64 protein-coding genes (1 of these 64 only partly in view) are annotated in these 57,671 nt (G+C 31.2%); 45 read left to right on the top strand and 19 right to left on the bottom strand.

Going from position 1 to position 57,671, the window contains the following annotated elements; translation table 11 throughout:
* A protein-coding gene (locus IEW75_RS07170; RefSeq protein ID WP_134248785.1) for a rhomboid family intramembrane serine protease crosses the window boundary here: on the top strand, positions 1–337 show its 3' portion. 329 nt of this gene lie to the left of the window's left edge; the window shows 337 of its 666 coding nt (coding positions 330–666); its start codon lies off the left edge, out of view; its stop codon occupies positions 335–337.
* A gap of 160 nt (positions 338–497) precedes the next feature.
* Here the strand turns inward: IEW75_RS07170 and rlmB are convergent, their stop codons facing one another.
* The 9 genes from rlmB to IEW75_RS07125 form a co-directional block, all read right to left on the bottom strand.
* Positions 498–1,241 (bottom strand): 23S rRNA (guanosine(2251)-2'-O)-methyltransferase RlmB, encoded by a 744-nt coding sequence (rlmB, locus tag IEW75_RS07165; RefSeq protein WP_134248786.1) that lies wholly within the window; start codon positions 1,239–1,241, stop codon positions 498–500.
* A gap of 111 nt (positions 1,242–1,352) precedes the next feature.
* Entirely contained in the window at positions 1,353–2,837 is a 1,485-nt protein-coding gene (locus tag IEW75_RS07160; RefSeq protein WP_134248787.1) for a RagB/SusD family nutrient uptake outer membrane protein, read from the bottom strand.
* A 12-nt stretch (positions 2,838–2,849) separates the two neighbouring features.
* Positions 2,850–6,068 carry a SusC/RagA family TonB-linked outer membrane protein gene (locus IEW75_RS07155; RefSeq protein ID WP_134248788.1) on the bottom strand — a complete coding sequence of 1,073 codons (3,219 nt, stop codon included), beginning with the start codon at positions 6,066–6,068 and terminating at the stop codon, positions 2,850–2,852.
* A 238-nt stretch (positions 6,069–6,306) separates the two neighbouring features.
* A complete protein-coding gene (locus IEW75_RS07150; protein ID WP_134248789.1) occupies positions 6,307–6,984 on the bottom strand; it encodes an MORN repeat-containing protein in 678 nt (225 codons plus the stop codon).
* Between the two features lie 194 nt (positions 6,985–7,178).
* Positions 7,179–8,027, bottom strand: coding sequence for a hypothetical protein (locus IEW75_RS07145; protein WP_134248790.1), 849 nt, complete (start codon positions 8,025–8,027; stop codon positions 7,179–7,181).
* A 24-nt stretch (positions 8,028–8,051) separates the two neighbouring features.
* A complete protein-coding gene (locus tag IEW75_RS07140; protein ID WP_134248791.1) occupies positions 8,052–8,897 on the bottom strand; it encodes a hypothetical protein in 846 nt (281 codons plus the stop codon).
* 19 nt (positions 8,898–8,916) lie between these two features.
* Entirely contained in the window at positions 8,917–10,371 is a 1,455-nt protein-coding gene (locus IEW75_RS07135) for a SusD/RagB family nutrient-binding outer membrane lipoprotein (protein ID WP_134248792.1), read from the bottom strand.
* Between the two features lie 14 nt (positions 10,372–10,385).
* A complete protein-coding gene (locus tag IEW75_RS07130) occupies positions 10,386–13,478 on the bottom strand; it encodes a SusC/RagA family TonB-linked outer membrane protein (protein WP_134248793.1) in 3,093 nt (1,030 codons plus the stop codon).
* A gap of 190 nt (positions 13,479–13,668) precedes the next feature.
* On the bottom strand, positions 13,669–15,288 hold the full coding sequence (locus IEW75_RS07125) for a BamA/TamA family outer membrane protein (RefSeq protein WP_134248794.1): 1,620 nt from the start codon (positions 15,286–15,288) through the stop codon (positions 13,669–13,671).
* 217 nt (positions 15,289–15,505) lie between these two features.
* Here IEW75_RS07125 and rpsL point away from each other — a divergent pair, with 217 nt between their 5' ends.
* From rpsL to IEW75_RS06935, 38 genes are all read left to right on the top strand, one after another.
* On the top strand, positions 15,506–15,880 hold the full coding sequence (gene rpsL, locus IEW75_RS07120) for a 30S ribosomal protein S12 (protein ID WP_068206887.1): 375 nt from the start codon (positions 15,506–15,508) through the stop codon (positions 15,878–15,880).
* 23 nt (positions 15,881–15,903) lie between these two features.
* Positions 15,904–16,380 carry a 30S ribosomal protein S7 gene (gene rpsG / locus IEW75_RS07115; RefSeq protein ID WP_134248795.1) on the top strand — a complete coding sequence of 159 codons (477 nt, stop codon included), beginning with the start codon at positions 15,904–15,906 and terminating at the stop codon, positions 16,378–16,380.
* Between the two features lie 10 nt (positions 16,381–16,390).
* Positions 16,391–18,508: an elongation factor G gene (gene fusA, locus IEW75_RS07110; protein WP_134248796.1), complete on the top strand. Its 2,118-nt coding sequence runs from the start codon at positions 16,391–16,393 to the stop codon at positions 18,506–18,508.
* 17 nt (positions 18,509–18,525) lie between these two features.
* The gene (gene rpsJ / locus IEW75_RS07105; RefSeq protein ID WP_070237956.1) at positions 18,526–18,831 is read left to right on the top strand and encodes a 30S ribosomal protein S10; all 306 of its coding nucleotides are present in this window, start codon (positions 18,526–18,528) and stop codon (positions 18,829–18,831) included.
* Positions 18,832–18,976: 145 nt separating this feature from the next.
* Positions 18,977–19,594, top strand: coding sequence for a 50S ribosomal protein L3 (rplC, locus tag IEW75_RS07100; RefSeq protein WP_134248797.1), 618 nt, complete (start codon positions 18,977–18,979; stop codon positions 19,592–19,594).
* Positions 19,594–20,223, top strand: coding sequence for a 50S ribosomal protein L4 (rplD, locus tag IEW75_RS07095; RefSeq protein WP_134248798.1), 630 nt, complete (start codon positions 19,594–19,596; stop codon positions 20,221–20,223). Before rplC ends, rplD begins: the two co-directional genes overlap by 1 nt.
* Positions 20,224–20,232: 9 nt before the next feature.
* The gene (rplW, locus tag IEW75_RS07090; RefSeq protein WP_134248799.1) at positions 20,233–20,523 is read left to right on the top strand and encodes a 50S ribosomal protein L23; all 291 of its coding nucleotides are present in this window, start codon (positions 20,233–20,235) and stop codon (positions 20,521–20,523) included.
* Positions 20,524–20,535: 12 nt separating this feature from the next.
* Entirely contained in the window at positions 20,536–21,360 is an 825-nt protein-coding gene (gene rplB, locus IEW75_RS07085) for a 50S ribosomal protein L2 (RefSeq protein WP_134248800.1), read from the top strand.
* Between the two features lie 7 nt (positions 21,361–21,367).
* The gene (rpsS, locus tag IEW75_RS07080; RefSeq protein WP_134248801.1) at positions 21,368–21,646 is read left to right on the top strand and encodes a 30S ribosomal protein S19; all 279 of its coding nucleotides are present in this window, start codon (positions 21,368–21,370) and stop codon (positions 21,644–21,646) included.
* Between the two features lie 9 nt (positions 21,647–21,655).
* A complete protein-coding gene (gene rplV, locus IEW75_RS07075) occupies positions 21,656–22,060 on the top strand; it encodes a 50S ribosomal protein L22 (RefSeq protein WP_134248802.1) in 405 nt (134 codons plus the stop codon).
* Between the two features lie 12 nt (positions 22,061–22,072).
* A complete protein-coding gene (gene rpsC / locus IEW75_RS07070; protein WP_134248803.1) occupies positions 22,073–22,798 on the top strand; it encodes a 30S ribosomal protein S3 in 726 nt (241 codons plus the stop codon).
* 24 nt (positions 22,799–22,822) lie between these two features.
* Entirely contained in the window at positions 22,823–23,254 is a 432-nt protein-coding gene (gene rplP / locus IEW75_RS07065) for a 50S ribosomal protein L16 (RefSeq protein WP_134248804.1), read from the top strand.
* A 12-nt stretch (positions 23,255–23,266) separates the two neighbouring features.
* On the top strand, positions 23,267–23,458 hold the full coding sequence (rpmC, locus tag IEW75_RS07060; RefSeq protein ID WP_134248805.1) for a 50S ribosomal protein L29: 192 nt from the start codon (positions 23,267–23,269) through the stop codon (positions 23,456–23,458).
* A gap of 15 nt (positions 23,459–23,473) precedes the next feature.
* Positions 23,474–23,731, top strand: a complete 258-nt coding sequence (gene rpsQ, locus IEW75_RS07055; protein ID WP_134248806.1) for a 30S ribosomal protein S17 — start codon at positions 23,474–23,476, stop codon at positions 23,729–23,731.
* 2 nt (positions 23,732–23,733) lie between these two features.
* Positions 23,734–24,105, top strand: coding sequence for a 50S ribosomal protein L14 (rplN, locus tag IEW75_RS07050; RefSeq protein ID WP_134248807.1), 372 nt, complete (start codon positions 23,734–23,736; stop codon positions 24,103–24,105).
* 13 nt (positions 24,106–24,118) lie between these two features.
* The gene (gene rplX, locus IEW75_RS07045) at positions 24,119–24,424 is read left to right on the top strand and encodes a 50S ribosomal protein L24 (protein ID WP_134248808.1); all 306 of its coding nucleotides are present in this window, start codon (positions 24,119–24,121) and stop codon (positions 24,422–24,424) included.
* A gap of 2 nt (positions 24,425–24,426) precedes the next feature.
* The gene (gene rplE / locus IEW75_RS07040) at positions 24,427–24,978 is read left to right on the top strand and encodes a 50S ribosomal protein L5 (RefSeq protein ID WP_134248809.1); all 552 of its coding nucleotides are present in this window, start codon (positions 24,427–24,429) and stop codon (positions 24,976–24,978) included.
* A 3-nt stretch (positions 24,979–24,981) separates the two neighbouring features.
* Positions 24,982–25,251 (top strand): 30S ribosomal protein S14, encoded by a 270-nt coding sequence (gene rpsN, locus IEW75_RS07035; RefSeq protein WP_134248810.1) that lies wholly within the window; start codon positions 24,982–24,984, stop codon positions 25,249–25,251.
* A 70-nt stretch (positions 25,252–25,321) separates the two neighbouring features.
* Positions 25,322–25,720 (top strand): 30S ribosomal protein S8, encoded by a 399-nt coding sequence (gene rpsH / locus IEW75_RS07030; RefSeq protein ID WP_134248811.1) that lies wholly within the window; start codon positions 25,322–25,324, stop codon positions 25,718–25,720.
* 17 nt (positions 25,721–25,737) lie between these two features.
* Positions 25,738–26,283: a 50S ribosomal protein L6 gene (gene rplF / locus IEW75_RS07025; protein WP_134248812.1), complete on the top strand. Its 546-nt coding sequence runs from the start codon at positions 25,738–25,740 to the stop codon at positions 26,281–26,283.
* Between the two features lie 13 nt (positions 26,284–26,296).
* Positions 26,297–26,650, top strand: a complete 354-nt coding sequence (gene rplR / locus IEW75_RS07020; RefSeq protein ID WP_134248813.1) for a 50S ribosomal protein L18 — start codon at positions 26,297–26,299, stop codon at positions 26,648–26,650.
* A 6-nt stretch (positions 26,651–26,656) separates the two neighbouring features.
* Positions 26,657–27,181 (top strand): 30S ribosomal protein S5, encoded by a 525-nt coding sequence (gene rpsE / locus IEW75_RS07015; protein WP_134248814.1) that lies wholly within the window; start codon positions 26,657–26,659, stop codon positions 27,179–27,181.
* A gap of 13 nt (positions 27,182–27,194) precedes the next feature.
* Positions 27,195–27,377 (top strand): 50S ribosomal protein L30, encoded by a 183-nt coding sequence (gene rpmD, locus IEW75_RS07010; protein WP_134248815.1) that lies wholly within the window; start codon positions 27,195–27,197, stop codon positions 27,375–27,377.
* A 14-nt stretch (positions 27,378–27,391) separates the two neighbouring features.
* Positions 27,392–27,844: a 50S ribosomal protein L15 gene (gene rplO / locus IEW75_RS07005; RefSeq protein WP_134248816.1), complete on the top strand. Its 453-nt coding sequence runs from the start codon at positions 27,392–27,394 to the stop codon at positions 27,842–27,844.
* 10 nt (positions 27,845–27,854) lie between these two features.
* On the top strand, positions 27,855–29,189 hold the full coding sequence (gene secY, locus IEW75_RS07000) for a preprotein translocase subunit SecY (RefSeq protein WP_134248817.1): 1,335 nt from the start codon (positions 27,855–27,857) through the stop codon (positions 29,187–29,189).
* Positions 29,189–29,404 carry a translation initiation factor IF-1 gene (infA, locus tag IEW75_RS06995; protein ID WP_068206835.1) on the top strand — a complete coding sequence of 72 codons (216 nt, stop codon included), beginning with the start codon at positions 29,189–29,191 and terminating at the stop codon, positions 29,402–29,404. Before secY ends, infA begins: the two co-directional genes overlap by 1 nt.
* Positions 29,405–29,415: 11 nt before the next feature.
* Positions 29,416–29,532, top strand: coding sequence for a type B 50S ribosomal protein L36 (gene ykgO, locus IEW75_RS06990; RefSeq protein WP_073370549.1), 117 nt, complete (start codon positions 29,416–29,418; stop codon positions 29,530–29,532).
* Positions 29,533–29,534: 2 nt separating this feature from the next.
* On the top strand, positions 29,535–29,909 hold the full coding sequence (gene rpsM, locus IEW75_RS06985; protein WP_134248818.1) for a 30S ribosomal protein S13: 375 nt from the start codon (positions 29,535–29,537) through the stop codon (positions 29,907–29,909).
* Between the two features lie 103 nt (positions 29,910–30,012).
* A complete protein-coding gene (gene rpsK, locus IEW75_RS06980; RefSeq protein ID WP_134248819.1) occupies positions 30,013–30,396 on the top strand; it encodes a 30S ribosomal protein S11 in 384 nt (127 codons plus the stop codon).
* An 81-nt stretch (positions 30,397–30,477) separates the two neighbouring features.
* Entirely contained in the window at positions 30,478–31,083 is a 606-nt protein-coding gene (rpsD, locus tag IEW75_RS06975; RefSeq protein WP_134248820.1) for a 30S ribosomal protein S4, read from the top strand.
* 22 nt (positions 31,084–31,105) lie between these two features.
* Complete coding sequence (locus IEW75_RS06970) at positions 31,106–32,098, top strand: DNA-directed RNA polymerase subunit alpha (protein ID WP_134248821.1); 993 nt, start codon at positions 31,106–31,108, stop codon at positions 32,096–32,098.
* Positions 32,099–32,135: 37 nt separating this feature from the next.
* Positions 32,136–32,615 (top strand): 50S ribosomal protein L17, encoded by a 480-nt coding sequence (gene rplQ / locus IEW75_RS06965; protein ID WP_134248822.1) that lies wholly within the window; start codon positions 32,136–32,138, stop codon positions 32,613–32,615.
* 216 nt (positions 32,616–32,831) lie between these two features.
* A complete protein-coding gene (gene carA / locus IEW75_RS06960; protein WP_134248823.1) occupies positions 32,832–33,938 on the top strand; it encodes a glutamine-hydrolyzing carbamoyl-phosphate synthase small subunit in 1,107 nt (368 codons plus the stop codon).
* A gap of 150 nt (positions 33,939–34,088) precedes the next feature.
* The gene (eno, locus tag IEW75_RS06955) at positions 34,089–35,378 is read left to right on the top strand and encodes a phosphopyruvate hydratase (protein ID WP_134248824.1); all 1,290 of its coding nucleotides are present in this window, start codon (positions 34,089–34,091) and stop codon (positions 35,376–35,378) included.
* Positions 35,379–35,553: 175 nt separating this feature from the next.
* On the top strand, positions 35,554–36,840 hold the full coding sequence (locus IEW75_RS06950) for a citrate synthase (RefSeq protein WP_134248825.1): 1,287 nt from the start codon (positions 35,554–35,556) through the stop codon (positions 36,838–36,840).
* A gap of 80 nt (positions 36,841–36,920) precedes the next feature.
* Positions 36,921–37,835 (top strand): dimethylarginine dimethylaminohydrolase family protein, encoded by a 915-nt coding sequence (locus tag IEW75_RS06945; RefSeq protein ID WP_134248826.1) that lies wholly within the window; start codon positions 36,921–36,923, stop codon positions 37,833–37,835.
* Between the two features lie 4 nt (positions 37,836–37,839).
* On the top strand, positions 37,840–38,775 hold the full coding sequence (gene ctlX / locus IEW75_RS06940) for a citrulline utilization hydrolase CtlX (protein WP_134248827.1): 936 nt from the start codon (positions 37,840–37,842) through the stop codon (positions 38,773–38,775).
* Between the two features lie 29 nt (positions 38,776–38,804).
* Positions 38,805–39,221, top strand: coding sequence for an RrF2 family transcriptional regulator (locus IEW75_RS06935; RefSeq protein ID WP_134248828.1), 417 nt, complete (start codon positions 38,805–38,807; stop codon positions 39,219–39,221).
* A gap of 143 nt (positions 39,222–39,364) precedes the next feature.
* Here IEW75_RS06935 and IEW75_RS06930 read toward each other — a convergent pair whose 3' ends face one another.
* The 6 genes from IEW75_RS06930 to IEW75_RS06905 form a co-directional block, all read right to left on the bottom strand.
* Positions 39,365–39,556 carry a hypothetical protein gene (locus tag IEW75_RS06930; protein WP_134248829.1) on the bottom strand — a complete coding sequence of 64 codons (192 nt, stop codon included), beginning with the start codon at positions 39,554–39,556 and terminating at the stop codon, positions 39,365–39,367.
* Between the two features lie 366 nt (positions 39,557–39,922).
* Positions 39,923–41,731, bottom strand: a complete 1,809-nt coding sequence (locus tag IEW75_RS06925; protein ID WP_134248830.1) for a hypothetical protein — start codon at positions 41,729–41,731, stop codon at positions 39,923–39,925.
* A gap of 215 nt (positions 41,732–41,946) precedes the next feature.
* Positions 41,947–42,669 (bottom strand): head GIN domain-containing protein, encoded by a 723-nt coding sequence (locus tag IEW75_RS06920; RefSeq protein ID WP_134248831.1) that lies wholly within the window; start codon positions 42,667–42,669, stop codon positions 41,947–41,949.
* Between the two features lie 94 nt (positions 42,670–42,763).
* Positions 42,764–44,515: a PspC domain-containing protein gene (locus tag IEW75_RS06915; protein WP_134248832.1), complete on the bottom strand. Its 1,752-nt coding sequence runs from the start codon at positions 44,513–44,515 to the stop codon at positions 42,764–42,766.
* Positions 44,512–44,853, bottom strand: a complete 342-nt coding sequence (locus IEW75_RS06910; protein ID WP_134248833.1) for a PadR family transcriptional regulator — start codon at positions 44,851–44,853, stop codon at positions 44,512–44,514. The genes IEW75_RS06915 and IEW75_RS06910 overlap by 4 nt, the downstream gene beginning before the upstream one ends.
* Positions 44,854–44,885: 32 nt before the next feature.
* Positions 44,886–45,257 carry a DUF4870 domain-containing protein gene (locus IEW75_RS06905; RefSeq protein WP_134248834.1) on the bottom strand — a complete coding sequence of 124 codons (372 nt, stop codon included), beginning with the start codon at positions 45,255–45,257 and terminating at the stop codon, positions 44,886–44,888.
* A gap of 364 nt (positions 45,258–45,621) precedes the next feature.
* On the opposite strand from IEW75_RS06905, the gene IEW75_RS06900 reads away from it, so the two are divergent.
* From IEW75_RS06900 to IEW75_RS06885, 4 genes are all read left to right on the top strand, one after another.
* The gene (locus IEW75_RS06900; protein ID WP_134248835.1) at positions 45,622–48,177 is read left to right on the top strand and encodes an ATP-binding protein; all 2,556 of its coding nucleotides are present in this window, start codon (positions 45,622–45,624) and stop codon (positions 48,175–48,177) included.
* Positions 48,178–48,181: 4 nt separating this feature from the next.
* The gene (locus IEW75_RS06895) at positions 48,182–49,285 is read left to right on the top strand and encodes a hybrid sensor histidine kinase/response regulator (RefSeq protein ID WP_134248836.1); all 1,104 of its coding nucleotides are present in this window, start codon (positions 48,182–48,184) and stop codon (positions 49,283–49,285) included.
* A 362-nt stretch (positions 49,286–49,647) separates the two neighbouring features.
* Positions 49,648–50,118: a DUF4442 domain-containing protein gene (locus tag IEW75_RS06890; protein ID WP_134248837.1), complete on the top strand. Its 471-nt coding sequence runs from the start codon at positions 49,648–49,650 to the stop codon at positions 50,116–50,118.
* A gap of 21 nt (positions 50,119–50,139) precedes the next feature.
* The gene (locus IEW75_RS06885) at positions 50,140–50,940 is read left to right on the top strand and encodes a TIGR00266 family protein (RefSeq protein ID WP_134248838.1); all 801 of its coding nucleotides are present in this window, start codon (positions 50,140–50,142) and stop codon (positions 50,938–50,940) included.
* A 34-nt stretch (positions 50,941–50,974) separates the two neighbouring features.
* Here the strand turns inward: IEW75_RS06885 and IEW75_RS06880 are convergent, their stop codons facing one another.
* The 4 genes from IEW75_RS06880 to IEW75_RS06865 form a co-directional block, all read right to left on the bottom strand.
* The gene (locus IEW75_RS06880) at positions 50,975–51,613 is read right to left on the bottom strand and encodes a DUF8845 family protein (protein WP_134248839.1); all 639 of its coding nucleotides are present in this window, start codon (positions 51,611–51,613) and stop codon (positions 50,975–50,977) included.
* Between the two features lie 3 nt (positions 51,614–51,616).
* Positions 51,617–52,111 (bottom strand): RNA polymerase sigma factor, encoded by a 495-nt coding sequence (locus tag IEW75_RS06875; RefSeq protein WP_134248840.1) that lies wholly within the window; start codon positions 52,109–52,111, stop codon positions 51,617–51,619.
* A 134-nt stretch (positions 52,112–52,245) separates the two neighbouring features.
* Positions 52,246–52,941 (bottom strand): DUF4369 domain-containing protein, encoded by a 696-nt coding sequence (locus tag IEW75_RS06870; protein ID WP_134248841.1) that lies wholly within the window; start codon positions 52,939–52,941, stop codon positions 52,246–52,248.
* A gap of 54 nt (positions 52,942–52,995) precedes the next feature.
* Positions 52,996–54,297, bottom strand: a complete 1,302-nt coding sequence (locus IEW75_RS06865) for a DUF819 family protein (protein WP_134248842.1) — start codon at positions 54,295–54,297, stop codon at positions 52,996–52,998.
* 191 nt (positions 54,298–54,488) lie between these two features.
* Here IEW75_RS06865 and IEW75_RS06860 point away from each other — a divergent pair, with 191 nt between their 5' ends.
* Together IEW75_RS06860 and IEW75_RS16050 are read left to right on the top strand one after the other, a co-directional pair.
* Positions 54,489–56,693 carry a S46 family peptidase gene (locus IEW75_RS06860; RefSeq protein WP_134248843.1) on the top strand — a complete coding sequence of 735 codons (2,205 nt, stop codon included), beginning with the start codon at positions 54,489–54,491 and terminating at the stop codon, positions 56,691–56,693.
* A gap of 27 nt (positions 56,694–56,720) precedes the next feature.
* Positions 56,721–57,671 (top strand): S46 family peptidase (locus tag IEW75_RS16050; RefSeq protein ID WP_188704010.1); only part of this gene is annotated, 951 nt, incomplete at its 3' end.

The following is a 57,671-nucleotide window of genomic DNA, read 5'->3' as shown; positions in this document are numbered from 1 at the left end:
TTATCATATTGGAGCAAGTGGAGTAGTGTATTTATTAGTAAGTTTCATTTTCTTTAGTGGAATTTTTAGAAAATATTACAGACTTACCGCCCTGTCTTTAATTGTTGTTTTTTTATATGGTGGAATGGTTTGGTATATTTTTCCTTCTGAAGATAGAATATCATGGGAAGGACATTTGGCTGGATTTTTAGTCGGTTTTATTTTTGCGTTTCTCTATAGAAAATTAGGTCCACAACCTGAACAATTCGAATTCTCTAAAAACGAGGAATTTGAAAATCTTTTTGATGAAGAAGGTAATTTTAATCCACCCGAAGAGGAGCGTTATTCAGAAGATTAAAAAATCGTGTACATTAAAAATATAAAGGATTACAACTACTGTTAAAAGTTGTACGTCTTTTTTTAAAAGTCGAGCAACAAAAAAAAATAGTCGGGCAACTTATTTTAATAGTTGGTTAACTAATTTTAAAAGTCGGTCAACTTTTGTTTTATAGAGGGCTTTATGCTAATCGCTGTCTTGTGGCTTCATATAAAAATGCTCCACAGGCAACAGAAACATTTAAAGACTCAATTTCTCCCAATAATGGTAGTTTTGCTTTATTATCTACAATTTTTAAAATTGAAGGATTGATACCTCTATCCTCAGATCCCATAATAATAGCAGTTGGTTTTGTTAGGTCTATGCTATAAATTAGATTGTCTGTTTTTTCTGTAGCAGCTACTATTTGAATTTCTTCAGCTTGCAGTTGAAAAACCGCATCTTTTATATGGTCAACTTTACAAATCGGCATTTTAAAAGCTGCTCCTGCAGAAGTTTTAATGGTGTCTGCACTAATTGGCGCGTTTCCTTGTTTCTGAATAATAATGCCATTTACGCCAGTACATTCGGCAGTTCTTATAATTGCTCCAAAGTTTCGAACATCAGAAATTTGATCGAGTAATAAGAATAAAGGTGTTGTGTTTTTTTCTAATGTTGTAGCTATTAAACTCTCCAAATCAACAAAATCTATTGGAGATATTTGTGCAGCAACACCTTGGTGGTTATTGTTTTTAGAAAATCTATTTAGTTTTTCTATAGGAACATAACTGTTTGAAATATTATGTTTTTTTATAAGTGTATTTAACTCCGAAAACAACGGTCCGTTTAAACCTTTTTGAAGGTATACTTTACTAATTGTTTTTCCTGAATTAATTGCTTCTATAACAGCTCTAAGACCAAATATTTTTGAAACTTCGTTTTCCATTTTGCAAATGTAGCTAAAATAAATTAACCATTTGTAAGGACTTAATTAGTACATATAATAAAAAAAGGCTCAATTTTAAAATTGAGCCCTTTTAATGTTATTTATAAAATATTATAAATTTTGATCGCTTACAAAAGGATTGTTTTGAATTTCTGATTCAGGAATTTCAAAAGTTAATCTTTCATCATCATAGCTGATTTGCTCACCAACAAATGATAAGTGGTTATCCCCTCTTACGATTGTAGCTTTGTTTCTTTTCATTGCTAAGTAGCTTTTACCTTCACCCCAAAGTTCAATTCTTGTTTGAAGGTAAATCTCGTCTAATAAAGCTTGTCCAGATAAACCGTCAACATAAGAAACATCACCATCAAGTCTTTGGCTTAATATTGCTTTTAATGAAGTACGTGCACTTCCTTCATCACCTGATCTAGCAGCTGTTTCAGCATGTAACAAGTACATCTCAGCAATTCTCATAAATACATAGTCAGCGAAAACTGTAGTAGTATTTCCGTAAGGTACTCTATTTTCATCGTAAAACTTATTAATAGGCATTAAATCAAGATATCCACCACCTGTATAAAACTGTTCTTTCCTTACATCATTAGCTGGAATAGCATCAAATAAACCTCGATCAATTGCCTTAGCATCTCCATATGCAGCATAGCTATAAGAAAAATAATCTATTTGACCCCACCAAGAGTGTAAGTCTAAATCGGTATCAGCATTAAGATCTACGCCCCACATCCAACCTGATGTAGCTACGTTATTAAATCCACCTAAAACTTCATTTGCACTCATTAAAGTATAAGCTCCAGTATTGATAACCTCAGCGGCTAAAACTTTAGCTTCAGAATCTCTACCCATTGCTCCATAAGCGTATGCTAAAATAGCTTTAGCGATATCTTGATTTACTTCATTCTTAGCAGATCTATTGTATCCGTCTAATAATGTAATGGCATCATTTAAATCATTTTCAATTAATGTATAAATTTCACCAGCAGTTACTTTAGGTCCGTTTACATCGTCTAAATCATCATACATTGGAAGAATTTCTTCACTAGCATTATATGATTTTTGAAAATATTGTGCTAAGTAAAAATATGAATGAGCTCGCATAGCTTTCGCTTGCCCCATTAGAACTTGATTTTCAACTAATTCAGGAGTAAAATCATTACCACCTAATTGTGCTATTACAGAGTTTGCAGATCTTACAATTCTGTAATAGTGTCTCCATACCTGATAGTTATCTAAATAAGTAAAGTCTTGAGTACACTTCATTTCAGTAATACTAGCTCTATACCAACCATATGTACTTACCGACAATGCCATATCACCTGAAAGCATATCGCCAAATATGTCATAACTTTTGTGTCCAAAGTCATCAGCACCAGTAGTACCACCAGTTTCTACTTCAACCATTGTTCCATAGATTCCTGTAACAGTACCTTTAACAATGTCAGGATTTCTTGAGGCTGCATCTTGAAGTTGAGCCGTAGTTAAAAATTCAGAAGGATCTTTTTCTAAAAAGTCTTCGTTACAACTAACAGCAAAAATTAAGATTGCTGAAAGTAATGATATTTTAATTAATTTCTTCATTTTTTTTATAATTTAAAATTTAACTCTAACGCCTAAAGTAAGTGTGGTTAAAGGAGCGTACAATCTACGACCTGAGTTACCACTTTCACTAGTTGTAGGATTGAATCCTTCTCTCGCAGTATTCATAAATAAGTTATCTCCAGATACCCATAAGTTAACGGTATCTACTCCTATGTTATCTAGTATATTATTAGGAACTGTATAGCCAATAGTTGCATTGTTTAATGCAAAATAATCAGTTTTAGTTAAGAAACGAGTTGAAGAAGATGTACTGTTTGAATCATAAGCATCAGCTAAACGAGGAACATCAGTAACATCTCCAGGTTGTTGCCATCTGTCTGAAATATCAGTATGGAAATTGTTACCAACTGCCCCAAATCTATCGCTCATTAATTCTCCGTATTGATAATCAATTGCATAGCCACCAACACTATAAGTGAACTGTGTTGCGAAGTTGAAGTTTTTCCAAGCACCGCTTAATCTAAAAGCACCTCTTAAATCAGGAATACCTGATTTTCCAACGTACTTGTCCGTTGCGTCAGCATATGTATCAGTTATTTGTTTTGCTATAGTAACATCAGTATTATTATTTAAATACTCAGTCATTGAAGCAATTGATTCTTCTCCAGAATCAAGAGTTCCATTACCATTTGCATCATTGAAATATTGGTACCATTGTGGAGCACCAGTGTCAGCGTTAACTCCTGCCCACTCTCTTAAGTAGAATTCATAAATTGAACTTCCTGTTGAATAAGCATAGTCACCAGCAGAAGTATCTAAAATTCTAGGTAAACCAGTTGAAGGTTCAATAGGCATTGTAACAATTTCATTCTTAATTAATTCACCGTTAATGGTTAAGTCTAATTTAAAATCATCTTTATTTACTAAATGACCTGTAAAATCAAATTCTAAACCTTGGTTCTTTAATTCACCATCATTAACAGTGATAATTGCAATACCTTGAGAAGGACCTACTCTACGATCAAAAATTAAGTTATCAGTTCTCTTGTCATAGAAATCAATGTTACCATCTATATAATCGCCTAATGAGAATTCAATACCCCCTTGGAACATTTTTGAAGTTTCCCAAGTTAAATCTGGATTACCATTTGAATTTGGAGTTATATTATATCCGCCACCTAAAAATGCAGTGTTGTATGTATCATACCCTGAATAATATCCTACACCAGCTTGGTCACCAGTTACACCATAAGAAGCTTTCACTTTAAAGTATGGGAATAAATCATTGTTAAAAAAGTCTTCACTTGATACAATCCAAGCTGCACCAGCCGAACCAAAAGTACCCCATTTCTCATTAACGAATCTAGAAGAACCATCTCTTCGCACAGAACCCGTAAAGTAATACTTTTGTAAGTAGTTATAATTTACTTGACCGAAGTAAGATTCGATTGAACTACCTGATTCATATCCTGTTGGGTTAGATGTGCTGTTTACAAAGTTATCTAATTCTAATAAACCATCTAATACAACTTTTGTTTTATATGCAGTAGCATTGTTAAATGTGAACTCATTCGTTTCATGCGCTAATAAAGCCTCAAGAGAATGATCTCCAAACTCTTTTTGGAATCGTAAAAGTTGTAAGAAGTTTTGTGTTAAACGTTCTGTTTGAGAAACATACAAAGAACCACCATTACCAACAGCAGTACCATAGAATGGGTTGTCATAAGACTTATATTTATTTGTAGAGAACTGCGCTCCATAACGAGTTTCTAAAGATAAATAGTCTGTAAATGTTATTTTCGCATTAAAGTTTCCATTTACTTCGTGACGATTAGTTCTAACAACATCATATAGTGCGGAAGCAATTGGATTTAAGTTGTTTGCATTTGGTCTTGCTCTGAAGCCAGAAACACTACCATAATCATATTGATAACCACCAAAAATAGGGTCTTCAACTAATTGTCCACTATTATCTCTTAATAATACAGGGAAAATAGGAGCCATTTTATCAGCAAATTCAAAAACGTTTTCTGAACCATCTGTTTGGCCATTGTTGTTACTTTCAGAATATGCATATCCAATATTAGCACCAACTTCTAACCAATCTTTAACATCATGAGTCAAATTTAAACGAGTAGTATATCGTTCATAATTTGTTTTAATGGCATAACCTTCATCGTTTAAGTATCCCAAAGAGAAGAAGTGCTTAGATTTATCATTTCCACCTCCCATACGAACACTATATTCTGTACGAGAACCAGGATCAAAGGCAGCATCAGTATACTTTTGAGGAGTATATTTTCTAGTAACACCTGGTCTTACCTGTCTTGTAATAGGATCGATTAATTCTCCACCGTTTGTTACATTCCACATATTGTACCCTGGATCAACATAATTCAAGCTAAATAAATCTGTATTAGCAATACCAGTAGGGTCAGCTTCACCTTCAGCTACAGCTCTATTGTAAATACCTTCCCATACATACCCAATATATTCTTCTGGAGAAGTAATAACATCATATCTGGGGATAACTTGATCGTTAATTCCAACTTTAGCTTCTAATTCAATATATGAATCAGAAGAAGTACCTGTTTTTGTTGTAATTAAAATTACACCATTTGCACCTCTTGCACCATAAATTGCTGTTGCTGTTGCATCTTTTAAAACGGTAGTAGTTCTAATATCTGCAGGGTTAATTGAATTAATACTTCCTGAGAAAGGAACACCATCAACTACATACAAAGGCGCACGGTTACCATTTACAGAACCATAACCTCTAATACGAATTGTTGAAGTTGAACCAGGCTGACCAGAAGAGTTAATTACTGTTAAACCCGCTACCTCACCAGATAATGCTTGTGAAACGTTAGAAACGTTTTTAATTTCTAATTGTTCACTTTTAACTGTTTTGGCTGTACCTGCGTAAGATTTTTTTGTAGTAGTACCATAACCTACAATAACAACCTCTTCTAAAAGGTTAGAACCAGTCATAGTTACGTTCATTACATTTGATGTTCCTACCGTTTTTTCTTGTGATGTCATTCCAACATAACTAAAAACAATAACATCACCAGTAGTTGCTCTTAAGGTGAATTTACCATCAAAATCTGTTTGGGTACCATTATTAGTCCCTTTAACAATAACATTTACTCCAGGTAACGGACCCGTTTCGTCAGAAACAGTACCTGAAATTGTTTTTTCTTGAGCAAAAGTTACTTGCACGAGAAGCGCTAATAAAAGCGTTAAAATTCCATTAAACTTTGTTTTCATTGTATAATTGTTTAGATTAAATTTTAAAAACATCAAAAATATAATAAAATATTAGTTTTACTATAATATTTTTAAAAATATTGTAGGATGTTTATCAAAATATAGATGCAGAGTTTTTTAGAAGGTTGCTTCTAAATATGTTAAAGATTAAAATTCCGGATTATTCTGAGAATAATTCGGAATTTTAAGAGTAAAAGAAATTTACTTAGATTAAAAATTTTTAGTTAAAAAGGATAGGTTAATGATATAGTTCAACTAACCAATCTCCTTTAGCTAAAATTTTAAAACGAAATTCAACACTGGTTGATGTACCTCCCATGGTATTTTGGATTGAATAATTCATATCACATGTAAATGGGTAAAGAGCAATATTTTCAAAAATTGCTCTACCTTGACTAAAAACTAAATTTCCGCTAGAACCATTAATATTATTTGTAGTGGCTACATACATACCATTTTTTTTAACTCTAACTGTAACTTGATTACCCTTATCGCTAATTTTTCGTATCATATATCTTGTAACTGCAACTTTCTTAATAACATCATATTCTTTTACTTTCTTTTGACCAACAAATTTGTCATTCTTCCAAATTCCGTCTGCAATTGAATCTTTACCATCCACGATTTTTGAAAATTTCCCTTCACCATTTCTCATGCCTTTTTTCCAATTACCTGAATAAGTACTACCGTCGGCATAGATTATCATTCCCTTCCCATGTGGTAATCCTTTTTTAAATTGACCTTCATAGGTGTTTATTCCTTTAGCAATACCTTTACCATGCGCTAAACCTTTGGAGCATTCTCCTTGGTATTGCTCATTGATATCAGCTTTTAGCACTTTACAACTTTGTTGAGCATATATGGGAATTGCAATAAATATTATAATAAAGAACGAAATAATTTTAAGAGTTTTCATAAATTGTTTTTTTGGTAATCAAATTTAATTAATTATTATTTATTTTATGTAAAATAAATAAATTTCTTGATTTGAAAATTTAAATTAATTTATTTCAAAATTTATGCCTAAATTAACATATCTATATATTTAATTGTTTAAACTAAAAAAGGCTTTCCATTTGGAAAGCCTTTTTAAAATAATTTTATTAATTGTTATAATTTGGTTACTACAAAATTAGTTCCATTAACAACAACTTTTAATACTTTGTATGCACTTGGCGATCCCCAACTTGAAGGACCTGTAAAACTAGTGTAAGGATAGTTAGTCCCATCAAAGGTGCCAGTTATTGTTTGGACTGATCCATCTGGAAAAGCTAAATCAAAAGTGTAATCAAAATTGATTCCCTCCCACCAATCTAAAATACACACATAATAATCACCAGCTGGATCGTCTAACCAAATAGAAGTGTCAATTTCAGGATTAGCTCCTGTTGCACCGCCAGTTCCCCATAATGTTGCTGGGTAAGCAGCTGTATCACTAAATACTAAGATATCAAAATCAATATCTTCAGCCCAAGAGAAATTAATTACTAATTTGTTGTCATCAACATAGTCATTAATTGTTAAGTCTATAGGAGCGAATGCTGTATCTGGATGTACCAAGTTCTTTTCTGCAATACTTGAAATTTCAAGTTGAACAGATAAAGTTTCTTGTCCTTCAATTTCATAATCTTCAAAAACTTCAATTGGTAATTGAACTGAAGTAGTATATGGCGCCACACTTACTGCTTCAATTAGATAATCATGATCGTCAGATGAACCACTAATTATAGGCGTAAATGTTACTGAACGCTCAATTGGTTTATCAAACGTAATTGTATAAATTACGGTTTCACCTTCATTAATTGTACCAGATGCATTAGATGTGACTGTTACAGTTGGCTTATTATTAGGACTTATTATGTCACTTGGATCTTGTTCTGCCGTTTCAAATTCACAAGCAGTGAATGTAAAAAGAAGTAGAAAAAGCCCTAATAAATTGTATATTATATATTTTTTCATTTTTATTTAAATTTAAGTATTAAACTATTGTTTAACAAAGGTTGTATAATATACCCTATCTGATGTTGCAGGTGGAACAACAATGGTATATTCCATATAAATATCACCTGTCATTGGATCTACTGATGATGCTCCAGACACACCCTGAACCCAGTTAGAGTATAAGTCAACTAAATTTTGGCCAGGGATACTTACAGCGCCACACACATCATAAAATGTCATTCCTGGAGTACCACCAAGTTGTCCTGGTGTCCAGTGTCCAACATGTGAAGTACGGTATTCTCCAACTCCTGTTTTTGTAAAAGTAACTGTTCTAGTAGTTGTACTTTGGTAAGCACCACCTCTCCAATAATCAATAGTTTCAGTATATGTTCCATCTAAATTAGAATCACACGCATAATTTAAAGTAACTGATACTGATTTACCACTAGCAACAACTTTATTTTCTCCATTAGTTGCAGTTGCCATAAGTACTAGAACTGGACTTGGACCTGCTAAAGGAGCAACAATTCCGTCTGTTAACATCACAATCTGTCCATAACCTAGGTAATTGTTTGCTTTTGAAAGGGTAGTAGTTGGATTGTCTATTCTATAATGAACACCTTCTATAGCTGTTGAACCTGCCGCTGCTGCAAATGTTACAGTTACATCATTTGTTAAATCCATAACAGTTGGACCTTCCAATTTCATTTTTAAAGCAACTTGGTATTCGTCACCACTTGCTATTTTCGAAACATTTTCACGAGCATTAGTAAAACCAGCTACGTTGTTGCCTTGATCATTTAGCTCAAGACCAGTTTCGTCATCAAAGCAAGACGTTAAAAACGAAATGCTTATCATAAAAGTTAATATATATTTTATTTTTTTCATAATAGTCTATGTTTTAAAATTAATTAGCCCAAAATATTTTAGCAGTAAATGCATCTGGCTGTGAAGGTACGTTTCCTCCATTTGAAGATAATTCACTTGCTGGGTAATATAAACGAACTGGTCTATCGCTTGTACTTGCTTGACTAGAAACTGGTAAATTAGAAGGATACCCAGTTCTGTTATAATCAAACCATGATTGTTCAGCTGTAATACCGTTTGTAGCAATCCATTTTTGTGTTATGATTGCTTCTAATTTATTACTAGAATTAGCCCAGCTTACATTGGCGACTGGTTGTGCATAATATCCTGAAGCACCGCTCGCTCCTAAATAGTCAAAAGAAGCTTCAATACCACTTTCATATAAAGACTGTGCATCTCCACCTTGGCTTAAAACTGCTTCTGCTTGATTAAAATAACTCTCTGCTAAGGTAAAAATGCATGCACCCATAGTTTCACTTTTAAGAAGCCCTGGGCCTATATTTGAAACATTTTCTGGAATATAAGCATCTACAACTGGAGTATCATAATCTAATAAACCTTGTACAACACCTAAATGTCCTGTCGCAGGTTTTTCATATAAATAATCAATTCTTGCATCCGCTGTATTTTGTAAATAAGTAATTACAAAGTCAGTTGCGCAAGTCGCTTTACTTGTTAAAGTTAACGTTTCAGATTCATCTGCGCCGTATAAATTCCAAAATGGATTTTGTTTGCCTGCATCTTTAGAATAACCAGGGTTTACTAAAACATCACTAGTAATAAAACCTTCACTTTGAGCAAATGCTTCTGAAATTACTGCTGAGTTAGATGAACGTACACCAATTCTTAATTTTACCGTATTTGCAAATTTAATCCATTCAGTCATATCCCCTCCAAACATAATATCATCAGTTCCAGGCACAACGGCACTACTAGGTGCATTATTAATTACTTCAATAGCAGCTGATAACTGAACAACTAAATCTTCATAAATAAATGCAGCATCATCATAAACAGGAGTTGCATTTTCTTTTCTTAACAAAGCTTCTGTATAAGGGACATCACCATAAAAGTCAACTAAAAGTTGAAAATGATATGCTTTCATAATCATACCAATTGCTTTATAGTTATCAAATTTTTCATCTAATTGAGTAAGTATTTGATACTGCTTTAGAGATTGCGTATAAGAATTAGAGAAAATACCTGTATAAAAAGATGAAGTTACATTATATTTAAATTCATCTGGATACCAAGCAAAACCATCTGATTGACTCCAGTTATACATTAACATGTTTCCAATTGTGTTCGCTCTTCTACCACCACCATCGGTAGCTTGAATAAGGTTCGCACTGTATTTTTGAGCAACTGGCAGAACTAATTCTGGAGTTACCACCGTTGGGTTGTTTGGATCAACATTTACATCCAAAAAATCCTCGCACGAAGCTAATAGTAGTACTACTATTAACAAATTTGCATATTTTATTATATTTTTCATTTTTGTATCTTTTTTTAGAATTCCACATTTACATTAAATCCAAAAGATTTTGTAGGAGGCGATTGGAAATATCCACCAATACCAATAGCGTTGCTATTTGTATTATTAAATTCTGGATCAGAGAATCTGTTTTCTTCAGGTAATTTGGTGAAAAGGTTTCTACCAATTAAACCAAAAGTAACTTTAGTTAACTTAATCTTATCTAAAACATCTTTAGGTAAAGAGTAACTTAAAGCTATCTCTCTAAGTTTTAATGCTGTTGCATCTTTAACATAGTTAGATTTAACATCATTATAAACATCTGTCCAATAGTTTTGTCGTCCACCTGCAACTTGAACATTTGTGTTTTCAGAGTATACTCCAGGACTCGTTTCAATAACTGAATTAGGAATAACAAAATCTTGTCTGTTAGCAGAAACACTGGCAATTGATCTACCTGTAAACTCCATTGCATCAGATCCTTGTTCGTAATATACATGCCCTGTTCTATAATCTAAAGTACCACTAAGTGTAAACCCTTTGTAATTAACTACAGAGTTAAAGCCTAAAATATAATCAGGTGTAGTTTTTCCCATATTTTGAAGAGTTTCTTCAGTTAAAGGGTGCCCACTAGTACCGTCTACAATAATTCTACCTTGAGGATCTCTTTGATATACATTTGCTTTTATTTGAGGGAAAGCCTCACCAACTACAGCATAAACTCCATACTGACCAGTTGTAGTAACGGCAATCTCATCTAATCCTTCTTTAATTGAATTAACTTTAGTTTCTGAACTTGTATAGTTAATATTTAAGTCCCAACTAAAATCTTCAGATTTTAATACAGTACCACTTAAAGAAAGTTCTATTCCATTTCCTTCTAATTCACCAATGTTTGTTAAAAAACGAGTTGAAGCAGAAGCAACTGAAGGTGTTGTAAAGGTTATTAAATCTGAAGTAACAGTATTAAAATATGAAGCATCTAAAGATACTCTACTGTTAAAAAAACCAAGATTTAAACCAATTTCATTTGTGTTAATTTTTTCTTTAGCAATGTTTGCATCAATAGATGTTCCACCCAACTCAAAACCATTTATACTTCCATAAGGAAAACCACCAGATTGAAAATAAGATTCGTTAATTCTATACGGATCTAAATCTGAATAGACAGTTGAATTACTATAAGTTAATTTTCCATAATTTAAAATATCATTATTTTGAAGCGCTTCAATTGCATCTGTAAACACGAAAGATACACCTACTGAAGGATAGAAGTAACTATTACTATCTGAAGCAAGTGTTGAAGTCCAGTCATTTCTACCAGCTAAATTTAAAAATAAGTAATTCTTATACCCAAATGTTAAATCTGCAAAGAAACCAAAACTTCTTTTTTCATTTCCGTCAGCATTTGTTGCAGGAGTTCCTGTACCATTTGAGATATCATAAAAGTCTGGAATACTTAAATTATTTGCTCTAATTGAACTTGTTCTATATTTTGATTGATAAACGTTACCACCAAGTATTGATTTAAGTGTAAAGTCATCTTCAAATTCAAAATTACCACTGAACAAGAAATCACCATTGTAGATTGCACTTTGGAATTCGCTATCTGTAACAAAAGATGAAACCGCACCAGCAGCTGGTTGTAAATCTGCATTATATTCTTGTGCTGCTCTCCAATTTTTACCATTACCCCAAGCATTATTTGCAGCAATTCTAGCAGTAAAGTTCAACCACTCTTTAATATCCCAAGAAATGTTGAAATTTCCAACAAAACGACTTGTTTCATCAGTATTTCTGTTTGTACCAATTGCCCAGTAAGGATTTTGGTAATATGCGTTAAAGTAGTTATCTGCATAACCATATCCTAAAGGATTTTGCCAGTCTTTATAGTCTGTTAAAGGTATATTTGTAGCAGTATTTAAAATAAACCAATATAAAGGTCTATCTTGATCTCCAATTGAACCACCAACAACATCAGTTTCATCATTAAAGAAACTTGTACTTGCAGTTAAAGTAACATCACCAATTTTTTTGCTAGCATTTACTCTAAATGTATTTCTTTTATAAGTGTCATCTGGTACAATACCATCAGATCTTTGATCTCCAACAGAAACATAAAAAGAACTATCTTCATTACTACCACTTAAGTAAACTGTATTGTTAAAAGTATCTCCAGTTTCGAAGAAATCTAACATATTATTTTTTACTGGAGCATATGGAACCATTTGTGTAGCTAAACCATAGTCAGCTGGAAATGTTGGTCCAATTTGACGTAAAGTGCCGTCAAAACGGGGCCCCCAGTTTGTGTTTTCAACAGCATCATAAGCACCTTCCCAACCAGTTCCATATTCAGATTGGAATTTTGGAAGATAGGCTACAGTTTCAGCAGTATATGATGTGTTAATACCTACTTTTAGTTTACCTCCAAAACTACCTTTTTTTGTAGTTACAATTAAAGCTCCATTACCTGCATTTGAACCATATAATGCGGCTGCAGTTGCACCTTTAAGTACACTAATGTTTGCAATATCAAGAGGATTTAAATCGTCAAAAGCTCCTTGAGTCGAAACTGAACCATCAATAACAATTAACGCACTATTACTTCCACTAACTGAACGTAATCCACGCAAAATAATTTGTGAGCTTGGGTTTACACCGTTGTCTTGAACGTTAATTTGTAAACCAGCAACTTTACCTGCTAATGCAGAGGCGGCTCTTGTAGGAGCAACTACCGTTAGGGATTCATCAGAAACCTTTTGAGTTTGATAAGTTACCTCCCTTTTTTCTCTTTTAATACCAAGAGCAGTTACAACAACTTCTTCTAATGCTTGCGCAGATTCGTTCATTGTAACATTAATTTGATTTGACGTTCCGACAATCTTCTCTGTAGTATTCATACCAATATAGCTAAATTTAAGGATGTCTCCTTCTTTAACACTGATTGAATAATTTCCGTCAAAATCGGTTTGAGTACCTGTATTGGTACCTTTAATAAGAACTGTTACACCAGGAAGTGGTCCGCTTGCATCGGTTACTGTACCCGTAACAGTTTTTTTCTGTGCAAAAGTAACTTGCACCATTAACACTAGTAATAGTGTTAATAAACCATTAAACTTTGTTTTCATTATATAATTATTTGAATTAATTATTCCAAAAATCTTAATAATATGTTAATATTCCAAACTTTTTAGTGTTAAATTCTTAAATTATGTTAAAAAAGGTTGTAGGAACGTTAAAGCAGTGTGATTTCTTTTAGGGAAAATTGAAATTATTTGTTGTGATATTATTAATATTATTTTTTAAAATAAAATTCCATTAAAAATAGTAAGATAGAGTTACATGTACTTTTGCACTATTTATTTTAAATGGTTGATTTTTAGTCCTTCCAATAGCGTAACTTATATTTACATTGCTATTTTTAGATTTAAAATTATAACCAAGTCCCAATCCAATTAGTGTATTTGAAGTGTTGTTAATTTGGTTTTTAATAAAACCGAAATCGGAAATAGTGTATAGGTAATTCGATTTAGTTGTATAAAAAATATATTCTAAATTAGTTAAATTATAATTTGAAGTTAAAATGCTTTGGTCGTCAAAACCTCGAATTGATTTAATTCCACCAATAAGAAATAATTCATTTTCGAAAATTTGTGAAGTATTAAGAATTTCTGTCGTATTTCTTATAAAAATTTGATTTTTACTATTTAACTTCCATATATAGTTTATGAAAGCTACTCCTTTAGATTGGTTACTCTTGTTAAACAGTGTTTTTCTAGTACCAATTGAATAGTTTAGTTCTATGGATATCATATTTCGAGATAAATAATTTTTTGGCTGGTATAAATATGATATTCCGTAAAGTCTTTTTGTGTATGATTCAACTCCGCTAATATTTTCATTTCCCAAAGTATTAGAGTTTTCAAGATTAGCAATACTTTTTATTATATGGTTTTTATTAAGATTGTAGATTAAAGCAATATTTGTATTTAGAGTGTTAAATATGGTGTCTTTTTTATAAATGTTAAAGCTTCCATTTAGGCTAAATTTACTCCTTAGTATATACGATGTATTTAAATTTATTTTCAACGTAGTGTTTTTATCTCCATTATTTTTCCAGTTTATATCAATTTGTTCTCCTTTGTCAAATATATTAGTAAGATTTAAGTTTAAATAACCATTAAGAGTTAATGAATTGTTTTTTGAATTAGAAAAGCCTATAATGCCTTCAAATTGACTTATGTTTTTTTTATTTAGATAAAGGTAAAGGGCGGTGGAGTCTTTAGTAAATAAAACCTCTGGATTTTTTATTTGTGAAACAAAAGGGATGTTGTTAATTTGTGTTTGTATTTTATTAAGAGAGTTGTTGTTAAAAACAGTACTCTCCTTTATTTCTAAATAATGCTTCAAGTATTTTTCAGGGAATTTATCGTAACCTCTTATTATAATTGTATCTATTGTTCTTTTAGTAAAGGTTTCTATGTTAAGCGTTGCTTCAATGATGTTATTTTTTAATTTTAAATCTTTTAAAGATGCTTTTACAAATGTAAATCCCAGATTTTCGTAATATTTGGTTATTGTGGTAAGGTTATCTTGAATTGTTGTTGGGGAGGTTTCAAAATAATGATTATTAAACCTAATAGAAATTTTTTTAAGCAAATCGGGTTTTAAATCCAAGTCACTATAATAAACTCGTATTGCGTTTATTCTTTTATTAAGTGAAAACACACATATTATTAAAGAGTCATTTTCTTCCAAAGTGTAATCATTATTTATAAAGCCTTTAGTTGAAAAAATTGCAGCAATGGAATCTATTTCTTTTAAAATGGATGTTTTGTTTAAATGATACTTTTTATATGTAATAGAATTTACAATAGATCTGTCGATACTGTTTTTTGAATGAATTTTTAATTCAAAACTTTGAGAGTAAATATTCATAGAGAAAATAGTAAAAGAAACTATAACAAAAAGAAGCTTAAAATAGGGTTTCAAATCATTTAAAATTTTAATGTGAATATACATTATATATATGGTGAAAAACAAATTGTAAAAATAAAATATTTACATATTTGATTAACAAGAAATTATTTGTACATTTGCGCACTCTTAGAAATAACCTAGGAGATTTAAAAATAATTAATAACAAGATTTTAGTATGCCAACAATTTCGCAATTAGTACGAAAAGGAAGAACCAAAATAACTAAGAAGAGTAAATCGGCTGCTTTAAATTCATGTCCTCAACGTAGAGGAGTATGTACACGTGTTTACACTACGACACCAAAAAAACCAAATTCTGCAATGCGTAAAGTTGCAAGGGTTAGGTTAACAAATGGTAATGAAGTAAATGCTTACATCCCAGGAGAAGGACATAATTTACAAGAGCACTCGATAGTATTAGTTAGAGGTGGAAGGGTTAAAGATTTACCAGGAGTTAGGTATCATATAGTGCGTGGAGCATTAGATACTGCAGGTGTTGATGGAAGAACACAACGTCGCTCTAAATACGGTACAAAAGCACCTAAAAAGTAATTTAAAAACTTTAATGTAAAGACATGAGAAAAAGAAAGGCGAAAAAAAGAGTTCTTTTACCAGATCCAAAATTTAACGATCAGTTAGTTACACGTTTCGTGAATAACTTAATGTGGGATGGTAAAAAATCTGTAGCTTTTAAAGTTTTTTACGATGCTTTAGATATCGTAGAACAAAAGAAACAAGACGAGGAGAAAACATCATTAGAATTGTGGAAAGATGCATTAAGTAATGTGATGCCTCAAGTTGAAGTGCGTAGCCGTCGTGTTGGTGGTGCAACATTTCAAATTCCAATGCAAATTAGACCAGATAGAAAGGTGTCTATGGCAATTAAATGGTTAATTTCTTATTCAAGAAAAAGAAATGAAAAATCTATGGCTCAGCGTTTAGCTGCTGAAGTTTTAGCTGCTGCAAAAGAGGAAGGTGCTGCTGTTAAGAAAAGAATGGATGTTCATAAAATGGCCGATGCTAACAAAGCATTCTCTCACCTTAGATTTTAATAAATAGAAGATGGCAAGAGATTTAAAATATACAAGAAATATTGGAATTGCAGCTCATATTGATGCGGGTAAAACTACCTGTACAGAGCGAATTCTTTATTATACGGGGGTTTCGCATAAACTAGGTGAAGTTCATGATGGAGCTGCAACAATGGACTGGATGGAACAAGAGCAAGAAAGAGGTATTACAATTACTTCTGCTGCTACTACTTGTGAATGGCAATTTCCTATGGAAAATGGAGTGCCTACTAAAGATGCAAAAGGATATCACTTTAATATAATTGATACACCGGGTCACGTTGATTTTACGGTTGAAGTAAATCGTTCATTACGTGTTTTAGATGGTTTGGTTTTTCTTTTTAGTGCAGTTGATGGTGTTGAGCCACAATCTGAAACTAACTGGAGACTAGCTGATAATTATAAAGTACCTAGAATTGGTTTCGTAAATAAAATGGACCGTCAAGGTTCTAATTTTTTAGGAGTTTGCCAACAAGTTAAAGAAATGTTAGGTTCTAATGCAGTGCCTATCGTTATGAATATTGGTGATGAAGAAAATTTTAAAGGTGTAGTTGATTTAGTTAAGAATCGTGCAATTATTTGGCATGATCAAACACTAGGTTCTACTTTTGATGTAGTTGACATTCCAGAGGAATTAAAAGAAGAGGCTCGCGAATTACGTGGTAAATTAATTGAAGAAGTTGCTGCTTATGACGAAGCTCTTTTAGAAAAATATATGGAAGATGAAGATTCTATTACTGAAGATGAAGTGCATGCTGCACTTCGTGCTGCAGTAATGGATATGTCAATTATTCCAATGATTTGTGGTTCAGCATTTAAAAATAAGGGTGTACAGTTTTTATTAGACGCTGTTTGTCGTTATTTACCAGCGCCAATAGATAAAGAAGGTGTAGTTGGTGTTAATCCAAATACTGAAGAAGAAGAAATTCGTAAGCCAAGTGTAAAGGAGCCATTTGCTGCTTTAGCATTTAAAATTGCAACAGACCCTTATGTTGGTCGTTTAGCATTTTTTAGAGCTTACTCGGGACGTTTAGATGCTGGTTCATATATATACAATAGTAGATCAGGTAAAAAAGAACGTATTTCAAGAATTTATCAAATGCACTCAAACAAGCAAAATGCGATCGATTATATTGAAGCAGGTGATATTGGTGCAGGAGTAGGATTTAAAGACATTAAAACGGGTGATACAATGTGTGATGAAAAACATCCTATTGTATTAGAGTCTATGGATTTTCCTGACCCAGTAATTGGTATTGCAGTTGAGCCTAAAACAAAAGCAGATGTTGATAAATTAGGTATGGCTTTAGGTAAATTAGCTGAAGAGGATCCTACATTTACTGTTAAAACAGATGAAGCTTCTGGACAAACAATTATTTCTGGAATGGGTGAATTACACTTAGAAATTATTGTTGATCGTTTAAAACGTGAATTTAAAGTAGAAGTAAACGAAGGTCAACCACAAGTTGAATATAAAGAAGCGATTACAGCGAAAGCCGATCATCGTGAGGTTTATAAGAAACAATCAGGTGGGCGTGGTAAATTTGCCGATATTAAATTTATTATGGAACCTGTAGCAGAAGGTGAAATAGGATTAGTATTTGAAAATAATATTAAAGGCGGTAATGTGCCTAAAGAATTTATTCCTTCAATTGAAAAAGGATTTAAAACGGCTATGAAAAATGGTCCTTTAGCTGGATTTGAAATGGATAGCTTAAAGGTTACTTTGTATGATGGTTCTTTCCACGCAGTGGATTCAGATCAATTATCATTTGAATTAGCTGCTAAAATGGGATATAAGGCTGCTGCAAAAGCTGCAAAAGCAGTGATTCTTGAGCCTATTATGAAGATTACCGTTGTAACTCCTGAAGAAAATATGGGAGATATTGTAGGAGATTTAAATAGAAGAAGAGGACAGGTAAATGCTATGGACGATAGATCTGGAGCGAAAGTTGTAAAAGCAACAGTTCCATTATCAGAGATGTTTGGTTATGTTACTACATTAAGAACATTATCATCTGGTAGAGCATCATCTTCTATGGAGTTTTCACATTATGAACAATGTCCTTCTAACGTTTCAGAAGAAGTTATAGCAAAAGCAAAGGGTTAATCTCTAAATTATAAACGATGAGTCAAAAAATTAGAATAAAGTTAAAATCGTACGATTACAATTTAGTAGATAAATCTGCTGAAAAAATTGTAAAAACCGTAAAAAATACTGGAGCAGTTGTAAACGGACCAATTCCATTACCAACTCATAAAAAGATTTTTACAGTATTGCGTTCACCACACGTTAACAAAAAATCACGTGAACAATTCCAATTAAGTTCTTATAAAAGATTATTAGATATCTATAGTTCATCATCAAAAACTATTGATGCCTTAATGAAGTTAGAACTTCCAAGCGGAGTTGAAGTAGAAATTAAAGTGTAATTTCTAAAAACCAAAAAAGTTTTGGTTACATGTCCTTAGCGGTAGTCGAGGGAAAAACGAAAGAAAATAAATTCAGGGTTGAATTATTTTCAACCCTGTTTTTTTGAAATAAAAATAGAATAATAATTAATTTAATTAAATAGAAATGTCTGGGTTAATAGGAAGAAAAATCGGAATGACCAGCTTATTCGATGAAAACGGGAAGAATATTCCGTGTACAGTAATCGAAGCAGGTCCGTGCGTAGTTACCCAAGTCAGAACCGAAGAAGTAGATGGGTATAAAGCCCTTCAACTTGGTTTCGATGACAAGAAGGCAAAAAGCTCTAATAAAGCTTTAGATGGTCACTTCAAAAAAGCGGGGACCACTGCCAAGAAAAAAGTTATCGAATTTCAGGATTTTGATGAGGAGCACAAATTAGGAGATCAAATAACAGTTGAATTATTTACTGAAGGAGAATTTGTTGATGTATCAGCAACTTCAAAAGGTAAAGGATTTCAAGGTGTTGTAAAACGTCATGGTTTTGCGGGTGTAGGTCAAGCTACTCACGGTCAACATAACCGTTTAAGAGCTCCTGGGTCAATTGGAGCTGCATCTTATCCTGCGCGTGTATTCAAAGGAATGCGTATGGCAGGTAGAATGGGAGGAAAAAATGTAACAGTACAAAATTTAAGAGTTTTAAAAGTAGTTGCTGAAAAGAACTTACTTGTGGTTAAGGGGGCGATTCCTGGTCATAAAAACGCTTATGTAATCATTCAGAAATAATGAAAGTATCAGTTTTAGACATACAAGGAAAAGATACAGGTAGAAAAGTAGAACTTTCTGATGCTGTATATGGAATTGAGCCAAATGATCATGCTGTTTACTTAGATGTAAAACAGTTTTTGGCTAATAAAAGACAAGGAACTAGTAAAGCTAAAGAAAGAGCTGAAATTTCTGGAAGTACTAGAAAAATTAAGAAACAAAAAGGTACAGGTACGGCACGTGCAGGTAGTATAAAATCTCCTGTTTTTAGAGGAGGTGGACGTATTTTTGGTCCTAGGCCACAAGATCACTCTTTTAAATTGAATAAAAATTTAAAAAGATTGGCACGTAAATCAGCCTTAAGTATTCAAGCAAAAGAGAACAATATTATAGTTATAGAAGACTTTAATTTTGAAACTCCAAAAACTAAAAACTTTACGGCTATTTTACAAGCATTTGAAATTCAGGACAAAAAATCATTATTTGTCTTTGCTGAATCAAATAATAATGTATATTTGTCATCGCGCAATTTAAAACGTTCAAAAACTGTAATAAACACAGGATTAAGCACTTACGAATTGTTAAATGCCAATAAAATTATTCTTTCAGAAGGATCTTTAGAAGGAATTGAATCTAATTTAAGTAAATAGGTAGCAGATATGAATATTTTAATTAAACCTATTATCACGGAAAAAGCAACAAATGATAGCGAATTATTTAATCGTTATGCGTTTGTAGTTAATAAAAAGGCAAATAAACTTGAAATTAAAAATGCAGTGGAGAAAGCCTACGGTGTTGCAATTGAAAGTGTTAAAACTATGAACTATCCTGTACAGCGCAATACAAAATACACTAAGAGTGGAATTGTACAAGCAATGAAAGGAGCTTATAAAAAAGCAATAGTTCAATTAGCCGAAGGAGAAAGTATTGATTTTTATAGCAATATCTAAGAAAAGATAAAAATGTCAGTTAGAAAATTAAAACCAATAACACCAGGTCAGCGTTTTAGAGTAGTAAATGGGTTCGACACCATAACTACTGATAAGCCGGAGAAAAGTTTACTTGCTCCGAAAAAAAGATCTGGAGGTCGAAATAGTGGAGGAAAAATGACAATGCGCCATCTTGGTGGAGGTCATAAACAGAAATATCGTATTATCGATTTTAAACGAAATAAAGACGGTGTTCCTGCAACAGTAAAATCTATAGAGTACGATCCAAATCGTACTGCATTTATTGCTTTAGTAGCTTACAAAGATGGTGAAAAGCGTTATATAATTGCTCAAAATGGATTAAAAGTTGGACAAACTATTGTGTCTGGAAAAGGAGCTACTCCTGATGTAGGAAACAGTATGTTGTTAAGTCAAATTCCTTTAGGAACTACAATTTCTTGTATTGAGTTACATCCTGGTCAAGGTGCGGTTTTAGCACGTAGTGCAGGTTCTTTTGCTCAATTAATGGCAAGAGAAGGTAAGTATGCAACTGTTAAATTACCATCAGGTGAAACAAGGTTAATACTATTAACTTGTATGGCTACGATAGGAGTTGTATCTAATTCTGATCACCAATTATTAGTTTCAGGTAAGGCAGGTAGAACACGTTGGTTAGGAAGAAGACCAAGAGTTAGACCAGTTGTAATGAATCCTGTAGATCATCCAATGGGTGGTGGTGAAGGTAAGTCTTCTGGAGGACATCCAAGATCTAAAAATGGAATACCTGCTAAAGGTTTTAAAACTAGATCTAAGACTAAGGCGAGTAATAAATATATTATAGAACGTAGAAAAAAATAAATAAGATATGGCACGTTCATTAAAAAAAGGACCTTACGTTTTTCATAAACTTGAGAAGAAAGTACAAGATAAAATAGAAACTGGAAATAAAGCAGTAATTAAAACTTGGTCAAGAGCAAGTATGATTACACCAGATTTTGTTGGACAAACAATTGCAGTTCATAACGGACGTCAGTTTGTACCAGTTTATGTAACTGAAAACATGGTAGGGCATAAATTAGGAGAATTTTCACCAACACGTTCTTATAGAGGGCATGCAGGTGCAAAAAATAAAGGTAAAAAATAGTAGGTAATCATGGGAGTTCGAAAAAAATTAAGAGCACAGCAGATAAAAGAGGAGAAGAAGCAATTAGCTTTTGCTAAGCTTACAGGTTGTCCTACATCACCAAGAAAAATGCGTTTGGTAGCGGATTTAGTTAGAGGAGTTGAGGTTGAAAAAGCACTTCAAATCTTAAAATTTAATTCAAAAGAAGCATCTATTAATCTTGAAAAATTATTGCTAAGTGCAATAGCAAACTGGCAAGCAAAAAATGAAGATTCAAGTATTGAGGATGCAGGTCTATTTGTAAAGGAAATTTTTGTAGACAGCGCAGGAATGTTAAAAAGACTAAGACCAGCACCACAAGGTCGTGCACACAGAATTAGAAAACGTTCTAATCATGTGACTTTAGTTTTAGGAAGTAAAAATGTAAGCAATTAATCATAGGTAGCAATGGGACAAAAAACAAATCCAATAGGAAATCGTTTAGGAATTATCAGAGGATGGGATTCTAACTGGTATGGAGGAAGAAACTACGGTGATAAATTAGCTGAAGATGATAAAATAAGAAGGTATGTACATGCCCGATTATCGAAAGCAAGTGTTTCAACTGTAATTATTGAGCGTACACTTAAACTTGTAACCGTTACTATCACTACTGCTAGACCTGGTATTATTATCGGTAAAGGTGGACAAGAGGTAGACAAGTTAAAAGAAGAGCTTAAAAAAATCACAGGAAAAGAAGTACAAATTAATATTTTCGAAATTAAGCGTCCAGAATTAGATGCACGTTTAGTAGCTGCAAGTATTGCTCGTCAAATTGAGAATCGTATCTCATATAGAAGAGCAATTAAAATGGCTATTGCTGCAACTATGAGAATGAATGCTGAAGGTATTAAAGTACAAATATCAGGTCGTTTAAACGGAGCAGAAATGGCACGTTCTGAACATTATAAAGATGGAAGAATTCCTCTTTCTACATTTAGAGCTGATATAGACTATGCACTTGTTGAAGCTCATACTACATACGGGCGTTTAGGCGTAAAAGTATGGATTATGAAAGGCGAGGTTTATGGGAAAAGAGAATTATCACCACTAGTTGGTCTTTCTAAAAAACAAGGAAAGGGTGGCGACAGAGGAGGAAATTCTAAAAGACCACAAAATCGTAGAAGAAAATAAATTTTTAAATTTTAAAAATTAAAAATGTTACAGCCAAAGAGAGTTAAATATCGTAAAGTACAGAAGGCGAAGGGAAATATGACTGGTAATTCACAAAGAGGACACCAGCTTTCAAATGGAATGTTTGGAATAAAATCTTTAGAGCAAAACCTACTTACATCTCGTCAAATTGAAGCAGCTCGTATTGCAGCTACACGTCATATGAAAAGACAAGGTCAATTATGGATTAAAATATTTCCGGACAAGCCTATTACCAAAAAACCTTTAGAAGTACGTATGGGTAAAGGTAAAGGGGCTCCAGAGTATTTTGTAGCCGTAGTTAAGCCTGGAAGAATTATGTTTGAAGTAGGTGGTGTACCAGCTGATGTTGCAAAAGAAGCTTTACGTTTAGCAGCACAAAAACTTCCGGTAAAAACGAAGTTTGTAGTAGCTAGAGATTTTGATAACGCTTTATAACCGATAAAGAAAATGAAACAATCTGAAATTATAGAATTATCAACAGAAGAGTTACAAGAAAAGCTTGGAAGTTTAAAGAAAAGTTATACAGATCTTAAAATGGCTCATTCAATTTCGCCGTTGGAAATTCCACTGCAATTGAGAGTACTTAGAAGAACTGTAGCACGTGTTGCTACAGAATTAACTAAAAGAGAATTACAATAATTGTATTCAGTAAAGATGGAAAAAAGAAATCTTAGAAAAGAGAGAATAGGCGTAGTTTCAAGTAATAAAATGGAGAAATCTATTGTTGTTGCTGAGGTGAAAAAAATGAAACACCCTATGTACGGAAAATTCGTGTTAAGTACTAAAAAGTATGTTGCACACGATGAGAAAAATGATTGCAATATTGGAGATACTGTTAGAATAATGGAAACACGTCCAATGAGTAAATCTAAACGTTGGAGATTAGTAGAAATCCTAGAAAGAGCTAAATAATTATGTTACAGACAGAATCAAGATTAAGAGTCGCAGATAATACTGGAGCTAAAGAAGTTTTAGTAATTAGAGTTTTAGGAGGAACTAAAAAACGTTACGCTTCTATTGGAGATAAAATTGTTGTTAGTATTAAAGATGCTACACCAAACGGATCTGTTAAAAAAGGTCAGGTTTCTAAAGCAGTGGTTGTTAGAACGAAGAAGGAAATCAGAAGAAAAGACGGATCTTACATTCGTTTTGACGACAATGCATGTGTATTGTTAAATGCTGATACTGAAGACATGAAAGGAACTCGTGTATTTGGTCCTGTAGCAAGAGAACTTCGTGAAAAGCAATTTATGAAAATTGTATCATTAGCACCTGAAGTGCTTTAATAAATTATAAGAGATGAAATTAAAGATAAAATCAGGAGATACTGTTAGAGTAATGGCAGGGGATCATAAAGGAGAAGAAGGAAAAGTTGTTACAATTTTTCCAAATAAAAACAGAGCGATTGTTGAAGGTGTTAATATGATATCTAAACATTCAAAACCTAGCGCACAAAACCCACAAGGAGGTATTGTAAAAAAGGAGGCTTCAATTCATATTTCAAACTTAATGTTACTTGAAGGAGATAATGTTACTAAAGTTGGTTATAGAGTAGAAGGTGAGAAAAAAGTTAGGTTCTCTAAAAAATCTGATAAAGCAATTTAATTATGGCTTATATACCAAGACTTAAAGAAGAGTATACTAGTAGAGTTGTGAAAACTCTTACTGAAGAATTTAGTTACAAAAACATTATGCAAGTGCCTAAATTACAAAAAATTGTAATTAGTAAAGGTGTTGGTGCGGCTGTAGCTGATAAGAAATTAATTGATTATGCCGTTGATGAATTGACTAAAATATCTGGTCAAAAAGCAATATCAACTGTATCTAAAAAAGATGTTGCAGCTTTTAAATTACGTAAAGGTGTGCCAATTGGTGCAAAAGTAACTTTACGTGGTACAAAAATGTACGAATTTTTAGACAGACTGGTAACAGCCTCTTTACCTCGTGTAAGAGATTTTAACGGAATCAAAGCAAATGGTTTTGATGGTAGAGGGAACTACAATTTAGGTATTACTGAACAAATCATTTTTCCAGAAATTGATATTGATAAAGTAAACAAAATTAGTGGTATGGATATTACATTTGTAACATCTGCCAATACTGATAAAGAAGCAAAATCATTATTAAGTGAATTAGGTTTACCATTTAAAAAGAATTAGGAAATGGCTAAAGAATCAATGAAAGCCCGTGAGGTTAAAAGAAAAAAGTTAGTTGCAAAGTATGCAGAAAAACGTAAAGCTTTAAAAGAAGCTGGAGATTATGATGCATTGCAAAAATTACCGAAAAATGCATCACCAGTTCGTATGCACAATCGTTGTAAATTAACTGGAAGACCAAAAGGGTACATGAGACAATTTGGTATTTCACGTGTAACATTCCGTGAAATGGCAAACCAAGGTTTAATACCAGGAGTTAAAAAAGCTAGTTGGTAAAATTTTAAAATAATTGGTTTTAGGTTCGTTGCAGAGTGCAAGGAAAACCGAAATCGTAAATTAATAGATTATGATTACAGATCCAATCGCGGACTATCTAACTAGAGTTAGAAATGCAATTATGGCAAGTCACAGAGTCGTTGAAATTCCGGCTTCAAAAATTACTAAAGAAATGACTAAGATTTTATTTGATCAAGGTTATATTTTAAGTTATAAATTTGATGATGCAAGTTTTCAAGGTACTATAAAAATTGCCTTAAAATATGATAAAGCTACAAAAGCTTCTGTTATAAAAAAGTTACAACGTATTAGTACACCAGGTTTACGTAGATATGTTAGTGCTAATGAAATGCCTCGTGTGTTAAACGGACTTGGTATTGCCATTGTCTCTACATCAAGAGGTGTTATGACGAACAAACAAGCTCGTGAAGAGCATGTTGGTGGAGAAGTTTTATGTTACGTATATTAATAAAGAACTAAACAAAGATGTCAAGAATAGGAAATAATCCAATTGCATTACCAGAAGGTGTTACATTTGATATAAACGAAAATGTGGTTACTATAAAAGGTAAGTTGGGTGCGTTAACGCAAGAAATTAAAGATGATATTACTGTTAAAGTTGAAGAAGGTTCAATTGTAGTTGAGCGTCCTTCAGATAGTAAAAGCCATAAAGCAAAACATGGTTTGTACAGATCTTTATTAAATAATATGATAGAAGGTGTTTCAAAAGGATGGACTAAAGAATTAGAACTTGTTGGTGTTGGTTATAGAGCTAGCAACCAAGGTCAGGTTTTAGATTTGGCTTTAGGTTTTTCACACAATATTGTAATTGATGTGGCTCCTGAAGTAAAAGTTGAAACAATTTCAGAAAAAGGGAAAAACCCGATCGTAAAATTAACTTCTTTTGATAAACAACTTGTAGGAGCTGTTGCCGCAAAGATTCGTTCTATGCGTAAGCCAGAACCATACAAAGGAAAAGGAGTGAAATTTGTAGGAGAAATATTAAGAAGAAAAGCAGGTAAATCTGCATAATAATTAAGATATTATGGCATTATCAAAGCTTGAAAGAAGAATTAGAATTAAGCATAGAATTAGAAAAATTGTTAACGGTACTGCAACAAAACCTAGGTTATCTGTTTTTAGAAGTAACAAAGAAATTTATGCTCAATTAGTAGATGACAACGCAGGGACAACTTTAGTATCTGTATCATCAAGAGATAAAGAAATTGAAGCGTCAGGTTCTAAGTTAGAAGTTGCAAAAGTGGTAGGGAAAGCTATCGCTGAAAAAGCAACTAAAGCTGGCATAGAAGCTGTTGCGTTTGATAGAAATGGATTTTTGTATCACGGTAGAGTGAAGGCTCTAGCAGACGCTGCAAGAGAAGCAGGTTTAAAATTTTAGTAAATTATGTATCATAAATACAAAAACGTAGAAAGAGTAAAACCTAGCGGGTTAGAACTTCAAGATCACCTAGTTGGTGTACAAAGAGTTACTAAAGTAACAAAAGGGGGTAGAGCATTTGGATTCTCAGCTATTGTTGTAGTTGGAGATGGAAATGGTGTAGTTGGACAAGGGTTAGGAAAATCTAAAGATGTTGCATCTGCAATTGCTAAAGCAATAGAAGACGCAAAGAAAAATTTGGTAAGAATTCCAATTATTAAACAAACATTACCTCACGAACAAAAAGGTAAATTTGGCGGAGCTAAAGTATTTTTAAAACCAGCTTCACACGGTACAGGAGTTATTGCAGGTGGTGCGGTAAGAGCGGTACTAGATTCTGTTGGTGTACACGATGTACTTTCAAAATCTCAAGGATCGTCAAATCCACATAATGTTGTAAAAGCTACATTTGATGCTTTATTACAATTGCGTAGTGCTAGTATGATTGCAAAAGAAAGAGGAATTTCTTTAGAAAAAGTATTTAAAGGATAAAACAAGGAGTACGATGGCAAAAATTAGAGTAACACAAGTTAGAAGTAAAATTAGACGTCCTAAAAATCAAAAATTGACTTTAGAGGCGCTAGGTTTACGTAAGATTGACCAAGTAGTTGAACATGAGGCTACTCCAGCAATCCTTGGAATGGTAAATACAGTTAAACACTTAATTTCTGTTGAAGAAGTTAAATAACATTTTATAAAAAGATGACATTAAATAACTTAAAACCCGCTGCAGGATCTGTTAAAAATCAAGGCAAAAGAATTGGTAGAGGACAGGGTTCTGGAAAGGGAGGAACGGCAACAAGAGGTCATAAAGGAGCTAAATCTCGTTCTGGATATTCTAGAAAAGTTGGTTTTGAAGGTGGTCAAATGCCTTTACAAAGACGTGTGCCTAAATTTGGTTTTACTAATATTAACCGTAAGGAATATGCAGGTATTAATTTGCATAAACTTCAAGAGTTAGTTGATAATGGTAAAATTAAAGATACGGTTACATTAGACATTTTAATTGAGAATAGATTAGCAGGAAAGAATGACCTAGTTAAAATATTAGGAAACGGAGAATTAAAAGCTAAATTAAACATAACTGTTCATAAATTTACGGCAACTGCAAAAGCTGCAATTGAAAGTGCTGGAGGTACAGCTGAAACGTTATAATAAGATATAGATGAAAAAATTTATTCAAACCATTAGAGACATTTGGACTATAGAAGAACTTAGAAATAAGATTCTATTAACACTTGGATTTATGGCTATCTATCGTTTTGCTGCTCAAGTTCCACTTCCTGGTATTGATATAACTGTTGCACAGGCTGCATTAGCAAATCAAACAAGTGGTGGCGGAATTTTAGGATTACTTGATATGTTTACTGGAGGCGCATTTGCTCAAGCATCTATTGTTGCTTTAGGTATTATGCCCTATATATCAGCATCTATTGTTGTTCAGCTAATGGGAATTGCGGTTCCTTATTTACAGAAACTACAAAAGGATGGTGAAAGTGGAAGAAAGAAGATCAATCAGATTACTCGTTGGTTAACTATTGCCATTACAATGGTGCAAGGACCTGCTTATATTACTAATATTTATCAATTAATACCATCTTCAGCTTTTTATATAAGTGGAAGTATGTTTTGGATAACTTCAATGGTAATTTTAACTTCAGGAACTGTTTTTGCAATGTGGTTAGGTGAAAAGATAACCGATAAAGGTATTGGTAATGGTATTTCATTATTAATTATGATTGGTATTATAGCCCGTTTCCCTGAATCTTTTATGCAAGAAGCAGTATCTAAACTTACAGCTTCTAATGGAGGAGCAATTATGATATTGATTGAACTAATAATTTGGTTCTTGGTTATTATGGTTTGCGTTTATTTAGTAACTGCAGTTCGTAGGATTGCTGTTCAATATGCTAGAAAAACTGTAGCTGGTAATATTAAAAATGTGACTGGCGCAAGAGACTATTTGCCTTTAAAATTAAATTCATCTGGTGTAATGCCGATTATATTTGCACAAGCAATTATGTTTGCTCCAGCATTATTAGAGCGATCAAATAATGATACAGTAAAAGCAATTGGTATTGAGTTTTCAAATATGTTTGGTTTATGGTATAATGTTTTATTTGCTACGTTAATTATAATTTTTAGTTATTTTTACACTGCAATTACGATACCTACAAATAAAATGGCAGATGATTTAAAACGAAGCGGAGGCTTTATACCTGGAATAAGACCAGGTAAAGACACTGCTGAAATGTTGGATAGGGTTTTATCTTTGATTACTTTTCCAGGTTCGTTATTTTTAGCTCTTGTAGCTATTTTACCTGCAATTGTTGTTAAGTTTGGATTAACTCAATCTTGGGCATTATTTTATGGTGGAACTTCTCTACTAATTATGGTTGGAGTTGCAATTGACACTATTCAGCAAATTAATTCTCATTTATTAAATCGTCATTATGATGGTTTAATGAAGAAAGGAACTAAAAGAAAATCAGTAACATAATGGCAAAACAACCAGCAATACAACAAGACGGAACAATTACAGAAGCATTGTCTAATGCAATGTTTCGTGTAGAGTTGGAAAATGGACACATAGTAACAGCTCATATTTCAGGAAAAATGCGTATGCATTATATTAAGTTATTACCTGGAGATAAAGTGAAGTTAGAAATGAGTCCATATGATTTAACAAAAGCAAGAATTACTTACAGATATTAAAGTATAAACGGATGAAAGTTAGAGCTTCAGTAAAAAAGAGAAGTGCCGAGTGCAAGATTGTGCGTAGAAAAGGCAGATTATATGTAATCAACAAAAAAAATCCTAGATTTAAACAAAGACAAGGATAATTATGGCAAGAATAGCAGGTATTGATATTCCTAAAAATAAAAGAGGTGTTATTGCCTTAACATATATTTTTGGAATTGGAAAAAGCAAAGCTAAAGAAATTTTAGCTGCAGCAAAAGTAGATGAAAGTATAAAGGTTCAAGATTGGACTGATGAACAGATACACGATATTCGTGAAGCTGTTGGTACTTTAACTATTGAAGGTGAATTACGTTCTGAAATTCAATTGAGCATTAAGCGATTAATGGATATTGGGTGTTATAGAGGAATTCGTCACAGATCAGGTTTACCATTAAGAGGTCAAAGAACTAAGAATAATTCTAGAACTAGAAAAGGTAAGCGTAAAACTGTAGCTAATAAGAAAAAAGCAACTAAATAATAATAGGCGTTAGAAAGTAGTAATTAGAAGTTAGATGAATCTGTTCGAAATAGAAATGTTTAGGATTCTAAAAACTAAGAACTAACAACTAAAACGAAAAAATATGGCGAAAGCAAGTTCAAAAAAACGTAAAGTTATTGTTGAAACTGTAGGTGAAGCACACATTACAGCTTCATTTAACAATATTATTATTTCACTTACTAATAAAAGAGGTGATGTAATTTCTTGGTCATCGGCTGGGAAAATGGGGTTTAGAGGTTCTAAAAAGAACACACCTTATGCTGCTCAATTGGCTGCAGAAGATTGCGCACGTGTTGCGCATGAAGCAGGTATGAGAAAAGTAAAAGTGTATGTAAAAGGACCAGGTAATGGAAGAGAGTCTGCAATTAGATCAATTCACAACTTAGGAATTGAAGTTTCAGAAATCATTGACGTTACTCCATTACCACATAATGGTTGTAGACCTCCAAAAAGAAGAAGAGTATAATAAATTAATATTTTAACAGATAGGAATTAGATTATCGAAGGATTAGCCTTAATTCATAATCCCTATCATTAACTATAAAAAATGGCAAGATATACAGGACCAAAAACTAAAATTGCTCGTAAATTTGGCGAAGCAATATTTGGAGAAGATAAATCTTTTGAAAAAAGAAATTATCCTCCAGGACAACACGGAAACAATAGACGTAGAGGTAAAAAATCTGAATACGCTATCCAATTAGCTGAAAAGCAAAAAGCTAAATATACGTATGGTATATTAGAAAAGCAATTCTCTAACTTGTTTAAGAAAGCCTCAGCTTCAACAGGAGTTACAGGTGAAATTTTATTACAACTTTGCGAATCTCGTCTAGATAATGTTGTTTACAGATTAGGTATTTCTCCTAGTCGTAGTGGTGCTCGTCAATTAGTTTCTCACCGTCATATTACTGTAAATGGTGAACTAGTTAGCATTCCTTCATACTCTTTAAAAGCAGGAGACGTAGTAGCTGTAAGAGAAAAATCAAAATCATTAGTTACTATTGAAGATTCTTTAGCTAACAGAAATGATGTTTACGAATGGCTTACTTGGAATTCAGATACAAAACAAGGAAATTTTGTTAGTGTACCTGAAAGAATTCAAATTCCAGAAAACATTAAGGAACAATTAATAGTAGAGTTATACTCTAAATAATTTTAAAGATACCAATTCAATTATGGCAATTTTAAATTTTCAAAAGCCCGATAAAGTAATAATGATAGATTCTACCGATTTTAATGGTAGGTTTGAGTTCAGACCGTTAGAGCCAGGTTTTGGTTTAACTGTTGGAAATGCTTTAAGAAGAGTGCTTTTATCTTCGTTAGAAGGTTTTGCAATAACATCACTTCGTATTGAAGGTATTGAACACGAATTTTCTACAATTAAAGGTGTTGTAGAGGATGTAACCGAAATTATTTTAAACTTAAAACAAGTACGTTTTAAGAAACAAATAGAAGATTCTGACAGAGAAACTGTTAATATTTCTATCACTAATCAAGAGCAATTAACTGCTGGAGATTTACAAAAGTATATTTCAGGTTTTCAAGTGTTAAATCACGATTTAGTAATTTGTAATATGGAAAAATCTGTTTCTTTAGATTTTGAAATTACAATAGAAAAAGGAAGAGGTTTTGTGCCGGCCGAAGAAAATAAAAAATCTGGAGTTGCATTAGGAACTATTTTTACAGACTCTATTTTTACACCTATTATTAATGTAAAATATGCTGTTGAAAACTTTCGTGTAGAGCAAAAAACTGATTATGAAAAGTTAGTTTTTGATATTACAACTGATGGATCTATAGCTCCTAAAGACGCTTTAACAGAAGCTGCTAAAATATTAATTCACCACTTTATGTTGTTCTCTGATGAGCGCATTACTCTAGAAGCTGATGAAATAGCACAAACTGAAACATATGATGAAGAATCTTTACATATGCGTCAGTTATTAAAAACAAAATTAGTGGATATGGATTTATCTGTAAGAGCGCTAAATTGTTTAAAAGCTGCTGAAGTTGATACACTAGGTGACTTGGTATCATTTAATAAAAACGATTTAATGAAGTTCCGTAATTTCGGTAAAAAATCTTTGACAGAATTGGACGAGTTAGTTCATAATAAAGGTTTAAGTTTTGGAATGGATTTGAGTAAATATAAATTAGACAAAGATTAATTTAAAACTTAGGTTTTAATTAAGATAAGATATAGAGATGAGACACGGAAAGAAATTTAACCACTTAGGAAGACAAACAGCACATAGAAAGGCTATGTTTGCTAATATGGCTTGTTCTTTAATAGAACACAAGCGTATTAATACTACAGTAGCTAAAGCAAAAGCTTTAAGACAATTTGTAGAGCCTTTAATTACAAAATCTAAAGAAGATACTACACATAACCGTAGAGTTGTATTCAGTTATTTAAGAAATAAATTTGCTGTAACAGAATTGTTTAAAGAAGTTTCAGTAAAAGTAGCTGATAGACCAGGTGGGTATGTGCGTATTATAAAATTAGGAAATCGTCAAGGAGATAATGCTCCTATGGCAATGGTAGAACTGGTAGATTATAATACTACGTATAACCCTAATGCTAAGACTAAAAAGAAATCTACTCGTAGAGGTAGGTCAAAAAAAGTTGAAGATCCGATTGCAGATGCTGTTGAAACAACAGAAGAAGTTAAAAAAGATAATTAATGAAAACATTGATTAATAAAATAAAAAAGGATAAGCTATTTATAGTTTATCCTTTTTTTTAAATAAAAATTTTAATTTTGGGTTGGATTATGTTATGATCCTTATTTTTTAAAGAATATTAATTACTATGAAATTATAAGTTGTAATTTTTAAACATATCTATAATAATTTAAAAATCATTAGTAATTTTAAAACTAACTAGAAATTATTTAATAAATGAAATACAAACAACAAAAAAAAGCTATTTTATTATTAGCTGACGGAACCATTTTTGAAGGAAAATCTATAGGAACAGACGGAACTGCTTTTGGAGAAATTTGTTATAATACAGGAATGACTGGGTACCAAGAAGTATTTACAGATCCTTCTTATTTTGGGCAGTTAATGTTAACAACAAATGCTCATATTGGAAATTATGGAGTGAATGATGATGAAGTAGAATCGGATTCTATTAAAATTTCTGGGCTAGTTTGCAAAAATTTTAGCTTTAACTATTCTAGAGTTAATGCCAAAGGCTCTTTAGAAAATTATTTTGAAAATGAGAATCTAATGGCAATCTCTGATATTGATACCCGCGCAGTTGTAAGTTATATAAGAGATAAAGGAGCTATGAATGCGGTTATCTCAACCAATTTAGATATTGAATCTCTAAAAGAACAATTAACAACTGTTCCAGATATGAACGGTTTAGAACTTGCTTCAAAAGTCTCTACGAAAAATACTTATTTTTATGGAGATGAAGATGCTCCCTATAAAATTTCAGCTTTAGATATTGGTATTAAAAAAAATATTTTACGCAGTCTTGCGAAAAGAGGATGTTATATAAAGGTATTCCCTTATAATACAACTTTTAAAGAAATGGAGGCCTTTAATCCAGATGGTTATTTCTTATCAAATGGTCCTGGAGATCCAAGTCCATTAAAGGATGCTCAAGAAGTTGCAAAAGAAATTATAAAGCAAAATTTGCCTTTATTTGGTATCTGTTTAGGGCACCAAGTAATAGCCTTGGCAAATGGCATTGAAATATACAAAATGCACAATGGGCATAGAGGGATAAATCATCCGGTAAAAAATATAATTACTGGAAAAGGAGAGATAACTTCACAAAATCATGGATTTGTTGTAAGTAAAGAGGCTGTTGAAAAGCACCCAGATTTTGAAATTACACATGTTCATTTAAATGACGATACTTTGGCTGGAATGAGAATGAAAAATAAAAACTGTTTTTCTGTTCAATACCACCCAGAAGCAAGTCCTGGACCTCATGATGCATCATATCTTTTTGATCAATTTATAGAGAACATAAAAGGAAGTAAGTCGTAATTTATAAAAGCCACTAATTAAACAAGTTAGTGGTTTTTTTTTAATACTAAAACGAAAACGTTATCGTATAAAAGGTGTCAAAATAATATAAAGATTGGCCAATATTTTGTAAATTTGAAGTAGAAAATAATTTAATAAAAAAATAGAAAAATGAGTATAATTTTAAGTGTTCATGCACGTCAAATATTTGATTCAAGAGGAAATCCAACTGTAGAAGTTGATGTAGTAACAGAAAATGGAGTTTTAGGTAGGGCAGCAGTTCCATCAGGAGCTTCAACAGGAGAACATGAAGCAGTGGAATTAAGAGATGGTGGAAAGGATTATATGGGAAAAGGTGTTCTTAAGGCTGTAAAAAATGTAAATGAAATTATTGCTGAGGAACTTTTAGGAACTTCTGTATTTGAGCAAAACTATATCGATCAAATGATGATTGAATTAGATGGGACAAAAAATAAAGCTAAATTAGGCGCAAACGCTATTTTAGGTGTTTCATTAGCAGTTGCAAAAGCAGCAGCTAACGAATTAGAAATGCCATTATACCGCTATGTTGGTGGAGTTAGTGCAAACACATTACCAGTTCCTATGATGAATATTATAAACGGTGGTTCTCACTCAGATGCTCCAATTGCATTTCAAGAGTTTATGATTATGCCAATTGCTGCTAAAAACTTTACAGAAGCAATAAAAATGGGGTCTGAAATTTTCCATAACTTAAAAGCTTTAATTCATGGTCGTGGTTTAAGTACTGCTGTTGGTGACGAAGGAGGTTTTGCTCCAACTTTTGATGGTACAGAAGATGCTATTGAAACTGTATTAAAAGCAATTGAAAATGCAGGTTACAAGCCTGGAACTGAAGTTAAACTAGCATTAGATTGTGCAGCTGCAGAATTTTTTGTTGATGGGAAATACGACTATACTAAATTTGAAGGAGATAAAGGTGTAATTAGAACTTCAAAAGAGCAAGCTGAATATTTAGCTGAATTAGCTTCTAAATATCCAATTATCTCTATTGAGGATGGTATGGATGAAAATGACTGGGATGGAACAAAATACCTTACTGAATTAATTGGAGATAAAGTCCAATTAGTTGGTGATGATTTATTTGTAACAAACGTAGAGCGTTTAGCAAAAGGAATTGAAAACGGTATTGCTAATTCAATTTTAATTAAAGTAAACCAGATTGGAACTTTAACTGAAACTATTGCAGCTGTTAATATGGCACACAATGCAGGTTATACTTCTGTAATGTCTCACCGTTCTGGTGAAACAGAAGATAATACAATTGCAGATTTAGCAGTAGCTTTAAATTGTGGTCAAATTAAAACTGGTTCGGCATCTCGTTCAGATAGAATGGCAAAATACAATCAATTATTAAGAATTGAAGAAGAATTAGGAAGTGTTGCTTATTATCCACAAGCAAATGCTTTTAAAGTACTTTAATTAAAAATAACATTTTTTATAAAAAGCTGGGTTTTTACCCAGCTTTTTTGTTTATGTAACAATATATACATTATTAACAAAACATTATTTAAAATTCTTTTACAATAGTTGAAAAATCATTAAATTCGCTAAAGGCAAAAAAGTCGAGTATTAATTAAAACTATAATAAAAGAAAATGTCAGATATCGCAGTTTTAGAAATAGATGGTAAAAGATATGAATTTCCAGTTTTAAAAGGAACTGAAGATGAAATAACAATTGATATAAGTAAATTGAGAGGACTTACAAGTGGAATTACTACACTTGATCCAGGTTTTAAAAATACAAGTTCTTGTAAGAGTGCTGTAACATTTTTAGATGGGGAAAAAGGAATTTTGCGTTACCGTGGTTATTCTATTGAAGAATTAGCAGATAAATCTGATTTCTTAGAAGTAATTTACTTATTAATATTTGGAGATCTTCCTACAAAAAAGGAGAAACAACAATTTCATAGAGATATTCAAACAAAATCTTTAGTAGACGAGGATGTTAAGAAAATTTTAGATGGTTTTCCAAAATCAGCCCATCCAATGGGGGTATTGTCTGCGTTAACTAGTGCGCTTACAGCCTTTAATCCTAAAAGTGTTGATGTGCGTTCTGAAAAAGATATGTACAATGCTATTTGTAAAATATTAGGTAAATTTCCAGTTTTGGTTGCTTGGGCCTACAGAAAAGAAGAAGGTTTACCATTGGCATATGGCGATAATTCTTTAGGGTATGTTGAAAACTTCATTAAAATGATGTTTGAGTTACCAAATGAAAAATTTGTAATGAATCCAGTTGTTTTAGACGCAATTGATAAATTACTTATTTTACACGCAGATCATGAACAAAACTGTTCAACTTCAACTGTTAGAGTTGTAGGTTCATCACATGCAGGTTTATTTGCTTCAATTTCGTCTGGTATTTCTGCTCTTTGGGGACCTTTACATGGTGGTGCAAACCAGGCCGTAATAGAAATGCTCGAAGATATAAAAGCAGATGGTGGAGATTATAAAAAATATATTGCTAAGGCAAAAGATAAAAATGATCCGTTCCGTTTAATGGGATTTGGGCATAGAGTGTATAAAAACTTTGATCCAAGAGCAAATATTATAAAAGTGGCTGCTGAAGAAGTTTTAAACGATTTAGGAATTGATGATCCAGTATTAGATATTGCTAGAGGTTTAGCACAAGTTGCTTTAAGTGATGAATATTTTAAATCTCGCAACTTATATCCAAATGTAGATTTTTATTCAGGTATTATTTATAGAGCACTAGGAATTCCCGTACCTATGTTTACTGCAATGTTTGCATTGGGTCGTTTACCGGGTTGGATAGCACAATGGAAAGAAATGAGATTAAATAAAGAGCCTATTAGTAGACCAAGACAACTTTATATTGGAGCTACTGAAAGAGCTTATGTAGGGATAGATAAAAGATAAAATATATTTTATTTAAAATAGTAAGAAAACCTCATATTAATTATGAGGTTTTCTTATTTTTACAGCAAAATATTTTGAATATGATAAAATTAAATGTTCAGGATGAGACTTCTCGCCTTAAAGCCGTTATATTAGGAACAGCTAAGTCTTGTGGTCCAATTCCAAAAATTGAAGATGCCTATGATCCAAAATCTGCAGAACATATAAAAGCAGGAACATACCCTTTAGAAAAGGATATGGTTGCAGAAATGGAAGCTTTAAATGCAATTTTTGAAAAATATAATGTAAAAGTATACCGACCTAAAGTAATTGAAGATTACAATCAAATTTTTTCAAGAGATATTGCCTTTGTTATAGATAATAAGTTAATTAAATCTAATATTTTACCAGATAGAGAGAAAGAAATTGAAGCAATTCAATATATTTTAGATACAATTGATCCAGCGAATGTTGTTGAGACTTCAGATGATGTACATTTTGAAGGTGGAGATGTTATGCTTTGGAAAAATTATATTTTTATTGGAACTTATAAAGGTGAAGATTATGCCGATATAATTACTGCCAGAACAAATATGAAGGGCGTTAATTTTATTAAAGAATTATTTCCTAATAAAATTGTAAAAGAGTTCGATTTGGTGAAATCTAACACAAATGCAAAAAAAAATGCATTGCATTTAGATTGTTGTTTTCAACCGGTTGGAAAAGACAAAGCAATTATTCATAAAGAAGGATTTAGAAATGAAGAAGATTATAATTTTCTAGTTAATTTATTTGGAAAAGAGAATCTATTTCATATTTCGGCGGATGAAATGTACCAAATGTTTTCAAATGTATTTTCAATTTCAAATGAAGTAGTTGTTTCTGAAAAGAATTTCACAAGATTAAATACGTGGTTGCGTGAACAAGGCTTTATAGTTGAAGAAGTGCCATATGCGGAAATAGCAAAACAAGAAGGGTTATTAAGATGTTCAACAATGCCACTAATAAGAGAATAAAAAAATGAGACAAATTACAAATTCAGTTTTAATGATTCGTCCAGTTTCATTTAGAATGAATGAACAAACGGCTGTTAATAATTACTATCAAAAAGTTCTTGAAAATGTAACACCAGAAACGGTCCAGTTTAAAGCACTTCAAGAATTTGATGCGTTTGTAGCCAAACTTCAAGCTGTTGGAATTAACGTTATTGTTGTAAATGATAGAAAGGAAACAGACACTCCAGATTCAATTTTTCCAAATAATTGGATTTCATTTCATCAAAATGGAGATATTGCAATATACCCAATGTTTGCTGAAAATAGACGTTTAGAAAGAAGGGAAGATATTTTTGATATTCTTGAAGAAAAAGGTTTTGTAATAAATGATATTGTAGATTATACTTCTGCAGAAGCGGAAGAAATTTATTTAGAAGGTACAGGAAGTTTATTATTAGATCGGGTAAATAAAAAAGCATATTGCGCATTGTCACCAAGAGCCGAAGAAGATTTATTTGTTGAGTTCTGTGAAGATTTTGAATATACACCCGTTCCTTTTGTTGCCAATCAAACTGTAGACGGGAAGCGGTTTCCAATTTATCATACAAATGTTATGATGGCGTTAGCAGAAAAATTTGCAATTATTTGTTTAGAAAGTATAGACGATAAAAAAGAACGAAAAAATGTACTTAAGCATTTAAAAGAAGATGGTAAAGAAGTAATTGCAATTACAGAAGCACAGGTTAATAATTTTGCTGGAAATATGTTGCAAGTTCTTGGGAGTAACAATACCAAATTTTTAATAATGTCAAACGCTGCTTATAATAGTCTTACTAAAGTTCAGATGGATAAAATAAAGAAATACTGTAAAATTATACATAGCTCTTTAGATACAATTGAAGCTTGTGGAGGTGGAAGTGCCCGTTGCATGATGGCCGAAGTTTTTCTTCCTTTAAATTAATTATTCATATATAATTTGTACTTTTAGTTATGCTTTCAATGAAAACAAAATACGGCTTAAAAGCTTTAAGTTACCTCTCAAGACAAGAGCAAAATGTACCTGTTTTAATTTCTGATATATCTGAATCGGAGAGTATATCTAAAAAATTTTTAGAAAGTATTTTATTGACACTTAAAAAAAATGGAATTTTAGCTTCTAAAAAGGGCAAAGGGGGAGGATATTATTTATTAAAAAAACCAAAGGAAATTAAAATTTCAACAATTATTAGAATATTAGAAGGACCAATTGCAATGCTTCCTTGCGTTAGCTTAAATTATTACGAAAAATGCGAGGATTGTAAAAGCGAAGACCAATGCAGTCTTAATAGACTTATGGTAGAAGTTAGAGATAGCACATTGAAAATACTTGAAAATAAAACATTAGAAGATTTTCATTGTGGATCTTAATTTCATTTCTTTTATTGAAATTTTTAAAAGTAGGCTGTGAAGTCTAGTAAACCTGAACTCGTTTTAGAATTGTAGATTATAAATACCGTAAGACAGCCTAATTTGCACACTAATAAAAAAAGATTGAATTTTTCTAAAAGGGTTTAAATAAACAAATTACAATCTTCACAATCTTTAATTTCTCCGTAGTAGGTTTCTCTGTATTTGTGTAGGGTTTTTAATGGCAATCCTAAAAAATATTTTTTAATGTAAGTAACCTTTGTAATTAGCCTACCCATATTAGGTGAAAATCTATTTTCTGTTTTTCTTGTTCTTTTTATATATAATAATTTCATGATTTTTGTTTAAAATAATTTTTGAATACCAAATAGATGATATTCATGGATTAAAATAATTTTTGAAAGGACTCGATTATTTAGTCGAGTAGAATTAGGAATTTTTACTATAATAAATTAGTAGAAAATTTAGTATGCAGGAGGTATGAATTTTTCCGATTGATTTCGGAAAACTAAAAAATTAAAAGTGAAAACGCGATGATTTTTTTCTTGAATAAGATTTCTCATAAGTTGCAAAAATACGTAATTTTTACGAATTATACAAAATCTATAAATACAGTACCTGATAAATGATCAAACTAAAAACGCAACATTTCTAAATTTAGAAATGTTGCGCATATATTTTAAAAGGTTATAAAGTTGTTTTTAAACAGCTTGTAAAACAGGAATTTTTATTTCAATTAACTCTTTTCTTAGCTGTTCAAGTTCTAATAATAAATTATCATTACTTACTTCAAAATTATTTATTGTATCCGAAAACAATTGTTGGTAGTAGGCAATACCATCATTTAAATTATTCTTAAAGTTTGTTAAGTATTTTTCTTGTTTCTTTGTAAATGAATCTTGAAATTCATCTACTTTATTCGAAAAATAATCAACGTACATAGACAATTCTTTTATAAAAAAGTGCGGTCTATTAGCTGTTGTAATAACATTAGTTTTACCATAAATATGACTTACCATTTGTTTTAAAGATAATTCTCTAGAGAAATAGGCAGCATTTGGACCTGGACAAATAGCAACACCTTGATCTTCTCCTTTGTGCTGCATATTGTAATTTATGATAGCAGCGTTTGCCAAGCCTTCGCATAAACAAGTTTTATCTGTAATTAACTTAGATTTTTTTTCAAAAGTTATGCTATCTAAATTTTGAGTTGAAAGTTCCTCTAATTGTGCTGTTTGGTATTTTTTTGAAGCAGTGCAAAGGGGTTTTCCTTTTGCGTCTAAACTTAAGGCTAAGAATTTTTTAGGACAAGAACTTCCTGGTTTTTCATTTAAAATTCTATTATTTTTTATAAGGTCGTTAGAACTATCTTTTAAGCTATTAAAAGGAACGCCTAAAGGAGAAACATTACTTAAAAATAAGTCTTTTTCTGTCGCTTTTTTTAATTTTTCGATAGAATCGGAGTCTACAGTTGTAGCTTCTGGAACTAATAAAAAGGGTGAACCCCACCCAACGGAATCAATATTATAATTATCTAACAAAAACTCATGCTCTTTAGAGTTTCCAACACCACCTTGAACTGTAATATCCAATTTAAGAGGATTCGAAGGAATTGTTTTTTCTTTACTTTCTAATGCAGCAATAAAAATTTGATGTACATCTGAAATTAATGCTTCTTTATGGTTTTTAAATTCTTCTAAAATAGGACCTAATAAATAACCATCTGAAGCAAATGCATGACCACCACAATTTAATCCAGACTCTATTCTGTATTCTGAAACCCAAAGGCCTTTTTTTGCTAAAAATTTACCTTGAATTAGTGCAGATCTGTAATCACTAACTTTTAAAATTATTTTCTTTTTTAGCAATCCGTTTTCATCTGGAAAAAAATCGTTGAAATTTTCAAAATAACTGTATAATCTCGGATTCATACCTGCGGATAATACAATAGAAGATTCTAAATTACTATTTGCGAAACCTCTTAAAGCTGCATGTGCATCATTAAATTCAGTTGGAAGTTTTTCATTTCCTTTAAAGTTAGCTTTATCAAGCTTTGTCATAATATTAACATCAATATTACCTGGTTTTAGGTTGTTTTGAATCCAATTATGTACTTCCTCTTTTAATGGGTTATTTTGAATGGTTTTTATGAAATTTTGTTTTAATTCTGAAAAATCTGGTAACATTTCCATATATTTTTCAAACTCATTACTTTTTGTTTCATAAGATTTTTTAAGATTTTCAAACTTATGTTTTACAATTGTATCTACTGTATTTAAATAAGAAGTAATACGTTTTGCTCTATAATCTTCAACTTTTGTTGAAATAGTACTGTAAGGAATTTTGAATTTATTAGAGTAATATTCATTCATTTTTTCAATAATAACATCGTCTACAATTGATATTACTGATGAAATACCATATTTGGCAACTTTAATTGGACTATCAAGCGTAAATGCCAATCCCATTACAGGTATGTGAAATGAATGCGGATGTTGTTGTTTTTGCATTTTATATTAGTTTTGTTTGCTAATTAATAACTTTTTTATTTTAATCTTTTGCAATTATAATAAAATAGGCATAAAAAAATTAGCTACAAAAGTACTTAACCTCTTTTCATTAAAACTGATAAATATCATTTTTCTAGGAACTTTCACAATTTTTTATGAAAAAGCCAGCTCACTTAAAGTGAACTGGCTTAACAATTTAAATATATAAATTGGAATTAGCTTCCTGATACACTACCTCCCGAAGAGGTGTCTTTATTAATATTAGTAGGGCTTCCTTCATAGTCAATATCGCCACCACTACTTGCTTTTGCTGTTAAATTTCCTGATACTTTTACATTAATATTTGCACCACTACTTGCTTTTGCGTAAGCGTCAATTGCTTCTAGTTCATCTGCATCAATAGAACTACCACTACTTGCTTTACCAGAAAAAGTTTGTGATTTTCCATATACTTTAATATTAGCTCCACTTGAAGTCTCAGTAGTAACATCATCTGCGTTAACATAAACTTTAATAGAACTTCCACTACTCGCATCTAAATCTAAAGAGGTTGCTTGAAAGGTGTTTTCAGATTTCACGGATGCGCCACTCGATGCTTTTATTTTTTTAATTGTAGCAGTGTTTAAAAACACATTTCTGGCTTTTGCTCTATTTACATTTTTTTCAAAATATATTATTAGTTGATTGTCTTTTACCTCTGTGATTAACAAATCTATAATGTTTTCATCTGCTTCAACTTTTAGTTCTGTAGCATTATCTTGAGTTATAAATAATTGGATACCTTGCTGAACTTTAATTTCATCAAAGTTATCACTTATAACTCTGTCTTCAGATACTACGTTTCTATTTCCTTTAATTCCTGTAAGTCCATCAACAAAACAGGAGGAGGTTGAAATTAAAAGTAGCAACATTGCTGTAATTTTAGTAAGCGTTTTCATTGTTTAATATTTTAATTTAGTCAAATTTAAATTGAATTTATTGGGTGCTATAATTTTATTAGATGAACTGTAGATAATGAATGTTGAATTGTAATTATTCAATTTTCAATCCATTTTCATTAATTTTAATGGCTGCATTATTGTCTCCATCATTTACATTAATTTCAACACCGTTATTATCAATATTTAATTTAAAGTGTTCATTTTCTCTTTTATAGCGTTCACCAAAAATAGAAGGGTCACAGTCTAGACATTCCAATCCGTTTTCAGTCATCTTATAATAATGTTTAGGCATATCTCTGTCATGTACATTTTGAACATTATCAACGTCATCTAAAAATGTTCTAGTAGATCCATCTAAATAAATGATTGTATTTAAAGGTATATAAACAGTAATGTCAATTTGTTGCTCTTTTATCATATTTTTAAAATCAGTTAAAAAGTATCCATTTAACAATAAATCTTGGTTGGTTAAATTGAACTGATATTCAATGGTTTCTGCATTGGAATTTGCATTTTGCCTACTTTTACCAGATGATTCTTTTCTTATTTTAACAAAAGCATTGGACTTGTCGGTTGATTTTACATCAACATTTATTCTATTAGAATATAATTTTCTAACATCGTTGTCATAAACTGTTTCGTACGAATAACGTCTTCTAAGTTCACTTCTATTTGACAGGTTTTCATCACCAATCATTTTTACTTTTAAAGTATCTGTTGCAACAACTGGTAATTCTTCAGTTTGGTTGAAAACTCCATCATATGCAGTTTGTGCAGCAAAATTTATTCCAGCAAATCCTAATCCTAAAAGTGATATTATCCAAATACCTAAGAGTGAAAGTTTTGTGGTTGTGCTAAAAGATTTTACATTGTTAGAAAGAATTTTTAAGCCCAACATAAACAATACTACAAAAGGAATTCCGACTGCAATAAAAGTAAAAACTACAAGTAGCCAAGTTGGTAATACCGAATCATAAAAAAATGGAGGATGGTGTATAAAATCATTACTAAACCCTAGTATTTCAAAACTACCTAAAGAAAATGCACCTATAATAAGTCCTATTAAAGTTGCTGCAGCAATAAATATTAAGAGTGCTCCAATAAGTTTACCAAAAACTTTAAACAATGTAATTAGAATGCTTCCTAAAGTATCTAGTATTTCTTGAACACCAGATTTTGCTTTGTTACTTGCTTTTTTTTTAAATTCAGAATTTTTAACTTTTGAAGTTACATCATTTACACCATCTTTTACCCGAGATGATACATCTTGAAATTCTTCTCTAATTTTTTTTTCAATATTACTAATGTTAACGGGTTCACCTTTCATTTGTAACTTTTCCGCAGTTGTTTCCGCCTGAGGAATTAAGATCCAAAGCAAAATATAAATTGGTATTCCAGTTCCAAAACCAGCAACTACAAGTACTATCCAAATTATTCTAATCCATAAAGCATCTATTCCAAAATAATGTCCTAAACCAGATGATACACCACCTAAAAATTTATCTTCAGCATCTCTAAATAATTTTTTTGAAGAAACTCTAGATTTGTATTTTGGTTCATCTTCAAAAATTTCTTCATCAACTAAATAATCTTCAGGTTTCCCCATTATTTTGGTTATTTCATCAATGTCGTTTTCGTTTACAACCTGACGCGCATCTTTAATTCTTTCAGAAAGTAATTCACCAATTCTGTGCTCAATATCATTTAAAATTTCATCTCTTCCTTGAGGATCATCACTTAAAGATCTTCTAATGGCATCTAAATATAGTTTCAATTTTTGATAAGCAACCTCATCAATATGAAAGAAGACACCTCCTAAATTTATATTTATTGTTTTGTTCATTTTTCTGTTGGTTTAATGGTAGTTACTAAGTTTACTGCTTCTACAAGTTCACTCCAAGTTGTATTTAATTCTTTTAAAAATAAGTTACCTGTTTCTGTTAAGGCATAGTATTTCCTTGGTGGTCCGGATGTTGATTCTTCCCAGCGATAACCGAGTAAACCAGCATTCTTTAATCTAGTTAATAAAGGATAAATTGTTCCTTCAACAACTAATAATTTTGCGTCTTTTAGCTGCGATAAAATTTCAGAAGTGTATGCATCTCCATGTTGTAATATAGATAAGATACAGAATTCTAAAACTCCTTTTCGCATTTGTGCTTTTGTGTTTTCTATCTTCATGTGTTGAGATTTATTGATTTAAAAGCGTTCTGCTATTTAATAAATTCTATTGTAAAGGGATAATGGTATTGTTCTCCATTATTTGCCTTGATACTAGCAGTAATAATTAAAATAAATTTTAAAATTATTGCAGGTATTATTCCTATCGCAATTGCAACTACACCTAGGCCTAAGGTAAAAATGGCAATTGGTATTATTAATAATGCTAATAAAAAACTATAAACAATTAAACTAAGTTGAAAGTTTACAGCTGATTTTCCGTGATCATTAATATATGAGCTTTCACTTTTTTTGGCTGTCCATAAAACAACAGGAGCAATAATATTTCCAAATGGAAAAATCCAACCAGCAAAACCACTAAGATGTGTAATTGCACTATAATTTTTGTCGTTTTGAGATATCATAATTTTATGTTTATTAGTTTCTTATGCAAATATATATATAAAAGATAGTAGTATGCAAGACATAGTACTGTATTTTAACATTATTTTAACATTTAAAATCAATTTTTAGAGTGAATTATGTTAAAAAAATTGTTTATCTATGTATAGATGACATATGTTCGGTATGGGAGTGTATATAAACAGTATATTTGCACTTATAAATGGTATTCTAATTAAATCCTATCTTAAATTCCTATGAGTAAAGAAACTATTTTAAATAAAAATAAATCTGATTTGTTAGCTTTAATAAAAAAGCAAGAAAAAACTATTTATAATTTAGAAAATACACTAAGTACATATAAAAGGATATGTGATAATTCATTAGATGTGTATTTACAAGACTGCACCAAATGGAAGAATAATCAATGCTAACTCAGCTTTAGTGAAATTGTTAGGCTATAATTCTAAAGAAGAATTGTTAGCTATTGACGTGAAGACTCAATTGTATGTTGACTATAAAAAAAGAAAAGACGTAATTCATCATTTTTCTGAAACTGAAAAAATAAGACATAGACTTTTTAAAAAAGATGGTTCTATTATTTGGGTTGAAAATTATGGAGAAGAAATTAAAAACAGTGACGGTGAACTGTTATATTATGAAGGTATTATTAGAGATGTTACTGAGGCTAAAAGAGCAAACGACATACTAAGGGTACTTTTAAATATATCGCAAAACGGATATAAACAGGAAGATTTAAAAGGATATAACAGGTATATTATAGGTGAATTAGGAAAGTTAATTGATGTTTCTAATTCTTATATAGCTTATTACAATGAGTCTAGACAAACAATTTCAATTCCTTTTATTTCAGGTGAAGAAGCAGAAGAGGAATTCCCATTAGCTAAATCATTGACGGGTTATTTAATTAGAAATAGAAAGCCATTATTTCTTGGTCCTAATCAGTTTAAAGAACTTGAAGATGCTGGTGAAATTGAGTTAATAGGTATGGCGTCTAAGGTTTGGTTAGGAGTCCCTTTAATTATTGATGGTGAAGTTATTGGGGCTATTGTAGTACAAAGTTATGACAATGAAAATGCATACCAACAAAGTGATATTGATTTACTTGAACTGGTTTCTTCTCATATTAGTATAGCTGTTCAGAGAAAAAGGAAGGAAAACGAAATTTTTGTATCTAAACAAGTGTTAAGAAAAGTACTAGACAATATTCCAATAAGAGTTTTTTGGAAAGATAAAGAATCAAGGTTTTTAGGTTGTAATAAATCTTTTTATGAAGGAATATCTTTTAAAAGTGATAAAGAAGTTATTGGTAAAACAGATTATGACTTTAATACTAAAGAAGTGGCTGATAAAACAAGAAATGATGAACTTGAGATAATAAACACAGGAATTTCAAAATTAAAATTTATAGAGAAATTTATTGTTAATGGAGAGGAAGTTATTTTTAGCTCAAATAAATTACCTTTTATTGATCAAGATAATAAAATTATAGGGACTATTGGAACTTCGGCTGATATTACAAAGCGTTTAAAATCTACTGAGAAATTAAAAATAGCAACAGAAGAAGCTGTTTCAGCAAATCTTTCAAAGTCAATATTTTTATCAAATATGAGTCACGAGATTAGAACTCCATTAAATGCTATTTTAGGATATTCTCAACTCTTACAAGACGATGATAATTTGACAAAAGGTCAATACGAAAATTTAAAAACCATAAATAAAAGTGGAGAGCATTTACTCTCTTTAATTAATGATGTTTTAGATATGTCTAAAATTGAAGCAGGAAGAATAACTTTAAAAGAGGCTGATTTTAGTCTTCAAGCATTATTAAAAGAAGTTGAAGGACTTTTTAAGTTTAAAGCTGCTCAAAAAAGCATTGAATTAAGGACGGTTACCAAGGGTTACATTCCTGAATATATATTTTCAGATGAATCTAAAATTAGACAAGTAATTATTAATCTTATCGGAAATGCCATAAAGTTTACTTCAAAAGGTTTTGTTCAAATTTCAATTCAAAATTTGAAAGATAACTTTATTAATGTTATTGTTAAGGATAGTGGAATTGGGATTTTAAAAGAAGAACAAGAAAGTGTTTTTAAACCATTTGAACAAGCCAAAAAAGGAGAAAGAGTTAGCGGTGGAACAGGTTTAGGATTAGCGATAAGCAAAAAATTCTCTCATTTAATGGAAGGAGATATTACTATTAAAAGTGAATACGGAAAAGGATCAGAGTTTAGTTTTAAATTTAAATATAAAGAATGTAAACAAAATCAAAATAAAGGAGAGGCAGAAGCGTTAAAGGTGGTTAGTTTAATTCCCGAATTGAAAGGTTTAAAACTCGCTATTGTAGATGATCGTTTTGAAAATAGAGATATTTTATATCAAAAATTAAATCCGTTAGGCTTTGATATTCAGCAAGCCGAAAATGGATTAGAAGCTGTTGAGCTGTATAAAAAATGGAAACCAGATATAATACTATTAGATGTAGTTATGCCCGTGTTAAATGGTATTGAAGCAACTAGGCAAATATTGCAATTGAAAGGTAATCATAATGTTAAGATTTTTATAGTAAGCGCTAGTGCTTTAGAGTCTGAACAACAAGAGGTTATGTCTATGGGTGCAACTGTTTTTATAAAAAAGCCAATAAAATTTGTTGATTTGTTAGCTGAATTGGTTCATAAAGGAGACGTTAAATTTGTGTATGAGGCACAGAAAAAAATCGAAATTAATAATGGCAATGTATCTGAAATTCCAAAACCTATAAAAGATAAATTTATTAATGCAGCATTAGAAGGTGATTTCTTACTACTTGAAGAATTGCTTATTGATTTAGAAAAAAGTACAAATAAAACATTTAAACCGTTAGATGATTGTATTAGAGAAATGGAATTTGAAGAATTAATTAACTTGTTAACATCTTAAGATTATGACTAAAAAGGATAATACAATATTAATTGTAGACGATAATTCGAATAATTTAAAAGTAGTTTCTGGAGTTCTAAAAGAGGTGGGATATAATCTTAGAATGGCTAAAAGTGGCAGACAGGCTTTAGGTGTTTTAGATAAAACAGTACCAGATTTAATTTTATTGGATATTCAAATGCCAGAAATGGATGGGTTTGAAACTTGTTTAAAAATAAAAGAAAATGAGCTACTAACTCAAATTCCAATTATATTTCTGACAGCAAATACAGATGCGAAAAGTATTTCAAAAGCTTTTGAGGTAGGAGGTGTAGACTTTGTAACTAAACCATTTAATAGTAGTGAACTTTTAGCACGTATAGAAACGCATATAAAATTAAAAACCCAAACGGAAGAATTAGTATACCAGAACAAGACAAAAGATAAATTCTTCTCAATTATATCCCATGACTTAAAAAACCCATTATCTGCTGTAATTGGTTTTTCTGAATTACTAGAAGAAAGTTTTGATCAATTAGAGCATAAGGATGTTAAAAAATTTATTCATTATATACACGAGTCTTCTAAGTTCTCAATTGAAATTTTAAATAACCTTTTAGATTGGTCAAGAATGCAAAGGGGTAATTTAAGATCAGAAAAAACAAATTACAATTTAAGTAGTTTATTAAATAGTAATATTGAAGGTCATATGCCACAAGCATCAGCCAAAAAAATTAAATTCGATTTAGATATTGATGAGGATTTGATAGTATGTGCTGATGAGAAAATGATTTCAACAGTAATTCGAAATTTAATTTCAAACGCTATTAAATTTACTCCAAATGGAGGTGAAATATTTATTTCTTCAAAACAGAAATTTATAAATGATAAAAAAGTTGTTGAAACTGAAATTAAAGATACAGGTGTTGGAATGTCATATGAAAAAATAAATAAATTATTTAAGATTGAGCATAATGTTGTTTCAAAAGGCACTAATAATGAAAGTGGAACGGGGCTAGGGCTTTTACTTTGTAAGGAGTTTATTTCTCAAAATAATGGTAATATTAAAGTTGAAAGTGAACTTGAAATTGGAAGTAAATTTATTTTTGACTTAAATTGTTCATCATAAAATATCATTTCTATTTCAAAAAATGAATTGCATTTTAGAATTAAATTTTCTCAATTTTTTTATATGATATAAAATTAAGTTCAATAAATTTAAGAGAAGTTATTCAGAAAAGAATAGGAATATGGTGTGCAATTAAGTTGAATTACCAAGCTGAAAACCATTTAAATGTGCTATTAGACTGTAGTTTTTATCATTTTAATTATTAGAATTATTTATTTTAATGATTTCTTAATTTAACAATTACGTGAAAGATAGGGGTATGCAATACAAAACGCTATTTTAAATATTATTCTCCCTAAAAAAAGCATTTTAAACCTTCATGATTTTTAACTACCTTGTTTTAAAATTAACTATTTTAATGTATGGAAGTAACTATAAAAAAAATGAACCGATTTTTAATGTTTAAATTACCATCAGCTTTTTTATGTGGTGTAAGATTGAAAGATTTAACAAACCATAAGGCCGTTGTAACAGTTACTCATAAATGGATAAATCAAAATCCATTTAAATCAATGTATTTTGCAGTACAATCTATGGCTGCAGAACTTTCTACAGGTGCATTGGTAATAAAAAAAATACAAGAATGTGGTAGTCCAATATCTATGTTAGTTACCAATCATCAAGGTAGGTTTACCAAAAAAGCTGTTGGAAAAATTAGGTTTGTTTGTGAAGATGGAAATTTAATTAATGAAGTTTTAGAACAAGCTATTAATACAAGTGAGGGGCAAACAGTTACAATGAAATCGGTTGGAATTGATGATAGTGGAGAGCAAGTTTCTGTTTATGAATTTGAATGGAGTCTTAAATTAAAAAGTACAAAAATCAAAAGTTAAATGTTATTATAAATATATATTATGAATGCACATGAAATAGAATATCAAATTCACGGTGAAGAAATGCAATATGTTGAAATTGAACTTGACCCACAAGAAGGAGTGGTTGCTGAATCTGGAAGTTTTATGATGATGAATGACGGTATAACCATGGATACTATTTTTGGAGATGGTTCTAATCAAAATGAAGGTATTTTAGGAAAACTATTTTCGGCTGGGAAAAGATTATTAACAGGAGAAAGCTTGTTTATGACTGTTTTTTCAAACAGTGGAATTGGTAAAAAGCAAGTTTCTTTTGCAGCTCCTTATCCTGGGCAAATAATTCCAATAGATTTAAGCGAATTAGAGGGAAAGTTTGTATGTCAGAAAGATGCTTTTTTATGTGCTGCAAAAGGGGTTTCTGTTGGAATAGAGTTTTCAAAAAAATTAGGAAGAGGTTTGTTTGGTGGAGAAGGATTTATTATGCAAAAACTAGAAGGCGATGGATTAGCATTTGTCCACGCTGGAGGGAATATGTCTAAAAAACATTTAAAAGCAGGCGAAATTTTAAAAGTTGATACGGGGTGTGTAGTTGGTTTTACAAAAGATGTGGCGTATGATGTTGAATTTGTTGGAGGTATAAAAAATACTGTTTTTGGAGGTGAAGGTTTGTTTTTTGCAACCTTAAAAGGACCAGGAACTGTTTATGTACAATCGTTGCCATTTAGTAGATTGGCGGGCAGAGTCTTAGCTTTGGCGCCTCGAACAGGCGGTAAAACTAGAGGAGAAGGAAGTTTGCTTGGTGGAATTGGTGATATTTTAGATGGCGATAATAGAATATAATTAATAAAAAACCGAAGCATAACTTCGGTTTTTTTTAAATATTTAAAGTTTCTAACTCTTTATAATTTTTATTTAATTTTCTTAGCAAAATTCCATAAACAAGTTTGTAATACAACCATAATAAACCACTCATAATTAACAAACCCACGATATGAACAGTTAACACAATGTAGAAAAACTTAGTTTCATCAATTGGCACATGTTTTGGGTTCATAACTTCATTTAAAAGAGCTGGGTCAGAAAACATAATAATGTTAACAATAATGGATAATATTATTGTCATTATAATATTATAATAAACGTAATAGTTAACTGTTTTACGAGTTTTAATAATTTTTTTCATTAACAAACTAGTAGAATCTACAACGCAAATAGAACTGTAGTTTTTATAGAACAAATAAATAAAAACCACAACAACTGCATAATGAAAAATGTATGTTATTTTTAAAAATGCTTTTAAATGCAATTTTTCATAAATAGTAAAAAAGCTTTCAGGAATTAATAAGTTTATAAACCCCCAAAATAAAAATTCGGCAATACAAATAATAAAAATCCACTTTACAATAGATGAGGATTTTTTATGAATTATCTTATAGATCTCATCGTAAGATAACTTTGGAAAATTAGCATCCTGCTTTTTCCAGTCTTTTTTTAGTATATCTAATTCATCCATAACTTACGGATTTAATATTGTTCTTAATCGCGTTTTAATTCTATTCATTTTTACACGTGCATTTACTTCTGAAATACCGATTGTTTCAGATATTTCTTTATAATTCTTATCTTCTAAATATAAGAATACTAAAGCTTTTTCAATGTCAGACAATTGGTGAATTGCTTTATACATTAATTTTAACTGTTCTTCTTCGGTGTTATCATAATCTGTAGATTTTATTTTGTGCAATACAGTATCAAAATCTTGAGTTTGTATAGTTCGTTTAGATTTTCTATACAGTGTAATAGCTGTATTTAATCCAATTCTATACATCCAAGTACTTAATTTAGAATCACCTCTAAACTTCGGATATGCTTTCCAAAGTTGAATTGTAATTTCTTGAAACAAATCGTTGTGCGCTTCTTGATTGTTTGTATAAATTCTACATACTTTATGAATGATATTCTGATTTTCTTGAAATTCAGAAATAAATTTATGTTCTAATTCTTTATTCACAAGCTAAGTTTGGTTTCAAAATATAAGTAGCATTTAAACTGAAAAAGTTACAGTTTGTTTAAAAAAAAGATGCTGACTAAATTTTAATTTAGTCAGCATCTTTTTTATTGGTGCATTAAATATTTATTAGAATATTAATCATTCTTTTTAATTTCAGTAATAAATTTATCCAATTCCATACCGTATTTAGAAATCTTAATTTCTTTCGTTAACGATTTATTTATGGTATCTAATAATTTAAAATTGGCATTGTATAATTCTGTTAATGCAATATACGGAGCCACTTCTTTATCTTTATGCTGTAAAGCAAAATTTGTAGTGTAGTAGTACTTGCGTTTTATTAAATTTTTTTCTTCGGCTTCTAATTTTAATAATAACGTTTCATCCTCATTTCTCTGAGCTTCAAATTTATCTTTAATAAAATCTAATTCTTTACCTCTAAATTGTTGAATCATAGATTTGTATTCATCTAATAATTCCTGATTTTTAGAACCTGTAATTTTAGCTGAAAAAAGTAATTTTTCGAGTTTAGAAGTAATTGTTAATGTTCCTTTTTCCCCAAAGAAAGGAATTTTCTCGGTTTCTTTTTTATCAAGTGTTAGATAATACATTTCAGGCGTTTTCAAATCATCAACCAAGACAAAGCTACTTAGTCCATTTATTTCAACCGAATCTACAGCTACTAATACTGTATCAACAATTTTTTCTAAATAAACAGTTCCTTTTTTTAGTCCATCAATATTACCATTTACCACCATACTGCCGGTTTTTTCTTTACTACAAGAAATTAAAAGACTAACAAGCACAAAACAAAAAACTATTTTTTTCATTATTAATTTATTTAAGGCGACAAATATCTAATTTTTATTTTAATTTTTATGAATTTAAGGAGCAACAATTCTCATTAATTCTGCTGTAAGCATAGCGCCGTACGTTCCAACAACATACCCAAAAACAGCTAATAAAACACCAACGGTTGCTAAAGACGGATGAAAAGCGGCTGCAACAACAGGAGCAGAGGCTGCACCTCCAACATTTGCCTTACTACCAATTGCTAAAAAGAAATAAGGAGCTCTAATTATTTTAGCAACAAGTATTAGTAAAAATACATGAATTGCCATCCAAATAAGTCCTACAACTATCAACCCTGGATTATCTAATATTTGTGTTAAATCCATTTTCATACCAATTGATGCTACCAAAATATAAATAAAAACGCTTCCTATTTTACTTGCTCCAGCACCTTCGTATTGTTTTAATTTTGTAAAAGATAATAGTATTCCTAGGGCGGTTGCAATTGTAATCATCCAGAAAAATTGAGAGCCAAAAGATGACATTGCAGAGGTTTTGTCGCTAACAGATTCAAAATTGGCACTTAAAAAATTTGAAATGCTATTTGCTCCCCAATGTGATGCTCCAACAACTACAAAGGCAATTCCTAAAATAACCATAAAATCCGCTAATGATGGATTTCTACTGTTTTTTGAAGAATAACTTGATACTTTTTCTTTTAAAGTTTCAATAGCAGAAGTATCGGCTTTTAACCATTTATCTATTTTGTCTGATTTACCAATTCCTAATAACAAAATAGCCATCCATATATTTGCAACTACAATATCTACAATTACAAAACTGGCATAATTTTTTGTGTTAAACTGATAAATTTCTAGCATTGCAGCTTGGTTTGCACCACCACCAATCCAACTTCCAGCCAAGGTAGCTAAACCTCTCCAAACGGCATCTGGTCCAGCGCCACCAACAGTTTCTGGAGAAACCATAGAAACTAATAAAATAGCAAGTGGTCCACCAATTATAATTCCAGCAGTTCCTGTTAAAAACATAATTAAGGCTTTTGGCCCTAAATTAAAAACTGCTTTTAAATCGATACTCAATGTCATTAAAACCAATGCTGCTGGTAATAAAAATCGACTTGCAACATAGTACAATTGAGATTTATGTTTGGTTATTTCTCCAATTTCATTTACAGTTTGCCATTCAGGAGAAATAATTCCTGTTGTAGTAAAAACAGCAGGCATCATATACGCCATTAACAAGGCAGGAATGTATTTATAAAACTTTTTCCAAAATTTATTATCAGTAGTTGATGTGTAAAAAACAAAACCAAGTGTTAACATTAAAATTCCGAAAACAATTGTGTCTTGTGTAAAAAAAGGTGTCGTATCCATATGTAAATTTTCAATTTCGGCTAATTTAACAATTTTTATGAGTTTATTCCTAATAAATGAATATTTGGTTTCCTATATTTGTAGGATTAAAATATAACCAAATGAACCTAGCGTGCTAAATAGTTTATTATTTAATAAAATTATAATTAACGAACAGCATGTGACTTTCCAAAAAAATTTTATTTAGACCCATGAAATACATAAAACTTTATTTTTTATTAGCTCTATTAATAGTTTCTTGTAAAACTGTTCAAGAAACAACAGAAACGGTAATTGTTACAGCACCTGAAGCTGTAGATACTCGTGAAATTCAAGGTGGAATGTGGATTCCATCTTTATTAGAAGGTGTTAACGAAACCGAAATGCAACTACTTGGTAGTAAATTAACGGCTAAAGATATTTACGATGTAAATAATTCAAGTTTAAAAGATGCCATTGTACATTTTAACGGTGGTTGTACTTCAGAAATTATTTCACCAAACGGATTATTATTAACAAATCATCACTGCGGGTATGGTGCAATTCAATCACACTCATCTGTAGAACACGATTATTTAAAAAATGGATTTTGGGCAAAAAATTATGATGAAGAATTATCAAACCCAAGCATGTCTGTTACTTTTATTAAAAGAATTGATGATGTAACGGAAGCCGTTTTTGAAGGAGTTACAGATGATATGGATGAGGCTGCTAAAATGAAGTTAATTAATCAAAATATAATAAAGGTTAATAAGGCTGCTAAAAAAGAAGCTTGGCAAGATTCCAATATAAAAGCTTTTTATAAAGGGAATCAATACTTATTATTTGTAACAGAAGAATTTAAAGACTTACGTCTTGTTGGTGCTCCACCTTCATCAATAGGTAAATTTGGAGCAGATACAGATAACTGGATGTGGCCAAGACATACTGGAGATTTTTCATTATTTAGAATCTATGCTGATGCAAATAATAGACCAGCAGCTTATTCTAAGGACAATGTACCTTATACGCCAAAACATCATTTACCAATATCTTTAGATGGAGTTGAAGAAGGTGATTTTACGTTGGTATTTGGTTTTCCAGGAAGTACAAACGAGTATTTACCAGCTGTTGCTGTAGATCAAATTGTAAATGTTTTGAATCCTGCTAAAATTGAAGTGCGTGAAAATGCTTTAAAAATTATAGATTCTTATATGCGTACAGATCCAGCAGTAAAAATTAAATATGCTTCAAAATATGCTTCAACGGCAAATTATTGGAAAAAATGGATTGGAGAAAATCAAGGTCTTAAAAAATCTAATGCAGTTCAAAAGAAAAAAGAATTAGAAAGTGAGTTTTCAAAAATAGTAGCCGAAAAAGATTTAGCGGGATATACTACTTTGCTCGCTGATTTTGAAAAATTATACAAAGAAATAGAAAGTGTTTCTTTAGCGCGTGATTATTGGATTGAAGTTGCTTACAGAAATGTTGAATTATTAGGAATTACTTTTAGAGCTTTTCAAATAGAACAAGCCTATTTAAGAGGCGGAGAACAAGGTTTTGAGAATGCTAAAAATGCTATTTTAAGAAGATTGGAAGGTACTTACAAAAATTACAGTGCTGAGGTTGATAAACCTGTTTTTGAAAAATTAGTAGCATTATATGCTAAAAAATCGCCAAAAGCTTATAGTCCTTCAAATTTAGAGGGTGTTAATTTTACTGATTTAGCAAACACCATATACAGTACGTCTAAATTAACAACATTAGAAGGAGCAAAAGAATTATTATCTGGAACACCTGAAGAAGCAATTAAAAAATTAAATAAAGATACCGCATATCAGTTTGGAAAAGAATTTCACACAACTTTTTATAATAAAATTGAACCTAAATTTCAACAATTAAATCAACAATTGGCTGCGGTTCAAAAACAATATATGAAAGGTTTAGTACAAGTTTTTCCAACGAAACGCTTTTTCCCAGATGCCAATAGTACATTGCGTGTAACTTATGGTCAAGTTAGTGGTTACGAACCTAGAGATGGTGTTTATTATAACACTACAACGTATTTAGAAGGTGTTATGGAAAAATTTGTACCAAATGATTATGAATTTGATGTGCCTCAAAAACTTCAAGATTTATACGATGCTAAAGATTTTGGAGATTATTCTGAAAATGGTAAAATGCCTGTAAATTTTATTGGAACAAATCATACAACAGGTGGTAATTCTGGTAGTCCGGCAATTGATGCCCATGGAAACTTAATCGGTTTAAATTTCGATAGAGTTTGGGAAGGAACTATGAGCGATTATAATTATGATGCAGATATTTGTAGAAATATTATGGTAGATATTCGCTACGTGTTATTTATTGTTGATAAATATGCAGGCGCAAAAAACTTAATAGAAGAAATGACCTTAGTTCATCCAAAAAAGAAATAATAATTTAAATATAAAAACAGCAAACCAATGAAATATATTAAACTCTATTTAATAATAGCACTATTAACAATTTCTTGTAAAACAGTACAAGAAACAACAAAAGAAACAGCACAAGTTGTTGAGCAAATTGCAACACCGGTAGTTCAGGATACGCGAGATATTCAAGGTGGAATGTGGATTCCTTCATTATTAGAAGGAATGAATGCTGATGAAATGGAGCAATTAGGAATGAAAATGTCTGTAAAAGATATTTACGATGTAAATAATTCAAGTTTAAAAGATGCGATTGCTCATTTTGGAGGAGGTTGTACTTCAGAAATTATTTCACCAAATGGATTGTTATTAACAAATCATCACTGTGGATATGGAGTAATTCAATCGCACTCTTCTGTTGAAAACGATTATTTAAAAGATGGTTTTTGGGCAATGAATTATAGTGAAGAGTTACCGAATGAAAGTTTAACTGCTACTTTTATTAAAAGAATTGATGATGTAACAACACTGGTTTTTGAAGGAGTTACAAATGATATGGATGAAGCTTCAAAAATGAAGTTAATCAATCAAAATATTTTGAAAGTAAATAAAGCTGCTCAGAAAGAGGAATGGCAAGATTCTTATATAAGATCTTTTTTTAAAGGGAATCAATACTTATTATTTGTAACAGAAGTATTTAAAGATGTTCGTTTGGTTGGTGCCCCACCAACTGCAATTGGAAAATTTGGAGCGGATACAGATAACTGGATGTGGCCTCGTCATACAGGAGATTTTTCTTTATTTAGAGTATATGCAGATGCTAATAACAGACCAGCAGCATATTCAAAAGATAACAAGCCGTACAATCCAAACCACTATTTGCCAATATCTTTAGATGGTGTTGAAGAAAATGATTTTACGTTGGTTTTTGGTTTTCCAGGAAGAACAAACGAATATTTACCTGCAGTTGGTGTAGATCTCGGTGGTCGCCGTATCATTAAAAAA

The sequence above is a fragment of the Lutibacter litoralis genome (genome assembly GCF_014646675.1).
GTDB lineage: Bacteria > Bacteroidota > Bacteroidia > Flavobacteriales > Flavobacteriaceae > Lutibacter > Lutibacter litoralis.
Note: the sequence above shows the minus strand (reverse complement) of the source record. Positions and strands in the feature narration are given on the sequence as shown.

Coding starts and splice junctions, on each gene's coding strand:
- rpsL (WP_068206887.1), top strand. CDS start 15,506: ATGCCAACAATTTCGCAATTAGTACGAAAAGGAAGAACCAAAATAACT.
- rpsG (WP_134248795.1), top strand. CDS start 15,904: ATGAGAAAAAGAAAGGCGAAAAAAAGAGTTCTTTTACCAGATCCAAAA.
- rplV (WP_134248802.1), top strand. CDS start 21,656: ATGGGAGTTCGAAAAAAATTAAGAGCACAGCAGATAAAAGAGGAGAAG.
- IEW75_RS06885 (WP_134248838.1), top strand. CDS start 50,140: ATGAATGCACATGAAATAGAATATCAAATTCACGGTGAAGAAATGCAA.
- IEW75_RS06910 (WP_134248833.1), bottom strand. CDS start 44,853: ATGAAGATAGAAAACACAAAAGCACAAATGCGAAAAGGAGTTTTAGAA.
- IEW75_RS06930 (WP_134248829.1), bottom strand. CDS start 39,556: ATGAAATTATTATATATAAAAAGAACAAGAAAAACAGAAAATAGATTT.
- rpsE (WP_134248814.1), top strand. CDS start 26,657: ATGTATCATAAATACAAAAACGTAGAAAGAGTAAAACCTAGCGGGTTA.
- rplQ (WP_134248822.1), top strand. CDS start 32,136: ATGAGACACGGAAAGAAATTTAACCACTTAGGAAGACAAACAGCACAT.
- rpsS (WP_134248801.1), top strand. CDS start 21,368: ATGGCACGTTCATTAAAAAAAGGACCTTACGTTTTTCATAAACTTGAG.
- secY (WP_134248817.1), top strand. CDS start 27,855: ATGAAAAAATTTATTCAAACCATTAGAGACATTTGGACTATAGAAGAA.
- rplW (WP_134248799.1), top strand. CDS start 20,233: ATGAATATTTTAATTAAACCTATTATCACGGAAAAAGCAACAAATGAT.
- IEW75_RS07140 (WP_134248791.1), bottom strand. CDS start 8,897: ATGAAAAAAATAAAATATATATTAACTTTTATGATAAGCATTTCGTTT.
- IEW75_RS06915 (WP_134248832.1), bottom strand. CDS start 44,515: ATGAACAAAACAATAAATATAAATTTAGGAGGTGTCTTCTTTCATATT.
- rpsQ (WP_134248806.1), top strand. CDS start 23,474: ATGGAAAAAAGAAATCTTAGAAAAGAGAGAATAGGCGTAGTTTCAAGT.
- rplB (WP_134248800.1), top strand. CDS start 20,536: ATGTCAGTTAGAAAATTAAAACCAATAACACCAGGTCAGCGTTTTAGA.
- IEW75_RS06920 (WP_134248831.1), bottom strand. CDS start 42,669: ATGAAAACGCTTACTAAAATTACAGCAATGTTGCTACTTTTAATTTCA.
- IEW75_RS06935 (WP_134248828.1), top strand. CDS start 38,805: ATGCTTTCAATGAAAACAAAATACGGCTTAAAAGCTTTAAGTTACCTC.
- IEW75_RS07160 (WP_134248787.1), bottom strand. CDS start 2,837: ATGAAGAAATTAATTAAAATATCATTACTTTCAGCAATCTTAATTTTT.
- fusA (WP_134248796.1), top strand. CDS start 16,391: ATGGCAAGAGATTTAAAATATACAAGAAATATTGGAATTGCAGCTCAT.
- IEW75_RS06870 (WP_134248841.1), bottom strand. CDS start 52,941: ATGAAAAAAATAGTTTTTTGTTTTGTGCTTGTTAGTCTTTTAATTTCT.
- IEW75_RS06950 (WP_134248825.1), top strand. CDS start 35,554: ATGTCAGATATCGCAGTTTTAGAAATAGATGGTAAAAGATATGAATTT.
- rplX (WP_134248808.1), top strand. CDS start 24,119: ATGAAATTAAAGATAAAATCAGGAGATACTGTTAGAGTAATGGCAGGG.
- IEW75_RS06905 (WP_134248834.1), bottom strand. CDS start 45,257: ATGATATCTCAAAACGACAAAAATTATAGTGCAATTACACATCTTAGT.
- carA (WP_134248823.1), top strand. CDS start 32,832: ATGAAATACAAACAACAAAAAAAAGCTATTTTATTATTAGCTGACGGA.
- IEW75_RS07150 (WP_134248789.1), bottom strand. CDS start 6,984: ATGAAAACTCTTAAAATTATTTCGTTCTTTATTATAATATTTATTGCA.
- rlmB (WP_134248786.1), bottom strand. CDS start 1,241: ATGGAAAACGAAGTTTCAAAAATATTTGGTCTTAGAGCTGTTATAGAA.
- rplE (WP_134248809.1), top strand. CDS start 24,427: ATGGCTTATATACCAAGACTTAAAGAAGAGTATACTAGTAGAGTTGTG.
- rpsC (WP_134248803.1), top strand. CDS start 22,073: ATGGGACAAAAAACAAATCCAATAGGAAATCGTTTAGGAATTATCAGA.
- rplP (WP_134248804.1), top strand. CDS start 22,823: ATGTTACAGCCAAAGAGAGTTAAATATCGTAAAGTACAGAAGGCGAAG.
- IEW75_RS06925 (WP_134248830.1), bottom strand. CDS start 41,731: ATGCAAAAACAACAACATCCGCATTCATTTCACATACCTGTAATGGGA.
- rplF (WP_134248812.1), top strand. CDS start 25,738: ATGTCAAGAATAGGAAATAATCCAATTGCATTACCAGAAGGTGTTACA.
- ctlX (WP_134248827.1), top strand. CDS start 37,840: ATGAGACAAATTACAAATTCAGTTTTAATGATTCGTCCAGTTTCATTT.
- IEW75_RS07145 (WP_134248790.1), bottom strand. CDS start 8,027: ATGAAAAAATATATAATATACAATTTATTAGGGCTTTTTCTACTTCTT.
- rplO (WP_134248816.1), top strand. CDS start 27,392: ATGACATTAAATAACTTAAAACCCGCTGCAGGATCTGTTAAAAATCAA.
- IEW75_RS07125 (WP_134248794.1), bottom strand. CDS start 15,288: ATGAATATTTACTCTCAAAGTTTTGAATTAAAAATTCATTCAAAAAAC.
- rpsJ (WP_070237956.1), top strand. CDS start 18,526: ATGAGTCAAAAAATTAGAATAAAGTTAAAATCGTACGATTACAATTTA.
- rpsH (WP_134248811.1), top strand. CDS start 25,322: ATGATTACAGATCCAATCGCGGACTATCTAACTAGAGTTAGAAATGCA.
- IEW75_RS06900 (WP_134248835.1), top strand. CDS start 45,622: ATGTGTATTTACAAGACTGCACCAAATGGAAGAATAATCAATGCTAAC.
- rplR (WP_134248813.1), top strand. CDS start 26,297: ATGGCATTATCAAAGCTTGAAAGAAGAATTAGAATTAAGCATAGAATT.
- infA (WP_068206835.1), top strand. CDS start 29,189: ATGGCAAAACAACCAGCAATACAACAAGACGGAACAATTACAGAAGCA.
- IEW75_RS06865 (WP_134248842.1), bottom strand. CDS start 54,297: ATGGATACGACACCTTTTTTTACACAAGACACAATTGTTTTCGGAATT.
- rplC (WP_134248797.1), top strand. CDS start 18,977: ATGTCTGGGTTAATAGGAAGAAAAATCGGAATGACCAGCTTATTCGAT.
- rplD (WP_134248798.1), top strand. CDS start 19,594: ATGAAAGTATCAGTTTTAGACATACAAGGAAAAGATACAGGTAGAAAA.
- IEW75_RS07135 (WP_134248792.1), bottom strand. CDS start 10,371: ATGAAAAATATAATAAAATATGCAAATTTGTTAATAGTAGTACTACTA.
- rpsN (WP_134248810.1), top strand. CDS start 24,982: ATGGCTAAAGAATCAATGAAAGCCCGTGAGGTTAAAAGAAAAAAGTTA.
- IEW75_RS06895 (WP_134248836.1), top strand. CDS start 48,182: ATGACTAAAAAGGATAATACAATATTAATTGTAGACGATAATTCGAAT.
- IEW75_RS07155 (WP_134248788.1), bottom strand. CDS start 6,068: ATGAAAACAAAGTTTAATGGAATTTTAACGCTTTTATTAGCGCTTCTC.
- ykgO (WP_073370549.1), top strand. CDS start 29,416: ATGAAAGTTAGAGCTTCAGTAAAAAAGAGAAGTGCCGAGTGCAAGATT.
- IEW75_RS06945 (WP_134248826.1), top strand. CDS start 36,921: ATGATAAAATTAAATGTTCAGGATGAGACTTCTCGCCTTAAAGCCGTT.
- rpmD (WP_134248815.1), top strand. CDS start 27,195: ATGGCAAAAATTAGAGTAACACAAGTTAGAAGTAAAATTAGACGTCCT.
- IEW75_RS06880 (WP_134248839.1), bottom strand. CDS start 51,613: ATGGATGAATTAGATATACTAAAAAAAGACTGGAAAAAGCAGGATGCT.
- rpmC (WP_134248805.1), top strand. CDS start 23,267: ATGAAACAATCTGAAATTATAGAATTATCAACAGAAGAGTTACAAGAA.
- eno (WP_134248824.1), top strand. CDS start 34,089: ATGAGTATAATTTTAAGTGTTCATGCACGTCAAATATTTGATTCAAGA.
- IEW75_RS06890 (WP_134248837.1), top strand. CDS start 49,648: ATGGAAGTAACTATAAAAAAAATGAACCGATTTTTAATGTTTAAATTA.
- rpsK (WP_134248819.1), top strand. CDS start 30,013: ATGGCGAAAGCAAGTTCAAAAAAACGTAAAGTTATTGTTGAAACTGTA.
- IEW75_RS06970 (WP_134248821.1), top strand. CDS start 31,106: ATGGCAATTTTAAATTTTCAAAAGCCCGATAAAGTAATAATGATAGAT.
- rpsM (WP_134248818.1), top strand. CDS start 29,535: ATGGCAAGAATAGCAGGTATTGATATTCCTAAAAATAAAAGAGGTGTT.
- rpsD (WP_134248820.1), top strand. CDS start 30,478: ATGGCAAGATATACAGGACCAAAAACTAAAATTGCTCGTAAATTTGGC.
- IEW75_RS06860 (WP_134248843.1), top strand. CDS start 54,489: ATGAAATACATAAAACTTTATTTTTTATTAGCTCTATTAATAGTTTCT.
- rplN (WP_134248807.1), top strand. CDS start 23,734: ATGTTACAGACAGAATCAAGATTAAGAGTCGCAGATAATACTGGAGCT.
- IEW75_RS07130 (WP_134248793.1), bottom strand. CDS start 13,478: ATGAAAACAAAGTTTAATGGTTTATTAACACTATTACTAGTGTTAATG.